This is a genomic window from Bacteroidota bacterium (assembly GCA_016183775.1).
Classification (GTDB): Bacteria; Bacteroidota; Bacteroidia; order JABDFU01; family JABDFU01; genus JABDFU01.
This window is the reverse complement of the sequence record JACPDY010000047.1, coordinates 1-57671: the sequence shown is the minus strand read 5'-3', so window position 1 is coordinate 57671 and position 57671 is coordinate 1. Positions and strand designations below refer to the sequence as shown.

The following is a 57671-nucleotide window of genomic DNA, read 5'->3' as shown; positions in this document are numbered from 1 at the left end:
TCGGCATGAGCAATATCCGGCATATACTGCGTCTGCACACGCAAAATCAAACCAAGTCTGAAATTGTTGTTCAAACGGGCATACCACGTAATGTATTAAAAAAATACATTACGGATTTTAAAAATAGCGGGTTAAGTTTTGCCGAGATAAATGAATTAAATGATATGGACTTAGAAGAACTTTTTGTAAAGCCGGAAGAAAATCCAGTCAACGAAAAATTGAAAACACTCTTTAGTCTGTTTCCTAAAATAGATAGAGAGCTAAAGCGCAGAGGCGTAACACGTCAGTTGCTATGGGAAGAATATAAAAGCAAATATCCTGATGGTGTTGGTAGTAGCCAATTCTTATGGCACTTTTCTCAATGGAAATCCCGGATAGCACCCTCCATGCGTGGATATAGAAAAAGGATTATGTGTTTGGTGTGCGGTAATTTTTGCTGTACATCCTTTAAACGTTCATGCTGTAACATGGATACCGGGCCGGAATGACTCCCTTCTTTGTCTGTTTTCATTAGTATCTATACTTTATTTAATAAGATATCTTAAAAAGAATGATCTCTTTTTGCTCCTTATACATTTTGCAGGATTCTGTTTTGCGCTATTAACAAAGGAGAATGCTATTGTTTTGCCTGCATTGTTTTGCCTGATTTTGTTGGTTATGAATAAGAAAAATGCAAATGGGCAAATGATTATGTTATTCACTTCATGGGTTTTGATTGCTATTGGTTGGTTCTTTTTAAGAAGGAGTATTATTGATTTTTTACCTTCATCGGGCGAAAATCATGTTGCTGAAGTTGCACTCAACTTTTTATTGGCTATTATTATATACATTGGAAAATGCGTAGTGCCCATTCAGCAGGCAATCATGCCTTTAGTTCAGAATACATCTATAATTCCAGGTGTTTCCGCCGTTTTATTGGTGATTTTCTTGGTAGTAAAATTTGGCTTAAAAAATAAGCGAATTGGTCTTTTGGGGCTGGGCTGGTTTTTTATATTTATTATTATACCTGTATGGATTGGCGCGACAAATAATATCGGCGAACATTATGAACACAGGGCATATACTCCGCTTATAGGGTTTATGCTTATGGCTTCTCAAATAAATATTCGAATAGATAAGAAAATACTATCTGTCTTAATGGTTGTTTTAGTATGCGCATTTTCGATCAAAACCATTTATAGATATCAGGTGTATAGAAATGAATTTTCTTTTGCAAATGCAGCAACTACGGAATCTCCAAACATTCCCTTGTTACAAAATGTTGAAGGATTGTTATATGTGGAGGCTAAAGATTTTAAAAGGGCCATACCATATTTCACAAAAGCCATTGAATTGAAACCCGACAAAGGGGAATATTACAATAATCGCGCAGGATGTTATTCAAATCTCAAAGACTTTGGAAATGCCCTGAAAGATTATAATAAAACTGTTGAATTGATGCCCAATAATGGTAAAGCCTATCTCAACCGCAGTATGACACATTTTTCACTTGGACATATTACACAGGCAGTTGATGATCTGAAACAAGCCTACAAGCTTAAAACAGGTGATATACCGAAGGAATATTATGATCAACTGAACCTTGCTTTCCAGAACGACATAATCTCCTCCTATACAATTAAAATAGATCAAAATCCTGCTGAGGCTGTTAATTATAATATCCGGGGCGTAGCCTACTTCAACTTAAAAAATTTGCCCAAAGCACTGAATGATTATAATAAGGCAATTGAGTTGGATCCAAAGAATGTTGAATTCTTATACAACCGTTTTGTTTTATTTTCTCATGTAAACGATAGAGCCAATGCGATGCTCGACCAACAACAATTAATCAAATTGGGATTCAAGGGGAAAATTAATTAACCGAACACCTGAAAAAATACAGGATTAAAAATCGCGATAAGTGTTATAAAGGCTTGTTTTTATTCCGATATAAACCAGGGTTGTGTTCATTTTCTGCAAATTGTTTGTTTCCGAACGCATTATAAAACCGGTTTCAATACGGAGGTTATATGCTGGTTTAAGCAGATAAGAAACCGCAAGCTGCGTATAAAACAGGTTTGTTTTTATTCCCTGGGTAATAGTATTGCCATGTTCGGCCAATTTGTTTTTGTTGGAAATAAATATGTTTTTTCCATAATCGGATGACATTGTATCAAGTCCATACGCCGCTATAATGGTTTTGCTGTTAATACTCCATTTTTTGTAATGATAATTAATAATGCCGATCATTTCAATGAAATTGGCACCCAGGGGGTGGGCAAGTGCCTGGTTAAAATGTCCGTAATTTTGCTGCACACTGCTATGAGAGTATGTGTATGGACGGACATAATTAAATTCAGCCTGGAGGTAAAGGTTGCTGATGCGGAACAGGTCGAAAGATTTAAAACCTAACTGCAGACCTTGTTTGTTGGCCCACCAGCCATTGCGGGCCAGCACTTCTTTGAGTAAAAACTCATCCAGAACTACCTGTCCGTAAAGCTGCTGTTTATTAAATAATTTTATCTTAAAGCCTCCTCCGATCAAAGCATTATCCGATGAGCCGAGCGAATATTCCACAGGGCGGTAAAAAATAACAGGGTTCAGGTAATTCACATCAAAGCTCCGCACGCGGCCAGCATCCGAGCCTTGCCATACAATGGCTTCAAACAGGTTAACATTTATTCGTTTTGTAATATTCCAGCTCAGCAAATGAAATGTGCCGAATTTATTTTTTGCATCAGCCCGCAAACCGCTTGGGGCTGTTATATCCTGCTGCCAGGCAAAAAGGCATACATATTTTATTTTCCAAACGTTGGCTGTTAGTTTCGCAAAAGGATAGTTGTTGGATTGATCGGATAAAAACAAAGAACGATATCCCTCACCCCAAAAGTGTTTGTCTTTGCCAGCTTGCAGATTAAAAATTTTATTCGGTGAAAAAGATACATAGCCGGCAAGGCTTTGAAATGAATACGAGCCGTTGTTTTTATAAGCATACCCCAAGCCCGGAATAACATGTGTGTATTTTGCCGTTGAGTCCAGGTAATTTATAAGCTGCATGTTGCCCGCCGATCCTGTAACTGAAACAGTCCATTTTTTTCCCAGGCATCCTGTAAGTGTAAGTCCACCTGTGTATTCCGTGAGGGCGGATCTGCCTGTTCCGCTGCCGAATTGCACGTCTGTAATGGGCGAAATGAAAAACGAATTATTATTTGATACCGAAACCGGTTTATAAAGCGAATCGATCAGTTTGTTGTTTTTTATTTCAGCGTACAGGTATGGTTTAATGCAGGTATGCAGGCTGCTGTCTTTCGGAGATGTGTTTTTGTCGAAAGTGTAATTAAAAGGATTAAATAACGGAACTAAAGTGGATTGCGAAAAAACGGAAGCGGTGGCAATGCAAAGCGGGAATAAAAGATTTTTTTTAACGGATTGTATCATTAGAGGCCGTTGGAAATGCCATTGCTGCGGTTCTTTACCTTTTTTATCATAAATGGAACCTGCGCTATTCCTATTGCAACACCACCCACGATAAAGAATGCATAGGAGGGATCCATATTACGCGTTAAAATAGCTGTGGTAATAACAGTGATATTGCTTGCATACAGCGCAATAGCGGTTCCGCGGTGACTGAGGCCTATATCGATCAGGCGGTGATGGATGTGATTGCGATCGGCTGAAAAGGGAGAAATGCCGCGAATGGTGCGATATATAAAAATGCGCAGCGTGTCGAGCAAAGGATAGGATAATACCGCCATTACAAAAAGCGGTTTCGAAATATTGGTTACCACATCCGAAAGTCCGTTTACATTAAAATCAATCAGTGATTCCGACACATCGTCGGACGTTGAGGGTACCTGGTATTCGATGAGGCGGACCGCCAATACGCAAACAATAAGTCCGATGGACAATGAACCGGAATCCCCCATAAAGATCTTGGCCGGGGAAAAATTAAAAAAGAGAAACCCCAACAATGAACCTGCCATTGAAAACGCGAGCGCGGCCATAACCGGTTCTCCGGCCATGTAAAACCATGTGCCAAAAGCGAGACCGCAAATTAACCCGATACCTGCCGCAAGTCCGTCGACACCATCTATAAGGTTGAAGGCGTTAACTACAACAATGTAAGTTGACAATGAAAGAAAAACCTGTCCCCAATACGGTATTTCCCGCAGCCCGAAAAGTCCGTGAAAGCCGGTGATCTTGATATCGGCCATGAGCACGAGTATAAGTCCCACGAGAATATGAGCCACCAATTTTTTCATTGGAGCGGTGCCGATAATGTCATCTTTTACACCTACAAAAAAGAGAATAAGTATGGTAGCTACAATAAACTGGAAATCGTTTACCGAGCGTTTGAGCTGCTTGAATACATGCAGCTCATCGAAGGGGAACCACAACGCGAACGCGAACAGGGTAGCGGCAAAGATGATAATACCGCCAATAGTCGGGATGAGTCGTTTATGGATCTTACGATCTTCCTTAGGCTCGTCGAACAAACGTTTTAAAATAGCAACGCGTATCAGTGCCGGAGTTGAAAGCAGCACCACAAAAAAAGCGGTACCAAATATGAGCAGGTAAGTCCACATGGGGTTAAGGGACGGCTAAGTTAATAAAAATCATCTACTTAAGTTTGGAAAGGGCTTAGGGTGAGGCTAAAAATCGTAGTAAAGGTTTGATAATGAGGTTTTGAAGCTGATGTAGGGCATGGTAAATGGGCCATTGACCGGATCGCCATCCCTGTAGATGAATCCGGCAGTCAATTGCATATTTGTAACCGGATTGACAATATAGCTTATCGAAAAATCAATATTTACAATAGTTAGCTGTTCTCCCTGGTTTTGAAAATTGTTTGTAGAGTTTATTCCATTAACTGCAGAGATATCTGAAACGAAAATATTGTTTCCCATTGTTGATCCAAGCGGTTGCGGAAAAAAAGGTAAGATTTGAAACCTATTGTTTGTTCCAATTGAAGCATAAGTTAGTTTAGCCCGGGAAATAAAATCTTTATACCTGTAACTTAAAATCCCTGTAAATTCCCTGAAGTTAGCGCCAAGCGGATGTGCTAATGGTTGGTTGTAGTGCGAATAACTCTGCTCAGGATCTATACTTGCATATGTATATGGACGAACCTGGTTATACTCCATCAAAATACTCAGATTTTTTGCAGTAAATAAGTTGTGTCCTTTAAATCCAACCTGGAAACCTTGCTTATTAAATACTGAACCTTTTACATCGTAACCATCCAAAACATATTGTCCGTATATAGACAGGTTTTTGAAAATTTTCAACTTCAGTGTCGAACCTAACAATACATTGTTTGTATTGTTGAGCGAATAAACAAGTGAGTTTGTAAAAATAACCGGGTTGAAATAATTGACGTCTAAATTTTGTCTGTTTTTACTATCGGCTGCTTCCCAGATTATCCCCTGGAACAATCCAAGCTGTATGCGTTTGTGGACGTTCCAGTTGAGGAACTGAAAGCTTGCAGCTTTTTTCTGAAATAAAGGTTCAGAACCTAAAGATGTTATAGAATGGCCATTACTAAGATTTATGAAAACAGCATACAAATTAGTGTACTGGATTTTTCCAAAAGTTGTGGTGACCCGTAGGTGTGGATAGTTAAACGCATTATCCGATAATAAAAGTGAACGATAACCATCGCCGACAAAATGTTTACCGTGTCCCAATTGTACATTAATGTGTTTGTTGGGAGTGTAAGACAAATACCCGGCAGCCATTGCATAATCATATCCATTGGTTTTAAATTTTTTCCAACGACCCTGTCCCGGAATTACTTTGTACAAATCAGCATAAGTGGAAATGTAATCAGGGAATGTAGACTGGTTCTCATAAAATGAACTTTCAAATGACAAATTTTTGCCAATATCCCCCCGAACCATGAAGCCGCGTGTATTTGTATAAAGATTTTCTGAGTTGATCCCATCATTACCTCTGCCCAATTGAAAATTAAATAACGGATCAATGGTGAAATGAAATTTGTCGTTAGTATCATTTATAATTATTAAACTCTCTTGTTTTAATTTGCGTTTGATGAATTTACTACGAGCAGGCATTAAATAGGTTGAATCTAATTGCGTGGCAAGATCGATGAGATTCCGGAAGCTGTATTCACTTAAAAAGTGTTTCTCCTGATTTTCAATAGCTGGTCGAAACCCGCTATGGATAGGTTGTTGGCCGGGATTTTTATTGTCGGTAAAATTATATAGCCAGTCACTGTCATAGCTAAGCGGAATGTTTTTCTGCTGGGCACAAAGTGCTCCGGCTAAAATTGATAGAAAAAAAGCGAAGCGTAAAGACATTTATGCCGCTTTTTTGAAAAGGTTATTTACAACAGACAACAGAATATACAGGACAATTATGAACGGAACAGCAATGAACTTAAGTGCAGCAAACATTATAAGGGTCAATCCTAAAAAAATGAATCTTATTTTATTATCGGCCCAGCTGAAGTTTTTGAATTTAAGGGCAAAGAGCGGCAGTTCCGATACCATTAATAGCGACATAAGAATTGTAATGATAACAAGTGAATACGTGTGGAATAGCAGTAAAGACACCTTAATAATAAAAGAGTGTGTGCCTGGCTGCTGGGGATGCAGCTTGTCAAGAAGTAAATTGAGGTTATATATGACGTGTATAACGGGTAAAGATGCTACCAATATCGCGGTAGCCGGAGTGGGAACACCAATAAAAGAATCGGATTGCCGCGTATCAATATTAAATTTGGCTAACCGTATGGCCGAAAAAATAGGGATCAATAAAGCAATAAATGCAATCGGGCTTGCTTTGCCTTCCAGTTTACAGATCAGTTGAAAAATTATGATGCCCGGCAAAACCCCGAAGGTGACCATGTCGGCCAGTGAATCAAGTTGTTTGCCTATTTCGGAATGAACTTTCAATAGCCTTGCAACAAATCCGTCCAGGAAATCAAACACGGCCGCCAGTCCGATAAAATAAGAAGCATAAAGTAAATTAGTGTTTCCTTTCAGCGCGAAAATGATTCCCATGCACCCGCAAAGTAAATTCATGCAGGTTATGGCGTTGGGTATGTTTTTTTTAATATCCAAGTATAAAATTTTAACAAACTTAGTGATTTTTTGGGAGGGAAATTTGTCGTACACCCGGCAGGTGAGAAAATTATTTAATAGCAATTGTCTCCGATCTAAAATCTTTTTCCCGTCCTCCTCGCCCTCGCCCCTCGCCCCTCGTCCCTCGCCTCGTCCCACGTCCCTCGCCCCACGTCCCACATCCCTCGCCCCACGTCCCACATCCCTCGCCCCACGCCCCACGTCCCTCGCCCCTCGTCCCACGCCCCTCGCCCCACGTCCCATGTCCCATGTCCCTCGCCCCAATCCCCTTTTTATTATTAGTTTTGCCTAACCTCAAATGCATAAGCCTTGGAGATTCTGCTGACTTTAGCGTACTCGTTTTTATTTATCTGGCTTATTACCCGTTTACATTTTTTTCAAATTGATGGTATTCCGCGCCTTTGGCTAATTGCGGTTTTTCTATTGAAAGTTCTTTCCGGCGTGTTTTTCTGGTACATCTATACGTACTATTACCCGGTGCGTAATCAAGCGGATATATATAAGTATTTTGATGACAGCAAGATCATGTTCGATGCCCTGCATCAGCATCCGTCTGATTTCTTTAAAATGTTATTTGGTTTTGATAGCGCACCTTATTTATACGACGAGTATTATTCCAAAATGCAATTGTGGTCGCCGCGGTTTAAGCACGCGGTAAATCTCGAAAATCACACCATGATAAGGTTAAGCGTTTTGTTTCGTTTGTTTTCAATGGGGTTTTACCAGGTGCACAATGTATTTATCAACGCGCTCTCATTTGCCGGACTTGTTGCTTTGTATAAAGCATTCGTTGGTTATGCAACGGGAAAAAACAAACTCTTGTTCATAGCGATTTTTCTTGTTCCTACAGTTCTTTTCTGGGGCTCAGGTGTGATACGCGAAAGTTTTATTTTATTCGCCATGGGCTTTACCATATATTATTGGAATAGGTTAACGGCTGAACAGGGGAATGCAAAGAATATAATTGCTTTCATTGTATTTATCCTGTTATTATTTGTCATAAAAATAACGCTGTGCGTATTAATAATATCGGGATGTGCGGCCTGGTATTTAAGCATACATATCAGGCGCTGGCCTGTAGCAGTAAATTTTGTGCTGCTTACATTTCTTGGATTTTCCGCAGTGGCCGCTCTTGCCAAATTTACGTCCCATAATTATTTCAATACTTATGTAACAAAGCAAATTGATTTTATAAATATTTCCAATGGAGGATTATATTTGCTTAACAGCAATAAAATGATCTACATCCCTTATGTCAAACGGGAGAAATTGCTTGAGCAGGTTGGCGATTCAATATATAAGGTGCGTCCGGGTTCGGATTATTATTACTATAATATGCCTAATTCGGCGGATACGAATTATGTATACAATTCAACCGACACACTTACCTATAAATTATTTTCAGCTACAGTGCCGGCGAAAAGTATGATCAGGATACCTTTATTATCAGCAACTCCCTGGAGTTTTATCAAAAATTCGCCAACAGCTTTTGTGAATGTTTTCGCCCGGCCTTCTGTTTTTGAAAGTTTCGACCCTTTCACACTCATTGCTGCTCTTGAGAATGAGGCGGTGCTGCTGCTGCTTATAATTACATTGATGTTGATAAACCGTTCCGCTTTTAATGAACCCGCTTTGTGGTTTTGTTTGTTTTTGGTGACAGGCTTTTATGTGATGATCGGGTGGGTAACGCCAATACTTGGGGCAATTGTAAGGTACAAGGCAGTTGTGTTTCCCTTTTTAATGATCGCTCTTGTTTTGTTATTCGATCACACAAAGAAATTTAAACTACGCTAAGGTGCTGTTCAACTCCGTTCACTTTATGATCTTTTTGCCGGTAGTGTTTACACTCTTCCGGCTGCTTGAAAACAAATACAGATGGATGCTGCTGCTGGCCGCCAGCTACTATTTTTACCTGAGCTGGAGTATTGGAGTCGGAGCAGTACTTTTGTCACTCACCTCGATCAGTTTTTATACAGCTTTACAGATATCAAAGTCAGGTGAACTAAACATCCGAAAACGATGGCTCTGGCTGGGAATAGTATTTAACCTGCTTTGTCTGGTCGCATTTAAATATTCCGGATTTTTTTATTCAACTGTATCGGTTACATTAACCGGGCATGATAGCAGCATCTCCGCATTGTTCCGGAATTTAATTGTCCCGGTTGGTTTGTCGTTTTATACGTTCAGACTTATGTCCTATTTGATAGATGTATACAGAGAGAAAATACAACCCGAACACCATTTCGGAAAGTTCGCTCTGTTCGCTTCTTTCTTTCCGGTCATATTATCAGGCCCCATAGAAAGATTTTCTGCTCTGAATGCTCAATTATTTTCGCCAAAGAAATTAAATTATAATTCACTTGCATCGGCTGTACGTATTGCTACCTGGGGGTATTTTAAAAAGATTGTAATTGCCGACAGGCTGGCGGAGTTTGTAGATCCTGTTTTTTTCGCTCCACAAAATTATTCGGGCGGAACGTTATTAGTTACAGCCTTCTTTTTCGTGGTCCAATTATATGCCGATTTTTCGGGCTATACTGATATTGTTACCGGTATTGCCCGCTTATTTGGCATTGAACTTTCGATCAACTGGCGAAGGCCCTTACTGGCGCGTTCGTTGGTTGTTTTCTGGAAACGTTATCATATAACGCTTACTTCCTGGTTCCATGATTATGTATACATGCCGTTGGTGAGTAACAGCCGCTCATACGCGTTTTGGGTGCTGAATATTTTTGTTGTGTTTTTGATCAGCGGTTTGTGGCACGGAGGCAGCCTCACGTTTGTGGCCTGGGGTGCCATGCATGGGTTTGTTTACGTTATCGAAGTTTTGCTGAATAAAAAGATCAGGTTTTCAAAACCATTTTTTATTATCGGTTGGCTATATGTGATTGCGTTTCACACCCTTTCGTTGATCGCCTTTCGTGCCAACAATATGGTTGACCTGGGTGTCATTTACAAAAAAATATTCGCGTTCAATTATAGTTTCAGTCAGGCTATTCATGAACTCGCAGGCATAAATTCTTTTTTTCCGTTAGTGCTGAGTGCGATGCTCATAGTGCTTTTATTTATGAAGGAATTAAATGAAGAGTTCATGTTTTCTGCCGGCTATAAACGGGTGGGATCATTCGCCAGGGCCGTATTTTATGTGACTATTTTCGTGCTCATTTTTGTCTTGGGAAAATTTAATGCTAATGAGTTTATTTACTCACATTTTTAATTTGAAGAAAGTATTTATATACCTGTTACTTGCTATCTGCCTTTCCTACGTGGCGCGCGAACTTATTTATGTGGGTTTGCGCAAAAGCAGCTCGGGCGAATTCGGAAAACTCAATACTATATTCATAAAACAAAATTTTTACGACGCGTTGATAATCGGTTCATCCCGGGCTGAGTCACATTTTTTGCCAGCTGTTATAAATTCAGTTAGCGGTCTGGATTGCTTTAATGCAGGGCAAAGCGGTGCCATGCAGGAACTTAACTTAACTATACTGCGTTCGTACCTTGTTCATAGTGCAGCACCAAAAATACTTGTGCTTAATATAGATATTCATTTACCCAACGAGGGCTCGGATACCATTCATCACTTTCCGAAGTATTTTCCTTATCTCGGCAATAATGTATTGTACGAACATTTGAAAAAGCAGGATCCCCGTTTCTGTTGGTTTAAATGGATATCTTTTTACAGTTTACCTTATATAAATGATTATTACCTGGCTGCTTCGCTTCGCGGCTGGATGGATGAAAAGACTGACGATGACAAAAAGTACGCAAAAGGATTTATCCCCGAGCAAAAACGCGTGGAAGACCCGGATAGAGATACATATCCGCTAATTGATTACACCATTGACGCCGAGGTATGCAAAAACATAAACGATATCATTGCAGTTTGCAAGCAAAATAATATATGGCCGGTACTGGTCGTTTCTCCGCTTTATTACAAGGTTTCCGAATCCATTACAGATAGGGCGGCATCCATAAGCCTGCTTAAAAAACTGGCGAACGAACACGATATTCCGTTTTTAGATTATACCACCGATGAAATGTGTTTCAAAAAGGAATATTTTGTTAATCCCCGTCACCTCAACAATACAGGAGCTCATATTTTCTCACAAAAGTTTGCGGAGCATTTGCTGCAATATTTGCGGTAAAGAGCCGTTTACTGAATTTTAGCAGGTTGGGTGAAGGATGTGTGAAATAACCTGATTAGATTCAGCTATGCTGATTCCATGCATTTTAAACCAAACAGCATCAGTAGACTCTTGAAAATCAAACTTTATTTTTAACTTTATACGGTATGCGAAATTGTAAGCAAATTCTGCAGGCTATTGCTTTTGTTGCGTTAAGTAACACCTTGTATGCACAGGTGAAGTACAGCAACGAGTTTTTAAGGATTGGGGTGGGTGCCCGCGCGCTTGGCATGGGGAATGCCTCTATCGCCACTGTAAGTGATGCGAGTTCAGGGTATTGGAACCCGGCTGGCTTGCTTCATTTAAAAAGTAACCTCGAGGTATCTTTAATGCACAATGAGTATTTCGCCGGCATAGCCAAGTACGATTATGGCGCTATTGCAGCACGCATTGACAGTTCCAGCGTAGCTTCTTTAAACATTATCCGCGTTGCGGTGGATGATATCCCCAATACCACCCAGCTTATTGATGCCAACGGGTATCTTGATTACGACAGGATATCCACCTTTTCCGCAGCCGATTACGCCTTTATATTCTCGTATGCCAAACAGCTTAAAATACCGGGGCTTCGCCTGGGTGGAAGCGCGAAAATCATTCGCCGCACTGTGGGTGATTTTGGGGGTGCCTGGGGCTTTGGGCTTGATGCCGGGGCACAGTACGATTATAAAAAATGGCACCTGGCCGCTATGATCCGTGACGTTACGTCCACCTTCAACGCCTGGAGCTATAGCCTTGACCCGCAAACAATAGCTGTTTTTCAGCAAACAGGTAACAAAATACCCGAAAATTCCGTAGAAGTTACAAAGCCGGGACTCCACTTAGGCGGCGCGCGGAAATTCACATTTAAAGAAAAGTTTTCACTGATGGCGGAACTTGATCTGATAACGACTTTTGACAGAAAACGAAATACATTGATTAAAAGCAATTTTGCAAGTATAGATCCCTGCATAGGAATTGAGGCCGGGTTTAAAGATTTTATTTTTCTAAGAACGGGTATTGGTAATTTTCAAACCATTACTGATATAACAGGAAGCACTGTTCATACGCTTCAGCCCAATATTGGTGTTGGGGTGAAAATAAAAGCGCTTACCCTTGATTACGCGCTTACAAATATTGGTGAAGCGGTTGGTTTATATTCAAATGTTTTTTCGCTTAAGCTCGGTATAAATAAACACGCGCATAAGTGATTTAGGATTAAGAATTTATTAGAGATTATTTTGGTTGAATGTTTTATTATCCCCAGTCCGCAATTAGGGTCTACCGAAAGGGTGACCTCAACAAAATTGGATTACAAATGATTACGAAATTATATTGTTTACCTGCGCGCCGGCCACGACAAAACGCGATGCCGTGTAGCCTGTGTGTAAGCAATCGTTTTGTCTTGATTTCTTTTGTTACTTTTCTTCATCAAGGAAGAAAAGTAAGTGTATAATTTTTAGCTGAGAAAGATTAAAATTCGTGAATTTATGTTGAAGTGGCGAGTACATTAAGAAACTAATTTCATTGCACACGAATATTTTGAGTAGGCTCAAATTAATTTGGGATGTTAAAGGTTACTAAATATTTATTATTCCTATTGCTTTTTACATCATCCACGGTGATCCTGGCACAGCCATACGGAAATGAGTGGATCAATTACAATCAGAAATATTTTAAAGTAAAAGTAGCCAGCGATGGCGTTTATCGCATTAACGCTGCAACATTCGCTTCAGCCTGTGCGGCTGCGGGAGTTCCTGTCGGTTCTGTCAATCCTCAAAATTTGCAGGTATTCAACAAAGGTGTCGAACAATTTATTTATGTGGAGGGAGAAGCTAACGGTTCGTTTGACAGCGGCGACTACATAGAATTTTACGCGCAGCACAACGATGCCAAATTCGACTCTTCACTTTACTTCGGGATATCATACCTGCCAAATCCGTATTACAGCCTGTTTAATGATACTGCCGCATATTTTCTTACCTGGAATAATTCAACGGCCAATAAGCGATTTGTGTCGGAGACGGATACTACATTCAGCGCATATACGCCGGCCGATTATTTTATAAATGATGTGGCTGTTGTGCCGTTAGGCAATTATTATGATGGTGAAACGGCCCAATCGGGCTTGGGCATTACCGATCCACAATACACTAAAGCCGAAGGCTATTTCAGCGGATTCGGGATAAACAAAAGCAGTAATACGCCGGGTGTATTAACGGTACCGGTCCCCACTAAAAATGTTTATTTGGCCGGGCCTTCTGCGCAAAGCAGGCTCGTGCTTTCTGGCGAATCGCAGGATGGCAGTATGGGGAACGACCATCACCTTACAATTGAATATGTCGGCTCAGGCAGTTTGACGCTCTTAACCGACCAGAAATTTTACGGGTATAAATCATTTCCGTTCAACTATACATTTACACCTGCACAATTGGGATCGTCAACCACCAATTTTGTGTTGTCTACACTAACGGATGTCTCCGCTCAATCGCCGGGCACCATTGCGCTTTCATACATTAAATTGAGTTACCCGCATACGTATGACCTTGAAGGTGCCGCGAATTTTACTATGTATGTTCCGGATCATACAGTCCTGTCGAAATCATTTTTGAATATCAGCAATTTCACAACCGCCGGAGCCAATGATACGGTACGTTTGTTTGACCTCACTAATGGCAGGCGGATAAAGGTTGTTAAGAATGGCTCTGTTGCAAATGCTTTCAAGGCGTTGGTGCCGAATGGGGGACAAAAAAAATGTTTCATCACTTCCGATGCGCAGGTTAAAACTGTCGCTTCATTAAACCCTGTGAATGTATCGGGCACATTTACCAACTACAAAGCGCAGGCAGCCGATTCGGCTTACCTGATCGTAACACACCGTAGCTTAATGACCGAAGTAAGCAATTACAAAAATTATCGTTCTTCAATTGCCGGAGGCAGCCATAATGTTATCGTAACTGATATTGATGAGCTGTATGACCAGTTCGCGTATGGAATTAATAAACACCCATTGGCGGTAAGGGGTTTTGCCGATTATACATTGGACAGCTTTCCGACAAAGCCGCAGTTTTTGTTTCTTATTGGTAAATCAATAAATGCGAAGGATTGCAGGAAGGGCGGTACGAATTATTCTGCCTGCCTTGTCCCAACCTTTGGTAATCCAAGTGTTGACATAATGTTCACATCCGGTTTAAACGGAACTTATCTTGAACCCGCTATTGCCACAGGTCGCCTTGCTGCAAGAACACCGGCTGATGTAAAAATATACCTGGATAAAGTAAGAGACTATGAAAGTAATGCCCCGGCTGATTGGATGAAAGAGGTGCTTCATTTTGCAGGCGGTGACGATGTATATCAGAATCAAACGTTCAGGTATTTTCTTGATAGTTATAAGAAAATTATTGAGGATACACTTTTCGGTGGGCATGTAAAAACGTATTCAAAAGTGTCATCCGACCCCATCTCCATCAATACATCGGCTGAGTTGAAAGACCGCATCAACAAAGGCGTTTCGTTAATGACATTTTTCGGACATTCTTCAGGTCAGAGCTGGGATATCGGTATTGATAAACCTTCGAGTTATGATAATAAACCCCGTTATCCGTTTTTATTATCGAACGGTTGTTATGCGGGTGATATTCATAAGGATTATGCGACACTTGAAAACAGTACGAACAGCGAACAATTTATTTTAACCCAGGATAAAGGCGCAATCGGATTTTTAGCAGCAGGCTCGCTGGGGCTCTCAAATGTATTGCAGGAATACTCCACGGCAATAAATAAAAAAATAGGTATGGATGAGTATGGCAGCCCCATTGGAAAATGCATCAAGGCGGCTATAAAATCGATCGAAGGTGGCGCGGTAAGTGATATAACCCGTAAAGCAGGTTACCTCGAAATGACCCTGCATGGTGACCCTGCTGTGATCATCAATTCTCCCAGGCTGCCTGATTATAATATCACTACAAGCGATGTTTCATTTAATACAACATACAAGACCGATACGTTTATTGTAAGTGTAGCGCACAGCAATTTAGGGCGTGCGATAAACAGGAATTATGTGATTGAAATTGTCAGGACTTTCCCGAATGGAAAAATGCAAACATACCTCATTGATACACTCGCGCCTAAATTCAGGGATACTTTAAGTATTAAAATGCCTGTTGATTTTGTGAATGGGGTGGGCCTTAACAAATTTAAAGTGACACTCGATTTCATGGGCTCAATAACCGAAATGTCGGAACTCAATAATGTGACCTTGCCGGATGCTGAATTGTTGATACGTGGAAATGTGATCATCCCGGTTTACCCTTACAACTATGCCATCATCCCGAACAATACGGTTCGATTAAAGGCATCAACCGCCAATGTATTTGCCGGCGCGATCAGCTACAAATTTCAGATCGATACTACAGATGCATTCAATAGCCCGGTTATGAGTACAAGTACTATTACAAGTGCAGGTGGTGTTGTGGAATGGACACCCCCTGTAACATTAACTGACAGCACTGTGTATTACTGGCGTGTAAGTGCCGACAGCACTTCCCCTTTGAATCCTTTCAACTGGCGCGAAAGTTCGTTCCAATATATTAACGGTAAGCGCGGTTGGGGACAGGCTCATTTTTTTCAGTTCAAGAACGATGGTTATCAGTATGTGCAATACAATAAGCCCCAGCGCAGGTTCGATTTTGTGAACGATATAAAAAGTATACATGTACAAACTATGAATTACTGGAATTATAGTCAGACCGATCGTTCAAGTTATGATTATCCTCAATTCTGGATCAATACGGATGTATTGATGAAAGCCGGCTGCGGAGGTTCAAATTATAGTTTTGCCAGGATCAGTCCTGTGACCGGTATTCCTGAGCAGAGCCAATACGACGCTGCGAAAACCCTCACGGACGGAAACGGTGAGAACCTGGGGCAATATTATAATTACCACTGTTTAATGCCAACCACACGGCCCATGAATGTTTTTGTGTATCATAATTACGATGCAACATGGCTGCAGCGTATAAAAAATTTCGTTGATTCTGTACCAACAGGTCATTACGTGATGTGTTATACCCAGGACGCGCGTTTATTTAAGAGTGGAAGAGACTCCGCGCTTTATACTACTTTTGAAAAGATCGGCAGCTCGAAGATCAGGACCATTAACGACTCCATGCCCTATATTATTTTTGGAGTTAAAGGAGGCGCTATAGGTACTGCAAAGGAAAGCATTGGTACTTATTTCAAGCAACAGGTACAACTCGATACTTCTTTTACAACCAACTGGGACGAAGGGTATGTTGCTTCGGAGATCATTGGTCCTGCTCTAAGCTGGGATTCTTTGTTCTGGCGCCAACAAAAGCTGGAAACATCCGCCAGTGCGGATAGTATACGATTACGTGTTATAGGCATTAAAAGCGATGGCACGGAAACTGTCATCGTGAACGGGTTTGTAACCGACTCGGCGGAAGTGAATCTTAAACCTTATTTAAACGCGTCAACGTATCCGTATATAAAACTGGTGGCATACATGAAAGACGATTCACTTCATGATCCGCCTCAGTTGGTGCGTTGGCAGGTGATATATACTCCTGTACCCGAAGCGGCTATTAATCCATTAGCGGCAGGCGGCCTCACTTTTTATAATGACACAGTGCAGGAAGGTGATAATGTTAAACTCACATATCCGGTTCAGAATATAAGCGAATATGATTTTGTTGACAGTATACTCATCACATCCTGGGTGGAGGATAATAAGGGGGTGATGCATACCAATCCCGACAGAATGAAGAAAAAACCATTTGTTGCCGGTGAAATTATGTATGATACAATAACGGTGAATACAGAAGGGTTTGCCGGTTATAATAATTTATGGGTAGAGGTGAACCCGGTTGGGAAACCAAAGTCGCAGTTGGAGCAATATCATTTTAATAATATTATGAGTTTGGGTTTTACGGTCAGTTCGGATCATATCAACCCCTTACTGGATGTAACATTTGATGGTATTCATATTCTTGACAGGGATATTGTTTCGGCCAAGCCGTCCATTTTAGTGAAACTGAAAGATGAGAATAAATTCCTCGCGCTCAACAGTCCGGATGATTTTGCGGTATTTATTAAAAAGCCTTCTTCTTCTGCGACAGAGCCTGTAGCTTTTGGGTCGCAACTCACTTTTACACCGGCAGTATTACCAAATAACAGTTGCAAAATTAATTATACGCCATCATTTGCCGAAGATGGCATTTATGAGTTGACGGTGCAGGCCAAAGATCGTTCCGGTAATCTTTCAGGCAGCCTTGATTATAAAACCCGTTTCGAGGTTATAACAAAATCAACCATTACAGAGTTGATGAATTACCCCAATCCTTTTTCTACTGCAACCCGTTTTGTATTCACATTAACAGGTACTGAGATCCCTGATAATCTTAAAGTTCAGATAATGACTGTTACGGGTAAAGTGGTCCGTGAAATTACAAGGGATCAATTGGGCCCTATTCATATTGGCCGTAATATCACAGAGTACGCCTGGGACGGGAAAGATGAGTTTGGCGACCAGTTGGGAAATGGTATTTACCTGTACCATGTGCAAACCCGCCTCAACGGCGCTTCAATCGAAAAGCGCGCCAGCGGAGCTGATGCGTTTTTTACGAGGGGATTCGGTAAAATGTATCTCATGCGATAAGGGTATCTTAATGTACGTTGAGCTTCTCGAAACAAACATTAAATACAGGTGCGAATTTGTTAAACACCCTGCGATAATTACTTTGGGTCTTTGTTTTTCATTTTGTACATTTGAATTCAATATGACAATTTTCAGAAAACATATATTTTCCAGATTTTTATGTGTTGTAATGGCTTTGCATATTTTCAATTTAAGCATTGATGCGCCGGATGCAGCACCTGACAGTATACCGGAAGATCTTAGCGTTAATGATATCGAAAGCATTACAGAACTTATTTTAGAGGATGTTTTGCTGATTGTTAACGCCATACCTGAATCAGATGATCAGGATAATGACAACGGTTGCGAGTTTGAAAAAAAAGTAGATTTTTTCTCGCATAAAATTGAAATTATTCCGCAGGATCAGGCCTTAATAAAATTTCCTGTCCTGTTCCCTTTCTACTTCGACACTTTTCTGAATTCTCAACTCCCGGAGATCTCCACTCCGCCACCTCAAGCCTGACCTCATTGCCAACGTTTTGTTTGAGCAGCTGAGTTTTTTTCATAAGCCGGATTTCGAAATCACATATTTATTTTAGTGAAAGCCAGTTTTCATTACTCAGCCGGTTAAGTTTCACGTTTAATCATTGATTTATTATTCAATATTGATTTAGTGTATGAAAAAATTAATTATTAGTTCCGGTATTGCGCTGCAGGTATTTGTTACGGCTTGCTCTATATCAGGCAAGGAAGAAGCAAAGGGAAACGAAACCTTTCAGGTTATGTCCCCAATCATTATGGACACTGTTTATGTCCGTGAATATGTTGCAGACATCCACTCATTACAAAATGTGGAAATAAGAGCGAGAATCAGGGGCTACATAGAAGCAATCTATGTTGATGAAGGTAAACCTGTAAAAGCAGGACAATTTCTTTTCAGCATCAGTCCGAAAGAATATGAAAGCGATTTGCTGAAAGCCAAAGCCTTAAGAAAAGCGGCTGAGGTAGAAGTGCAAAGTGCAAAAACTTTGGTTGACAAAAATGTTATCTCTAAAACAGAATTGGAATTAGCGCAATCAAAATTGGAGGAAGCAAAAGCCAATGAAGCGCTGGCTGCTTTAAAGCTTTCATATGCCCAAATAAAAGCCCCCTTTGACGGGATCATTAATAGAATACCGAATAAAACAGGCAGTCTTATTGATGAAGGATCACTACTGACTTCTATCTCTGATAACAAACAGGTATTTGCATACTTCAATGTTTCAGAAAAAGAGTATTTGGATTTTACTACAATGAAAGATTCCGCCAACAAGAATGAAGTCACATTAGTATTAGCAAATAACCAGGTTCATAAATACAAAGGTACTATTGAAACTGTTGATGGAGAGTTTGACAAAGCAACCGGTAACATTGCATTCAGGGCGCGATTCCCTAATCCCAATCTTGTTTTGAAGCACGGATCAAGTGGGAAAATTCAGGTAAAGAACGAATTAAAAAATGCAATGCTGGTTCCCCAAAAATCAACTTTTGAAGTTCAGGAGAAAACATGTGTGTATATAGTAAACAGCAAGAATGAAATAGAGATAAAGACCTTTTTTCCAAAATTACGCTTACCGTATTTGTATGTTGTTGCATCGGGCTTATTGTCAACGGATAAAATTATTTATGAAGGTGTGCAGCGGGTAAAAGAAGGTGATAAAATAATTTCTTCACCTGTCTCTATTGAGCAAGCGCTTTCAGATCATTAAAATAATGAAATATGTTTTCAAGATTTATTCATAGGCCTGTTTTATCAATTGTAATATCATTACTCATTGCACTATTGGGACTATTAGCGTTAACACAATTACCAATGGCGCAATTTCCAGGCATTGCACCACCCGAAGTAAATGTTACTATCGAATATACAGGAGCCAACGCAGAAACCGTAACCAAAGCGGCAATTGTTCCTTTGGAACGGGCCATTAACGGTGTGCCGGGTATGAAATACATGTCGTCTGATGCAGGGAATGATGGAGTTGGGGTCGTTCAGGTAATTTTTGAAGTAGGTACAAATCCGGATGTAGCTGCGGTGAATGTGCAAAACAGAGTTGCAGCAGTGATGGGAGAATTACCTGCGGAGGTGATCCGAAATGGAGTAAAAATTGCCAAAGAAGAAAACGCAATGTTGATGTATCTCAACATCTATAGTTCCGATACAGCCTTACAGGAAAAATTTCTGTACAATTTTACGGACATAAATATTTTAGCGGAATTAAAGCGTATTGATGGCGTTGGTTATGCTGATATTTTGGGTGCAAAAGAATACGCTATGCGCGTTTGGCTAAAACCGGACAAAATGTTGGCGTATAATGTTTCTACAGGGGACGTTCTTGAAGCACTAAAAGAACAAAATATTGAAGCGGCTCCGGGAAAAGTAGGTGAAAGCACTGATAAAGAAGCACAATCTTTACAGTATGCAATTAAATACACCGGAAAATTTAACACAAAAGAACAATATGAAAATGTTCCCATTCGTGCTAATGATAGGGGTGAAATATTGCGGATTAGGGACATCGCAGACGTTGAATTTGGTACTATTTATTTTGATGTGGAAGCTAAATTAAATGGTAAACCTGCCGCATCTGTGATGCTGAAACAATTGCCGGGCTCTAATGCGAGCCAGGTGATCAGTAGGATCAAAAAACGTCTGGAGGAAATTAAAGAATCTACTTTCTTTAAAGGAATGGATTATGAGGTGAGTTATGACGTGTCTCGTTTCCTTGATGCATCTGTTCAGGAGGTTGTTAGAACGTTAGTTGAAGCATTCATATTGGTTTCATTAGTGGTGTTTGTTTTTCTGCAGGATCTTCGCTCAACAATAATCCCTGCCATTGCTGTTCCTGTTTCACTTATAGGAACTTTATTTTTCATGCAACTAATGGGGTTTTCTTTAAACCTGATTACACTCTTTGCGCTTGTGCTTGCAATTGGCATTGTGGTAGATAATGCCATTGTGGTGATAGAAGCTGTCCACGCTAAAATGGAAAAATCAAACATCGGGGCACGAAAAGCAACAGAACAGGCAATGAAAGAAATCAGCGGAGCGATCATTGCAATTACACTTGTAATGTCGGCAGTATTTGTTCCTGTAGCATTTATGTCAGGCCCATCAGGAATATTTTACCGTCAGTTTTCTTTAACAATGGCTGTTTCTATTGTGCTTTCAGGCCTTGTGGCGCTAACACTCACCCCTGCACTTTGCGCATTGCTGCTAAAAAATCCTCATGTTGAACATAAAAAAACAACATGGCTTACAGCGTTTTTTAATGGATTTAACAATTGGTATGGCAATCTTTCGGGTAAGTACCAAAAGATGCTTGCTGTAATTGCTAACCGCAGGCTAATTACATTCTCCATCCTGTTATTCTTTTGTGTTGGAACGAGATTTTTGGGCAGGTTTTTATCATCGGGGTTTATTCCGAACGAAGATCAGGGTACATTTTACGCAAGTATAACCACTCCATCGGGCGCTACTCTTGAACGAACAAAAGCAGTAGTAAACGAAGTACAAAAAATATGCGAATCAATAGATGTAATTGAATCGGCATCCTCGTTGGCCGGAACAAACATTTTATCAGATGGTACAGGAGCAACTTACGGCACTTGTTTAATTAACCTGAAAAGTTGGGATGACAGAAAAGAATCGGTAGATGATATTATCGCACTGTTAGGAGAAAAAACAAATCATATTAAAGATGCTAAAATTGAATTCTTTCCTCCTCCGGCCGTTCTCGGATATGGCAACGCAAGCGGTTTTGAGTTACGATTATTGGATAAAACAGGCAGTGGCGATTTTAAACAAATGGAAGCAGCCGTTAAGCAATTTATTGTCGACTTAAAATCCCGTCCTGAAATAGCGAGTGCCTTTACAATTTTTGATGCCAGTTACCCACAGTATATGCTGCATTTTGATAACGATATGGCCGCTAAAAAAGGCGTTACTGTTAATAATGCAATGGGTACTTTACAAACTATGTTAGGCAGTGAATATGCTACCAACTTTATCCGCTTCGGGCAAATGTATAAAGTGATGGTACAGGCTTTGCCGCAATACAGAGCAAAACCTGATGACATTTTAAAGCTAACAGTTAAGAACGACAAGGATGAACTGGTTCCTTTATCTGCATTCATTAGCATTGAACGTGTATATGGGGTGGATCAGATTACGCGTTATAATATGTACCCCTCTGCCGAATTGAACGGAGAAGCGAACGAAGGTTACAGCAGCGGAAGCACTATTAAAGCCATACAGGAAGTTGCAAAAACTAAATTGCCTAAAGGATATGACATTGATTGGGCGGGTATAACAAGAGATGAAGTTCAAGCGGGGAATGAGGCAGTATATATCTTTTTGATTTGTTTATTATTTGTGTATTTATTATTATCTGCGCAATACGAAAGTTTTCTTTTACCGCTCCCTGTTATCTTATCCCTGCCAACAGGGGTGTTCGGTGCATTTCTGTTTCTTTTAATGATGGGATTGGAAAATAACATTTACGCGCAAGTAGCAATGATCATGCTCATTGGTCTATTGGGCAAGAATGCTATCCTTATAGTTGAGTTCGCTTCCATGAGACACAGGGAAGGATCAACGCCATTACAAGCAGCCATTGAAGGTGCAACAGTGAGGTTACGACCTATTCTTATGACGTCATTCGCATTCATTTCAGGGTTAATCCCGTTGATGTTTGCAAGCGGTGCAGGCGCGGTGGGGAATAAAACTATTGGTTCGGCAGCAGCAGGCGGTATGCTATTCGGAACTGTTTTCGGTGTAATTATAATTCCCGGACTCTATGTTGTATTTGCAACACTTGCCGAAAAATTATCAATGAGAAGAACAAAAGAAGAAAAACCATTTACTGAGGATATCTGAATATGAAGGAAATAAGAACAATATTCTTTGGTTTTGTGGCAGTTTGTTTTCTGTTAATAAGTTGTAAAACCGCAAAAATAACAGAGACCAATAATATAAAAGCTGTCCCAACATCCTTTATGGGAGTAATGGATTCTTCCAATTCTGCCGGCATTAATTGGAAGGAATACTTTTCGGATGGTAATTTGATCGCGCTTATTGACACGGCTCTTGTCAATAATTTGGATGTATTAATGAGCCTTCAGAAAATTGAGGTAGCCGGGGGCAATGCGCGATTGAGCCGTGGAGCCTTATGGCCTGTTTTATCTGGTAATATTTCAACAGCTCAGAGAAAGTATGGATTATATACAATGGATGGTGCCGGAAATATCACAACCGAAATAACACCCGGTAAAATTGTTCCTACACATCTTCCCGATCATTATTTGGGATTGCAAACCTCATGGGAGATAGATGTTTGGGGTAAACTACGCAATAAAAGGAAAGCAGCTTTGGCACGCTATTTAGAAAGTATAGAAGGAAAAAATTGGCTAATTACAAATTTAATAACCGGGATCAGTACCGCTTATTATGAATTGCTCGAATTAGATAACCAATTAGAGATTATCAGAGAAACAATCAAACTGCAACAAACCGCCATTGATATTGTTAATGCACAGCGAGAAGCGGGAACAGCAAATGAGTTAGCCGTAAAGCAATTTAAAGCAGAACTGTTAAACACAAAAGCATTAGAGTTTGAAACACTACAACAGATTACTGAGTTCGAAAACAAAATTAATTTTCTGTTAGGCAGATACCCGCAAACAGTAAACAGAGACGGAACAGAATTAAACAAAGCCCTCTCACAAAATATTAAAATCGGCATCCCTTCAGACCTCTTAAAAAACAGACCCGATATTCGTGAAGCTGAATACGAATTATTAGCTTCAAAAGCAGATGTAAAATCAGCAAAGCTGGCTTTTTATCCATCCTTAAACATAGCTGGATCAATGGGATTTCAGGCATTTAATAGCACGTTTTTATTTACTTCTCCGCAATCAATAGCATACACATTATTAGGTAATTTAACCGCACCACTGATTAACAGAAGTGCAATACAGGCAGAATTCAAAACAGCCAAAGCCAATCAACTCAATGCACTGTATAATTACCAGAAAACCATTATCAATGGCTATGTTGAAGTGTATAATGAATTAGCCAACATTAAAAGCCTCGAACAGATAAATGAAATCAAAACAGAACAAGCAGAAATTTTGATCCAATCAATAGAAACATCTACCGACCTGTTTAAAACCGGACGTGCAAATTATCTCGAAGTTTTAAACGCACAACAAAAAGCCCTTCAAACTAAACTCGAGCTTGTAAATACAAAAAAACGACAATACAACGCCACAGTAAATATTTACAAAGCACTAGGTGGCGGCTGGAGATGATAATATACCCTGGCTCAACGGTTTACTGGCCTACTTACCCATGCACAAGCTCTCTCAATGGCATGGAGGCTTGCCGCAAGCTCTTGTAGCCGGGGTATAATAGCAGAATAACGTAGATTTGTACCGTGGAAATACTTGTAGTAATTATTCTGACCTTAATAAATGGCTTTTTTGCTTTGGCTGAAATAGCATTAGTCTCGGTAAAAAAAAGCCGTATCGAACATCTTGCTTCGCAAGGAAGTGCCAGGGCAAAGGACATTTTACGGCTGATGGAAAACCCGGAAAATTTCTTATCATCTGTTCAGGTTGGAATAACCTTGATCGGCATTATTGCGGGTGCTTATGGAGGCGCCACACTTACGGTCGATTTGGAAAATGTTTTGGCATCCTTTACCCTCCTTCATCCATATACGTACAATATATCATTGGTAATTGTAATCGGCGGCATTACCTATTTTACCATTGTAATCGGCGAATTGGTTCCCAAATCCATCGCGATGAATAATGCCGAAAAAATAGCAATGATTTGTGTGCCTGTTATAAAATATTTTACCATGGCTGCTTATCCTTTTGTAAAACTACTGTCTGTCTCAACCCAGATCATTTTAAAAATAGTTGGTGTTAATGAAAACAAAAGCGAAAACACAAGTGAGGAAGAATTGCGTTACATATTAAAAGTGGCAGGAAAGCAAGGCGTATTGGAAACAGAAGAAAGTCAGGTTCACCAAAACCTGTTTTACTTCACTGATCAAACAGCAAAATCGCTCATGACGCGCAGTTCGGAAGTTGAATGGATTAATTATAACCACGACAAGCAAACCATTTTCAAACAATTGGAGGAAAGTGTACACTCTAAGTTTGTTGTGGGCGATGGCTCAATTGAAAAAGTAAAGGGAGTAATTACGATAAAGGATTTTTTCGAAAACTACAACGCTGAGAACTTTAAGTTGGACGATGTTATAAGTATCCCTGTTTATATTGCCGAAAGCACTCCTGCCTTTAAAATTTTAAACATTTTCAAGCGTGAAAAGCAGTATATAGGTGTTGTCATTGATGAGTTTCAATTCATTAAGGGTATAGTAACCTTACATGATCTGTTTGAAGCGATAGTTGGAAATTTGCCTGATGAAGATGAAACAGATGAACTTAACATATTTAAAAGAGCGGACGGCTCATTTTTGATAAAGGGGAGCGCGCCGATATATGAGATCAATCAATATTTTCAGCAAGTGATCATTGAAGATAATACCCATCATTATACAACCATTTCCGGGTTTATTTTAAATCAGTTGCAAACCATTCCAAATGTAGGCGCTGTAGTTAATCACGGCAATTTTCAATTTGAAATTATGGATATGGATGGAGTGAGAATTGATAAGATTTTGATGGTTAGAATTAAGTAAGTAATAAAATTTTAGCATATGCGTTTTGTGGGCACCTTGTTCGTGCTGGTATCTGTCTTTTTAGTATCCGTGTTTGTGAGGATGGGCCTTATAAATAACGAGGTTAATAATTATGATCATTGCAATTTTTATCTGCTCACTACTTTTGAAAACTGGGATGAGAGAGGAATGGCAGCCTGCCATTTCAGTCCGATACTCACCTATAATAACCCGGGGGACAAGCACGTAGCTTTTTACAAACGACTTGAAAGTAAGGAAGGAGATAATTATTTTGTTTCATTTCCTCCTTTTTCATTTCTGTTTGCTTATGAAACATTTAAGTTATTTCATATTGTTCCGGGTAAGCTGGCAATACAATCACTCAATATCTTTTTACATTTTGTGAGCGCTTTTTTTGTTTACCTGCTTGTATTCAGGTATTCTAATAAAAACGATCCGCTTAAACTGCATTTGCCTTCCATTGTTGGGTTTACTGTCTACCTGTTTATTCCTATTGTGCTTTATATGCACACGGTTGTTTATTTTCCCGAAACACTTGGCATAGTGTTTTGGATCATTACTTTATACTTAACTCTCAGATGGGTGGATGCCAGTGTTGTGAACAAATCAAGGGCAGCATGTCTGGTGGCTATAGCTGTCTTTTTTATGATATATACTGAATGGATCGGGATTTTCTATGTTATTACCTTACTGATCGTTGTTCAACGCAGCAATCAGTTTGAGCAGTGGGAAAAATTGTTTTTGTTTAAAGCGGTATTGATTTCCTCGGTGTTGGCAATTGCATTACTATTGGTACAGTACAGCTCAATAGATGGGGTCGCTTCTCTTGTCAAAGCATTTGTGGTCCGTTATGCTGAACGCAGTGGATTGATGGATGCAACACACAGCGATATGGGTTTTAATTTTTTTACTGCTGGGTCATACATGCGTCTGGCGGCTAATTTAAATGGAGTGTTATTTCCGTTTGGACACTTATTAATTCTATTGATAATTGGTATTATTTTTAAAAAGGGATATGCATATTTGTTGCAGGTTATCAGGCGGAATAGGTTGTTGATAAGCTTGGCCACTGTACCCGGGATCATACATCTTTTTGTTTTTTTTAATTCAACGGTGATCCATAGTCATTGTGTTGCCGTGCTTGGTGTAAGTATCGCTTTGTTTTTGGGGTTGATGTCGGGATGGTTTCATAACAGAATGAATGCCGGCAGGAAAAGCGTGATCATTCAGGTTGTAATAATTATCGCGGCAGTTTTTTTTGTAAAGATAAATTTCGATGGGTCTCATCCTTCACATCCCGATCATTCGGCTTTAACAAAAGCTGCTATGTTCATCAGGAATGATGCGAAAAATGATGAGATGGTATTTTTAAATATCAGGACTGAATTGGCTAATCCTTTGCAATACGTTTCTTTTATTTCTAAACGAAACATGCTGTATGCAAATGACACACTCGATGCCAGGAAGAAATTGGAGGCCTTGCATAAATCTAAGGCGGTATTATACAGATTTAATGGAATAAATGAGGAACCGGTTGTATATCGGCTTTCAATTTATTAATATTGGCATGAAGATTGTTTTCTTTACTAAAAACTTAAAACATATGAGCACATTAAAACTTGGTTTATTGATTTTGTTTGCCGCTTTTTTTACTGTCAGCGATGCTGAAGTTTACGCGCAGCCCGCTTTGAGGATGAAAGCGCGCAGGGTCATTAAGCGTACCACGATAGTTGTCATGGCCGCGCATCGCAATGTAAAAGAGGGCAAAGTATATACGGGGGATCTGGCCCGTTCGATTGCCCACCAGAAATTCGCCCGGAGTTTATTCAGGCGTGGCATGTATGTAAGGGCGATACACCATTCGCGACGGGCAAGATTACTTGCAGTGATGGCAATTAAAGCGAACAAGGGAACCGATGTCGCTGAAGCCAAAGTTGATGCAGAGGAGGAACAATTGATGAAAAACCCTCCAAGCGACGATGAATTAGAGAAGGAATTGTTGAAAGAAATGCCCAATGAAAAAATGAAGGACGAGGATGTTGTTGGCACGTCTCCGGATATTGATATAAAAGACAAAGAATAACTGAAAGTCAACCGGTTCTTTTAAAGCCCTCTTTTTTAGAGGGCTTTTTTGTGTGAGTTACGAATGTATCTTTGTGTCGGATGAATAGAAGGAGAATAGTTTTATATCTGTTGCTAAGTGTGTTGTTATTAAGCATCGCCTGGCCCACATACGGCTTTGCGCCGTTTCTGTTTGTAGGTTTTGTTCCTCTGTTGCTTATTGAGAATGAGTTTTTTAAAAATCAGGTAAAACATAAAGTCTCACAGCTGTTTTTATACAGTTTCCTTTGCTTTGTTTTGTGGAATCTCTCTGTGAGCTGGTGGGTGTATTTTGCTTCCGGCGGCGGAGCCGCTATGGCGATATTGGCCAATGCCCTGCTTATGACAATGGTTTTTACAATAGCACATGTTGTAAAGAAAAAATTAAGCCATTTATTTAAATCCCGATTTGTCCTTTGGATAATAGATTATAACCTGATTTTTTTATTCTGTTGGATAGCTTTTGAATACCTGCACCACGATTGGGATCTTACTTACCCCTGGCTTACCCTTGGAAATGGCCTGGCAGCAAATTATAAACTTATTCAGTGGTATGAATACACAGGTATATTTGGCGGATCTCTTTGGGTATTACTTATAAATGTTTTTGTTGCAAATATTGTCATCCGGGTATCACATCAAAAAAAGTACACAATAGGCAAAATAAGCGGACTGGTGGCATTGGTTGTTTTCCCTATTGTATTGTCTGTCTTTCTTTATAATGACCGTTCTGTCGGCAATGGCCCCCAAATAAAGGTAGTGGCAGTACAGCCCAATATTGATCCCTACAATGAAAAATTCAGCGGAAACCATTCGGAACAGTTGAGCAAAATGCTGGCCTTGGGTCGTTCACAATTGGACAGCGCAACGGATTATTTAGTGTTCCCCGAAACAGCCCTGACCGAAAATATATGGGAAAACAACCTGGAGTATGTGAACAGTATAAAAGAGCTTCAGAAATTCTTAAAGGAGTACCCGAAATTGACGATAATCATTGGTGCAAGTACTGCCAGGTCATATAAAGCAGGAGAAACCTTTTCAGTAACAGCACAGAAATTCAAGGATAGCGATGAGTATTATGATAATTATAATACCGCATTTCAACTGGATAATACCGGACTGGTGCAGGTTTATCATAAATCGAAATTGGTACCCGGAGTTGAACGCATGCCGTTCCCGGGCTTAATGAAGCCGTTTGAAAAGCTCGCGATAGAACTAGGCGGAACTACAGGTAGTCTTGGTACGCAAAACGAACGGACGGTTTTTGTTTCAGGTAAGTCTGTTAAAATTGCTCCAATTATTTGTTATGAATCCATTTACGGCGAATTTGTAAGTGGTTATGTGAAAAACGGGGCGCAGGCTCTTTTCATCATTACAAACGACGGTTGGTGGGACGACACTCCTGGTTACAGGCAGCATTTAGTTTATGGGAGGCAGCGGGCAATAGAAACGAGGCGATGTATTGCGCGTTCGGCTAACACAGGAATATCGTGCTTTATTAATGAGCGGGGCGATATTGCAGAAGCAACGCCCTGGTGGCAGCCTGCTGTAATAAAAAGCACTGTCACATTAAATGATGAGTTTACCTTTTATACAAAATATGGCGATTATATTGGCCGTCTCGCATTATATATTTCAGCGGCTTTCATATTATTGGCCTTCCTTGGCCGATTTGTCATCTCCAAAAAGTCGTAACTTCGGGATCAGACTTTTCTTAAAATTAAGTTTATGGACAAATTTGATGTAACCGTTATTGGTTCCGGTCCCGGAGGCTATATTGCCGCGATTCGCTGCGCTCAAGTGGGAATGAAAGTGGCCATCGTTGAACGGTATGCCACACTTGGCGGTACCTGCTTAAATGTAGGCTGTATCCCTTCAAAAGCCCTTCTTGATTCCTCTGAACATTACCACAATGCAACACATAACTTTACTGCACATGGTATTGATATGAAGGATATTAAGGTTAACCTGGCACAGATGATCAAGCGTAAAGGTGAAGTTGTAAAGGCCACTACTGATGGTATCAATTACCTGATGAAAAAAAATAAGATCACAGTATATAACGGACATGGTTCATTTGTAAATAAAAGCATCATTGAGATAATTAAGGCAAACGGAACAAAAGAACAGATAGAAACAACTAAAGTCATTATTGCAACCGGCTCCAAGCCGGCTTCTTTGCCGGGAATTACTATTGATAAAAAAAGAGTGATCACTTCAACAGAAGTACTCAATTTGACCGAAGTTCCTAAACACATGGTAATTATTGGCGGCGGTGTTATTGGCCTGGAGTTGGGTTCTGTTTATGCACGTCTGGGTGCAAAGATCTCTGTCGTTGAATTTACGGATTCATTGATAGGTACCATGGATAAGGCACTGGGTAAGGAATTACAGAAGGTATTGAAAAAGGAAGGCTTTGAATTTTACTTCAGGCACAAAGTAACCGGAGCAGCTAATAACGGGAAAGAGGTTGTTGTTTCCGCTGATAATGAAAAGGGAGAGAAGGTCGGATTGAAAGGGGACTACTGTCTTGTTTCTGTCGGGCGTAAACCTTATACCGAAAATCTTGGTTTGGATAAGGCGGGAGTAAAGGTAGATAACAAGGGTAGGGTGGAAGTGGACGATCATTTGCAAACCAATGTGCCGGGCATCTTTGCAATAGGCGATGTAGTAAAAGGTGCCATGCTTGCTCATAAGGCTGAAGAAGAAGGTGTATTTGTTGCCGAAATAATGGCCGGACAGAAGCCGCACATTAACTATAATTTAATTCCCGGCGTGGTTTACACCTGGCCTGAAGTAGCAGCTGTTGGTTTTACAGAAGAGCAATTAAAAGAGCAGGGAAAAAAATACAAACAAGGTTCATACCCTTTCAAGGCCAGCGGCCGTGCGCGTGCGAGTATGGATACAGACGGATTTATTAAAGTACTTGCCGATTCTGAAACGGACGAAATTCTTGGCGTACACATGATCGGTCCCCGCGCTGCTGATATGATCGCCGAAGCTGTTGTTGCAATGGAGTACCGTGCTTCTGCCGAAGATATTTCACGTATAAGCCACGCGCATCCCACTTATACGGAAGCATTTAAAGAAGCCTGTTTGGATGCAACGGATAAAAGGGCATTGAATATGTAGAAGGGGAGTTATTAGGTTATTAAGTTATTCAGGCTTAATTTAAAAAATAGATTTAAGTGATGAGTTTTAATAGTTTCGAAGAATTAGCCGCTTGGCAGGAAGCAAGGAAAATCAGAGTTAAAATTTCTAAACTGACAAAAGCATTTCCGCCTGAAGAAAAATACAAACTTACTGATCAGATTTTGCGTTCTTCCCGTTCGCCGACAGCTAATATTGCTGAAGGTTACGGAAGGTTTCATCACCAGGAAAATATTCAATTTTGCCGAATTGCCCGTGCTTCTTTAAATGAAACGATCGATCACCTGATTTGTGCTTTTGATGAAGAATATATTTCCATTGAACTTTTGAATGAGTTTCGTAAAGAAATAGCTAATTGTATTAAAATTCTTAACGGATATATAGCGTACCTTAAAAAAACAAAAGATGGCAACTAATTTTTTAAATTAAGCCTGAATAACTCAATAACTTAATAACCCAATAACTTTTCCTTTTGAAAACCGGAATCCTGCTAATTAACCTCGGCACCCCCGACAGCCCTTCAACAGCTGATGTGCGGAAATACCTCACAGAATTTTTGAATGATCCGAGAGTAATTGATATAAATCCCATTGCGCGCTTTTTTTTGGTGAATGCGATCATTGTTCCTTTTCGTGCTTCAAAATCGGCGAAGTTGTACCAGCAAATATGGACTGAAAAAGGGTCTCCGCTTTTAATTCATGGACAAAGTGTGAAAGAAAAATTGCAGGATGCGTTAGGAGATAATTATATTGTTGAATTGGGTATGCGTTATCAGAGCCCATCCATTGATTCTGCTTTGGCTGACTTACGTGAACAAAAGGTTTCAAAGATCATCGTTCTTCCTTTATATCCCCAGTATGCCTCATCCAGTACAGAGTCATCCATTGATAAGACGAAGGATGTGTTACGCAAATGGGATGGCGCGCCCCCCGTTAAGATCATCAGTAAATTTTATGATGTTCCGGGTTATATCGATTCAATGGTGGTCATTGCTGGACAGTACAATTTAAATGAGTACGATCATTTTTTATTCAGCTACCATGGTTTGCCGGAAAGACATATTATAAAGGATTCTGCATATTTTGGTACAAATACCTGTGCATTTGGAAGTTGTTGCGATAGTGTCAATGCAAATAATCAGTATTGTTACAGGGCGGCATGTTTCGAAACAACACGTCAATTGGTAAAGCGGTTGAATATTCCTCAGGACAAGTACACAACTGCATTTCAATCGCGGCTTAATGATAAGTGGCTGAAGCCCTATTCGGATAAAGTGGTTGAGGAAAAGGCAAAACAGGGAATTAAACGAATGCTCGTGTTCTCTCCCGCTTTTGTGGCGGATTGCCTGGAAACGATTTATGAGATAGGAGTTGAGTACAACGAAATATTCCGTGAGCATGGCGGTGAAAAGCTGCAGCTGGTTGAAAGCCTGAACAGCCACCCTAAATGGATTGAGGCCCTGAAACAACTGGTGTTGAAAAACTGATCCTCAATATTAGTACCGGAAATTATTTTATTATAATTTTTTGCTTATAAATTTCATTTCGAACGTAGCCAATGGCCATGTATACGCCCGGGCTAAGCATTTGTTTCTCGTCGATAGCTTCAAGTGCGGAGCCATTTATATCGGTAAAAGTAACCTTCGAAAAAACTGTTTGCCCCAAAACATTAATTAACACAACCAATACTTTTTCTTCACCAGTCAGGCCCTTAAGTTTTAAATAGATGGTTTTCCCATCAGAAGGATTGGGAAAAACAATGATTTCGCCTTTATCATTGCCCGAACCTTCACTTTGTGTGCAGGTAAAAATATTCGAATAAGTATATTTTCCGTCAAAATCGACCTGCTTTAAGCGGTAGTAATAGTCGGCCCCCGTATTGTTAACTGTCGCAGTATAACTTTTTAATTCTCCATTGGTGCCGCTTCCTTTTATTTGTTTCACCATTTCAAAATTATTTCCATCAACTGATCGCTCAAGTATAAAGTAGTCATTATTTGTTTCCGAGGCTGTTCTCCATTCTATAATACTATAGTTGTTTTGAGTGAAACACTCAAGAGATACTAATTCTATAGGTAACAAAGCGCCGCATGTTCCTTGCGGTTTAAATCTCCATAAATCATTCAGTCGGCTTGCTCCACCAGCTGAAGCAACGGACCTTCCTTCACCTCCGAAAAGATAAAAGTTGCCATCGTTATCTTTCCATTGATAGTTTGAAAGGTGATTCCTTCCCCCGGGATTATTTGTTGCCGCTGAAACACCTTTTGTACCATATACTCCAAAGTTGTTGGTTGTTGAATTTCCCTTTAACCAAACCCATTGATTACCTGTGATTGTGTATACCCATAAATTATCAAAATAATTCGTAGAAGGTTGTCCATCTCCTCCAAAAATCCAGGCATGTTGGTAAAGGTTATCGATCCAGGATGCTCCATATCTGCGCCCGCCTGGATTGTTACTGGCGGCGGAAACACATTGTGTGCCGTAACTATTTGTAGACACTACCAGACTATCTCCGGATACCCATGTCCATTCGTTTGTGGATGTATTATATGACCACAGATCACCTAAACGGCCGGTTGTTGCCCCACCGGATATTGAGCCCCGGCCTATGCCACCCATAAGCCAAAAAGTACCCGTGTTATCTTTCCAGCAAAGAGCTGCATATCTTCCTCCCGGATTGTTTGTTGAGGCAGGTACTCCCTTAGTTCCATAAACCCCATTTTTATCCTGTGTACTGTCACCTTTTATCCATGTCCAGTTCCCTGAAGAAATATCATACTTCCATAAATCATTTAAGTTCTTATTTGAAGTGGAGGATGCCGCATACCCATTTCCTCCCAAAGCCCATAAATTGCCCGATGCATCAATCCAATGAGCTGGTGCATGGCGGGCACCCGGATTATTGGCGGCGGCGGCCGTTCCTAAAGTTCCATAAACACCTTTTTTATTGGATACAGTATCACCTTTTATCCAGGTCCATTGATCGGTAGAAGGATTATATTTCCAAATATCATTAGTCCTGTCTGTTGAAACATATGGTGTGGTAGTAAGACCGATTCCGGCAAAGCACATGAAATTACCAGAGGCGTCTACCCAACAAGCTGAATGCCATCGGTAGCCCAATTTATTTGTTGCTGCAGCAACTCCTTTCGTGCCATATGTACAATATTTTGTCCCTACCCTGGTGCTATCTCCTTTGATCCATGTCCAATTATTAGTTGCTGCATTATATTTCCACAGATCATTTAATGAAGTCCATGTGCCTGAATTGGCATATCCGTCACCTCCAAACATCCATAAATTACCTGAATTATCAGTCCATACAAGGTGTCCATCGCGTGATCCTGGTTTATTTCCAACTGCTTCAGTCCCCATCGTTCCATAAACGCCATTTTTATTAATGGCACTGTCACCGGTCATCCATGTCCATTCACCACCCTGTGCCCAGGCATAATTGCAGGAAATAGCAGAAAAAATCACGAGAGAAAAAAAGCGTAATTCAACATGAACATGTCTCTCCTTTTTCATTTTTCTATTTTCTGATAAATTTTCAGGCTGTAGTATGTTAAAACACCTTTGCGGATACTGGCTAATTCTGTCGCATATATCTATATGCAGTTATTTAATACGAAAAAATACTCCTAAAAGTTACGATTTTTTACGATAAATTAGTTTCCTGAAAATAATGATATTTTTCGTGATTTCCTGAAGGATCAAAATAAAGGAGTTTGATATTTATAACCAAGGTTGTATGTAATTAAATTCCTTATATCTTGTTGAACTATGCGCAGTTTTATTAAAACAGAATTACAAGACATAAAGGATTTTGCAAATAAATTATTGCATTGGTGTAGTACATTTGAGAATGTAAGTTTTTTAAATAGTAATGGTAATGTCTCTGCTTCATATGAGCATATTGACGTTGAACATTCCTACGATCTGATGTTGGGTGTCGACTCTGTTAGTTCCTGTAAGTTCAATGGTAATAATGCTTTCGGAGAGTTAAAACAATATTATACGCAAACCAACGACTGGCTATTTGGTCATTTTTCGTACGACCTGAAAAATCAAATTGAAAAACTTACTTCAAACAATTTTGACGGAATTCAGTTTCCCGAAATGTATTTTTTTCAACCCAGGTATTTGTTTTTGCTGAAAGGGAACCATCTTCAGGTCGGCTATCTGAAACAATATTCCACCGAAGTTCAAATGAGAGAGCTGATTAAAACCATTTCAAGCCAGCCAGCAACCGCTAACCATCAGCCGGTAACATGTTCTGTTAATTCCCGTATCACAAAAGAAAAATATATTTCCGGTGTAAATTCAATCAAAAAACATATCCGTCGCGGTGATATCTATGAAATGAATTTTTGTATGGAGTTTTTTGCCGAGCAGGCAATCCTTGATCCTGTACAAACATATTTATCCCTTAACGAAGTTTCGCAAACCCCTTTTTCGGCCTTTTATAAAATAAAAGATAGCTATTTACTTTCATCAAGTCCGGAACGGTTCCTGAAGAAATCCGGGAACAGGCTTTTGTCGCAGCCGATAAAAGGTACTGCAAGACGCGGAGAGAATTTATTTGAAGACGAACAATTAAAGAGCAGGCTTCACTTTGATGAAAAGGAACGGAATGAAAATGTAATGATAGTTGACCTGGTTCGGAATGACTTGTCCCGGTCAGCTATACAGGGAAGCGTTAAAGTGGAGGAATTATACGGCGTGTATACCTTCAGGCAGGTTCACCAGATGATATCGAGTGTAAGTGCTGAATTGAAAGAGGGATTTCATTTTATTGATGCCATTAAAAATGCTTTTCCCATGGGTTCCATGACAGGGGCGCCAAAAGTAAAAGCAATGGAGTTGATCGAACAATATGAATCTACGAAACGCGGGTTGTATTCGGGAGCGGTTGGTTATATAACACCTTCAGGAGATTTTGATTTTAATGTGGTGATCAGGAGCATTTTGTACAACGCTTCGGATAAGTATTTGTCATTCATGGTAGGAAGTGCTATAACAAGCCGGGCCAATGCTGAGCAGGAATATGATGAATGTCTTTTGAAAGCAAATGCTATGCTTGAAGTGCTGGGAGCGCATCATTTGGAGCCTGGAAATAAATATTCAAAAGGAGATGCTCAACCGGTTTAAAAAATTTATTTCCGATAAGGATCTGTTCACTCCTGAACATAAGCTGTTATTGGCTGTAAGTGGAGGGATCGATTCGGTCGTGCTTGCGTATTTATGTCACGAAGCCGGATATAAATTCGGTATTGCACATTGCAATTTTGGTTTGCGTGGAAAAGAGAGCGAAGGGGATGAGAAATTTGTAAAACAGTTGGCGAAAAAGTTTAAAGTCCAATTTCATACCAAGCGCTTTGATACGCAAGCTTTTGCAGGGAAGCATAATGTTTCTGTTCAAATGGCAGCGCGGCAATTGAGGTACGAATGGTTTGAAGAGATTCGAAAGGCAAATAAGTATGATTACGTTGCAATTGCCCACCATAAGGACGATGAAATAGAAACTTTATTCATCAATTTAATCCGTGGTACGGGTATTGGAGGCCTGCATGGAATTCCTTTACAAAGGGGTAAGATCGTTCGCCCTTTATTGTTTGCGACAAGGTTCGATATTGAAGACTATGTTAAGAAGAATGAAATATCGTTTCGCGAGGACAGCAGTAACAGTTCTGATAAATATATCCGGAATAAGCTCCGGCATAAAGTCATCCCTGTTTTAAAGGAAATCAATCCTAATCTGGGGGCCGCCATCAGCAGGGATATTGAATACTTTCAGCAGGTAGAAAAAGTTTACAGGGAAGCGATTGGCGAAAAACTTCCGAGACTGATCGTAAAGAAGAAAAATGGGGTTGAAGTGGATGTGAGAAAGCTGTTAAAGCTTGATCCGGCTCCCGTTTATTTATATGAGTTATTGAGCCCCTATGGATTTAACGAGACTGTTTGCAATGATGTATTGAAAGCAATGATTGATGATCGCACAGGCAGACAATTTTTTTCGGCTACACATCGCCTGGTAAAAGACAGATTTAGGCTCATCATTACTTCAAACACGGTTTCAGGTGATGGCGAATATGTTATTCGGCCAGGGATGAAAAAAGTAACTGAGCCACTTTCGCTAACATTTTCAAAAATTAAGGCCGGTTCGTATACTATTTCCCGGTCAACACAGGTGGCGAGTGTCGACTTTAATAAATTAAAATTTCCTTTGATCATCCGTAAATGGCGAAAAGGGGATGCTTTCAGACCATTGGGTATGAAGCATAAAAAGAAACTGAGCGATTTTTTTATTGATAATAAATTCTCCTTAATTGATAAGGAGAACACGTGGTTGCTTACATCCGGCACCCATATTGTTTGGGTTATAGGGCATAGGATCAATGATCGTTTTAAGGTGGCCGATAAAACAGAGATTGTTTATGTTATGTCCATTTTAATTTAGAATTTAAGAATTGGGATTAAGAATTTTGAAAAAGAAAACATAGTACTATTGAACTGATTTTAGCATGATTTTGCAGAGCTTTGATCCCGAATATGATTCCTGAAAAATATATCTATTTGCTATTTTTATGACTATATTTAAATGATGGACAAACCAATCCTTTTTGAAGAGAAACAATACCTGGGTTCGAATAACCAATCCATACTTCGTAGAACTGTATTGGCGTTGTTTTGTTTTTTAGCTTATTATTGGTCCGAAAATCCCAAGCCCGTTGATGTATCAGGTATTCACATTGGTTCGTATCCGGTTCAGAGCATTGAAAATTCAGGTCAGCTTTTTTTTATCATGGGTATTATCATCCTGTTGTTTTCAATTGGTCTTGTATTTATTGTCCATATGCATACCATTGTACAGAATGACGGCATCATCTTAACCGGTTTGTGGACATCCAGGAAGGTGAAGATAAAATTTACCGATATAGCTTCAGTCCGGAAAGTAAGGTACCGTAAACATTCTGTTGGACGCTCTGTGTATAATCTGCATAGTAAGGGGAAGATTCGTTTTTACACGCGTGGAAATGAGCTTGTTGAGTTGACTGATAGGACAGGGCTTAAATACCGCATCGGGAGCCAGAGAGCGGGTGAACTACTGGAAATAATTAAGGATAGGCTGACCGGAAAAAGCGGCGTGTAAATTTTTTTAGTTTTTTTGTAACGTTTTTCAAACAAATGCGTTTAACATCATTAAGAACCTATTATTTATGGAAGCAAACATTAAACGACCCGAAGTTATTGAGAAGGAGGAAGTGGTCAATCTCCGGTTCCCTGCGGCAGAAGTGTTAATTTCAGCCGATGATATTAAGGCACGTAAAACGGAGCTCGACAAGGCCTTAAAGTTGGGTAACGTTGAACACGGAAAAATTAAAATAATATTTGAGGATGCAAATGGCATCAAGCAGATAGAAACAACAATATGGGGTGTAACCGATAAACGGATCATTTTAAAGCAGGGAATTGTACTCCCCATCCATCGTATCCATGAAATAAAAATTTAGTCAAAACTTTTTTTCTTGTTTGGTTTAATTGTTTTTGATTAAATTTTCCACAGCCGGTATCACTCGTTGGTATCGGCTTTGGTTTGTTTAGCCTCTCCCATAAAAATTCCGTATTTTTACCATTCATTTCAGGGTATTATAAATATTATGATCAGTTTGTTTAAAAAATCATTCGCAGCGCTGTTCATTATTTTATGGGCTGGCAATTATAGTGGGGCGCAGGTAAACCTCGCTGCACAAATAAAACATCCGGCTAAATGGAGTTATTCAATCCTTAAGATCAGTGATACCGAAAGTGAACTGGTCATGAAAGCCAGTATAGAGCCTGACTGGCATTTATACTCTCCTTTTCAAACCTATAAAGATGAGCCCGGTCCTCAAGCCGCTATTTTTACATTTAAGCCTGATAAAAAAAATTATAACCTTGTAGGTAAATTAAATGAAAGTAAAGTCATTAAAGAGAGGGACGAAATCTTTGAAGTGGATGTGCGTTACTTTACAGACGAAGCAATATTCAGGCAAAAAATAAAGCGATTGTCCGGTGATCCGTTTAAGATAACCGGTACAATATCCTACCAGGTTTGTAAGGAAGTTTGTATCCCAGAAGAAGAATATTTTACGTTTAAATTTGACAGAGCGGAACTGCCGTCTGGTATAGACACGTCTAAAACAAATCCTATCGCTGTCGATTCTGCTGTGGCCGATACAGTCAGGAAAACTTCGGTTGAAGCGGGTATAACAACTGTCCCGGCTCCCCCTGTTAATGATTGCAGTCCTTTCGCATCTTTTTGGTACGGCATATTGGCCGGTTTAGGTGCGTTGTTGGCTCCATGTATCTTTTCAATGCTTCCTTTAACAACCGCATTTTTTGTAAAGCAAAGTAAAAAGCGTTCACATGGCATTCAAAAAGCAATGCTATACGGTTTCTTTATCATTCTGATCTTCGATGTACTCGGAATTGTATTCGGTAATTTTGTTTATGGTATATCCTCTCACGAGTATTTTAACCTATTTCTCTTTGTTTTATTTATGATATTTGCATTCTCCTTTTTCGGAGCATTTGAGATTACGTTGCCTAATGCTTTGGTGAATAAGGCCGATCAGGCATCTGACCGTGGCGGTGTTGTCGGGATATTTTTTATGGCCTTAACACTGGCACTTGTTTCTTTTTCGTGTACTGTTCCGTATGTAGCAGGTTTGATCACACTTGTTAATTCTGGAAGTGTTATTTGTCCCTTGATGGGATTCACCGGTTTTGGTTTAAGCCTGGCCTTGCCCTTTGTAATTTTCGCCATGTTCCCCGGCTGGCTGCATTCCCTGCCTAAATCAGGTGGCTGGATGAACACGGTAAAGGTTTCATTGGGTTTTTTGGAAGTGGCGCTGGCCATGAAGTTTTTTTCCAATGCCGACCTGGTTGCCGGCTGGCACCTCATATCAAGAGAAATGTTCATCGCCATTTGGGTTGTATGTTTTGGTCTGATGGGTATTTATTTGTTAGGACTCATAAAGTTTCAGCACGATGATGTCGGCAGGGTTATTTCTGTACCAAGAGCAGTTATTGCGATCGTTGTCTTATCATTTACACTTTACCTGTTTCCCGGATTATTCGGAGCGCCGGTTAATTTGATCGCGGGTTTTCCACCGCCTCAAACGGCCGAATGGAGTGAGAACCTTGATATATATAACGGCGCATCTTCATCTTCCGATATTAAAAAGGTGAATGATATACACAGTGCACGTTGTCCGAAAGGATTGGTTAATTGCTTCCATGATTATGATAAAGCAATATCTTATGCTAAAGAAGCTGGCAAGCCTGTTATGATCGATTTTACAGGTTGGACCTGTGTGAACTGTCGTAAAATGGAACAGAATGTATGGTCTGATCCCCAGGTATTAAAGCGTATTCGCGATGAATATGTGCTGGTGTCACTTTATGTGGATGATCGGGAAAAACTGGCTCCTGATGCGATCTACACAAATAAAGAGGGAAGAGAAATAAATACAGTTGGAAAAAAATGGCTGGATTTCCAATTGTCGCATTATAAAGTAAATGCTCAACCTTATTATGTATTGGTGGACCATAGCGGAAAAGAACTGGTACCTCCAGTGGGTTATACGCCGAATGTTGACGAATATATAAAGTACCTCGATGCAGGGAAAGCAGCTTTTCTAAGCAGGAAATAGGTTATCTGTCCGATCAATACGCTCTATTGGAAATCCCGTTTTTTCTTCCTATTTTAGAAATAAGCAAATTTTCAGTTTAATTCTAAAGTCTCTCCCATGAATAAACTAAAGGCTATATGCTTTCTGCTCGTTTCTATTGTTTCAGTTTCAAGGGGACAAAAAGTTTTTGATCTTATCCAGAGTGATGATCCGGTTAAAGTTTCGGAAGTGGTGAAGGAGGCTGAAAATTATTTTTCAAAAGCAGGGCAGGAAAATAATTCAGGGTATAAATTGTATGAGCGATGGTTAGATTGGGCTACCCGCAGCATGGATGCTAATGGCTATACCATTACTTCAAAGCAGGCGTATGAAGAACGGCAAAAATTTGACAATACATTTAAGAATAATAAAATGGCCTTTAATGGTGATTGGAAAGAGCTTGGTCCAAAAGAATGGACTTTGGCTTCAAGTTGGTCTGCCGGACTCGGACGTATTGTAAGTATGGCCGTTGAGCCGAACAATCAACAGTTGATGTATGTTGGTTCACCTGGTGGCGGGTTATGGAAATCTGTTAATGCAGGTTTGTCCTGGGTTCCGCTTACAGATCAGGCGAACATGTCTATTTGGTCGATCGCCATCGATCCCATAGATAACAATAAAGTATATGTAGGTAACACAAGCGGCCTGATAAAAAGCAGTGATGGGGGAATAACGTGGGTGTCGGCAACCGGAAGTCAGGGCACGCCCAGAAGAATTCTCATTCACCCAACCAATACCAACCAAATATGGGCGGCCAGTACTTCCGGTATCTTTTATTCTTCCAATTCCGGACTCACTTTTTCAAAAGTATCAGCGCTCTCTACCGAGGATATAGATTTTAAACCTGGAGATCCCTCCACCATGTATGCCTGTGGCAACGACTTTCAGTTGTCAACCGATGGGGGTTTGACCTGGACAAAAATTACAAGTGGTATAATAGCTGCCGAAAGGATGAGGATGGATGTTACTCCTGCTGCGCCACAAAATATTTATCTTCTTCAGAAAAAGGGAAGCGGATTCGGCAGGATTTACCGGTCGGTTGACAGCGGAAATAGTTTCAGCATTATGTGTGACATAGCCAATTCCGGAACTCCGAATTACCTTGGATCGCAGGCAAGCAGAAATATGGGTATAGCGGTTTCCAATACCAATGCAAACGAGGTTCATATAGGTGGGTTGGATTATTACAGATCAATGGATGGAGGCGCCACCTTTACAAAACTTTGCGCCTGGAATTCTCCCGGGAGTTCCTCTTATGTACATGCAGATATTGAGTTTATGAATTATGTAAATGGGAAAATATATGTCGGTTCGGACGGAGGGATTTTCCGGAGTTCAAACCAGGGAAATACAATGACCGATCTTACTCAAAATGGAGTTGGAGTAAGACAATATTACCGCATCGGTGGTTATCCGGCGGATGCAAATCTGGTGGGAGGAGGATCCCAGGATAATGGAACAAGTATAATGAAAGGTTCAAGTCATGAATTTGTTGAGTGGCTGGGAGCCGATGGCATGGAAACATTTATTGATTATACAAACCCTAATATTCTTTATGGCACTTCGCAATATGGGACCTTATATAAAAGCACTAATGGAGGATCTTCGCGTAATACATTATCAGGCCCGGGCGATGGAAAAGGGGAGTGGGAAACACCATTTGAAATGGATCCAATAGATCACAATACCATTTATGTAGGATATGAAGAGTTGTTCCGGAGTCGTACCGCTGCTGCGAGTGGTTCATGGGTTAGTCTGACCGACAGTGTTCCCCTGGTTGATGATCTTGATGAAGTGAAAATAGCTCCTTCAAACAATGATTATATTTATATTGCCGAAAATGCCAGTATGTGGCGAACAAAAAACGGTCAGGAGGATCCGCCTTTGTGGACATCTATAACCGGCTTCACGGGAACTGTAAATTATATTGCAATTGATCCGGATGATCCCGAGCATGTAGCGATAGCAACAAGTGGTTCACGGATCTATGTAACATCGAATGCCGGGGATACATGGACTGAAATTTCAGGAAATGTGCCAAATGTTTCACATTTCTGTGTAGCATATGATGACCTTCCCGAAAACGGATTGTATGTCGGAACTTCTTCAGGTGTTTATTATACGACTAATGATCAAATAACATGGACTCCGTTTTCAACTAATCTGCCCAAAGTTGAAGTGAGAGAACTCGACATTCACTTTGGTTCACGGAAGATACGTGCAGGTACATATGGAAGAGGCATCTGGGAATCTACAATTGTTGACCCCAATGTTCCTTTGAATACGTATGCTGTAAATAAAGAGGACAATTCAAAAGTGACATTATATCCGAATCCGGTAACTGATGTATTGAATTTTAAAATTGACAGAGACCTTAATTTAGAATCTGTAACTGTAATAAATGCGATCGGAAAAGAGGTAATGCAGATCGATAAACCTGTTGGAAGTATAGATCTGTCACAACTTTCAAAAGGAATCTATTTAATGCAATTAAACTCCGGCGGGCAGCGAATCACAAAAAGGATCATCATTAAGTAAAAACCTGATGGCCCTTTCTTAAACAAAAAGGAAAGGATACTGATTAATTGAAGTCGTTGGGGTCCGGGGCTTTTTCATAGCCTTTCTTCTTTGGCTTTATTTTCTTCACAAACATTACGTTTATCAGTTCATCATCGATCGTGATCAGGGTCTTTGATATACCATTTTGTATAGTAACATCCTTGATCTCGTATTTCCATTTGCGTTTTACCAGTTCAAAAGTTCCATCCTCCAGCTTCAGGTACATGGCAGTTACCATATTGTTTTTCACCTCGGCCTTGCCATTAAAACAATTGGCATTGCTACCGTTACGAAATGTCAGGATAACATCTGTATAGGAGCCATCTTCAACATCAAAAGCGGTTCGGTCTTCAAATTTCTGAGCCCATTTTAAATAGCAGTTTGTTTCAACGGCTTCTTTAACTTCCTTTTCAGATGTACTCTGAGCTTTTCCAACTGTTAATACCAACAGAACGAGTGCAATGGCAGGGAGGAATGGTTTCTTCATAATTAATAGTTTAATGAAATATAAAAATAGAAATACTTTGGATCATTTCAAATTATGGCTGCTATTGAAGGGTTTGGACTTTGGGTTAATAATATTTATCTGTACAAATCTGTGTAATCAATAGCTACTATTGCGCCCGTTACCTGGACGACAGTCAAACCTTTGAAAGGATTTTTAAATATAGGTTTTGTTGAATAAATTGTCACATAAGCTTCGTAGTACTCAGTATATTCTTAATTTTGATCATAATCTATTCCAATGAAGAACGATTCCATCAGGCACAATTTCATCGAAGCGCAACATGTGCTGAATAAGTTTATCGGTGATGAGAAGAACTTTCAACTTATTGAGGGGGCCGGACAACTTATTGTTCAAGCCATTCAAAGCGGAAATAAAGTCATTTCATGTGGAAACGGGGGTTCTATGTGTGATGCGATGCATTTTTCGGAAGAGCTGAGCGGACGTTTTCGTAATGATCGGAAAGCTCTCCCTGCTATTTCCATATCAGATCCATCGCATATTACATGTGTCGGAAATGATTATGGATATGATAAGATTTTTTCCCGTTTTATTGAGGCATTGGGGAACAAAGGGGATGTTTTGTTGGCGATCAGCTCAAGCGGAAATTCGCTTAATGTAGTTAACGCAATTGCCGTTGCGAAAGCTAAAGGAATGAAGGTGATTGGTCTTACAGGTAAAGATGGTGGTAAAATGGCATCAGCATGTGATGTTGAAATACGTGCCCCGCATTCTGATTATGCTGACCGCGCACAGGAGATCCATATTAAGATTATCCATTCATTGATCCATTACATTGAATTAAATCTGAAATCGTAAAGATTAATCAAAAAAACAGCGATCCGTATTTTGAAAAGATTACTGCTTAACAGGTAAATTCTATCTGCGGTGTTTAGGCTTGGCAGCTCCTGCACCATGCCAACCCTGCTGTTGAACACGCCTCCAGCATGAAGTAGTAGAAATCACTATCAGGGCAAGAAGTGCTAAGATTGTAATTTTTCTCATGGTTTTCATAGGGGAAAAAGTTATAATATTCAATTGTAACAAATATAATAAAAAGACGAAGAAAATTGAAATCTGAAACAATTTTTAGGATGTTTACAGAACATAAAAATTTATAGTTTTAGAGGAAATTATATAGGTTAATTTCATATTTATTATTCTTATTTCATGTTAGTTAAAACATTCGGAAGCGCGGTGCATGGCATAAGCGCGACAACAGTAACTGTTGAAGTTAATATTTCCCAGGGTGTTAATTTTCACATTGTCGGGTTGCCCGACAGTGCCGTTAAAGAGAGCCAGCAGCGTATTGATGCAGCGCTTAAGAATCTTAATATCAAAATTCCCGGCAAAAAGATCACAGTGAATATGGCCCCGGCCGATATTCGTAAAGAAGGCTCCGCTTACGATCTTACCATTGCTACCGGCATACTTGCCGCTACTGAAAATATAAAAGCAAACAAACTTGGAGAATACATAATAATGGGCGAGCTGTCGCTTGATGGAGGCTTGCAGCCAATTAAGGGGGTATTGCCTATTGCTATAAAGGCTAAGGTTGAAGGGTTTAAAGGAATAATATTGCCTAAGCAAAATGCACGTGAGGCAGCTATTGTGAATGGTTTGGAAGTATACGGTATCGAAAATATTAAACAACTGATCGGGTTTTTTAATGAAGAACAAAAGTTAGAGCGTACAATAGTAAATATAGAAGAAGAGTTTTATATGCGGTTGGCCGGGAGCGAGGCTGATTTTGCGGATGTGAAAGGGCAGGAAAATATTAAGCGTTCATTGGAAATTGCAGCTGCAGGCGGACACAATGTAATATTAATCGGTCCGCCGGGTGCAGGGAAGACCATGCTGGCTAAACGTTTGCCAACCATATTGCCGCCCCTGACAATTGATGAAGCTTTAGAAACGACCAAGATACATTCGGTGGCAGGCAAAATAAATAAACATTCAGGTTTGGTCACTGCAAGACCCTTCAGGTCGCCGCACCATACAATTTCGGATGTGGCCCTTGTTGGCGGCGGGGGTACACCACAGCCCGGTGAAATTTCTTTGGCACATAATGGTGTGTTGTTCCTGGACGAACTGCCGGAATTTAAGCGTACAGTGCTGGAAGTTATGCGCCAACCGCTGGAGGATCGTATAATAAATGTATCCCGTGCTAAATTTTCAGTCGAATATCCTGCAAGTTTTATGTTGGTTGCATCTATGAACCCTTGTCCATGCGGATACTACAACCATCCCGAAAAGGAATGCGTATGTGGTCCGGGTATAGTGCAAAAATACTTGACTAAAATTTCAGGACCGCTGCTGGATCGGATCGACCTGCATGTGGAAGTTACACCTGTTTCATTCAAGGAACTTTCTGCCGAGCGTGTTTCTGAAAAAAGTGAAGCAGTTAGGGAGCGTGTGATGAGGGCCCGTGAGATTCAGCAGAAACGATTTAGTGATGTTGAAGAGGTTCACTGCAACGCGCAGATGAGTTCGAAGATGCTGCGTACTTATTGCGGGATTGGTGAAGCAGGAAAGCAATTGTTGGAAACTGCGATGGAAAAACTTGGCTTATCTGCCCGGGCATACGACCGTATTTTAAAAGTTGCCCGCACGATAGCTGATTTAGATAGTTCGGAAAATATTGAAACAAGTCATCTGGCTGAGGCAATTCAGTACAGGAGTCTGGATAGAGAAGGTTGGGCGGGATGATATTTACAATTCATTATCTATATGATAATTAACCAGATCATCAATGGGTGAAGCTATCAACCTGCCTATTTTCATGTTATGGGATCGGCCCACTTCGCTTAAAATCTCTTTAAAAATAAATCCTACAGAACCAACACAGTTAAAACTCAGTTTTTCATATCCTGAATATCTGCTTACCAGATTTTCAAAAAAATCAGTAAAAGATTCCTTAACTATTTTTTGAATGTGCGCATGTTGTTTGTTTTCATCAGCGAACTTGCAAAAGCCTGCCAGGAATCGGTTAGGAAGCGGTTTATTATAAAGGGAATCTAAAATTTCAGCATAAGTGAGATGGTATTTTTGATCAAACTTTTGTTGTAATTCCGGAGGAAGGTGTCCTCGTAGAAAATCACGCACTATCTTTTTCCCGATATAACAGCCGCTGCCTTCGTCGCCCAGCAAATAGCCAAGTGAGTCGATGTTTTTTTCCACTTCCTTCCCGTCGTAAATACAGGTATTGGATCCTGTGCCAATGATGGCGGCAAATCCACGGGTGTTTCCAAGCAGGGCACGGGCAGCAGCCAACATATCATGGTTGACATAAATTTCTGCACTTGCAAAACATTTCGATAATGCTTTAAATACAACAGCCGCTTTTTCAGGAGTTGAACAGCCGGCGCCATAAAAAAAGATTTTTTTCACCTTTGAGCTGTCAAGTTGCGAAATTAAGGTGCTGGTCAGTGATTGAGCTATTTTTTCAGTGTCAATAAAATAGGGGTTATAGCCAATGGTATTGTATCGCGATTGATTTTTCCCTTCATCGATCAGGATCCAATCTGTTTTGGTTGAACCACTATCAGCAATTAATAGCATATTTCCCAGGTATTACGTTAATAAAACATGTTCTTAATAATTATAAATATAACTTTTTATTAGGAGTTGGTTTTAGCAATTGATTCTTTTTTACATTTACTACTACGCTTATGAGCTTCGTAGTACTCAGTAACGACTAATCCATCATTTATGGACAACTCTTCTTCAAGGAGATCTCTTTATACTCTTATATCTGTTTTCTTTTTCTGGGGCTTTGTGGCCGCATCGAATACCGTGTTGATCGGGATATTCAAAAAGAATTTTGACCTGTCGCAGTTCCAGGCCCAGCTGGTGGATTGGGCTTTTTATACTGCATATTTTGTCGGTTCGATCATTTATTTTATCATTTCGTTCAGCAGTGGCGATCCCCTGAACAGGATCGGGTACAAGAAAGGATTGATCTTCGGATTAATACTTTCAGCTGTCGGAGCCTTATTGTTTATTCCTGCAGCCTCCGTGCAGTCATTTCCACTCATGCTTACCGCTTTGTTTGTAGTGGGCCTGGGTTTTACACTCCAGCAGATCGTTGCGAATCCTTATGTAATAGCTTTGGGATATCCGGCAACAGGAGCTCACAGGGTAAACCTGGCAGGAGGTATTAACTCTTTCGGAACAATGATAGGTCCTCTATTGATCAGTTATTTGATCTTCGGATCAATAAGCGGCAATGCAGTTGTCGATTTAGGAATAGATGCCGTAAAATTACCTTACACTATTCTTGCCGGTGCGTTTTTAGTGTTTGCTGCTATTCTGTTTTTTTCTAAACTGCCGCCTGTAACTAATGCTGAACCCGTAGAAAAAGATCTGGGAGCATTCAGATACCCGCAGTTAGCGCTGGGTATGATCGCTATTTTTACCTATGTGGGAGTGGAAGTTGCTATCCAAAGTAATATTGTTGCCCTTATAAAACTTCCGGAGATTAAAGGGTTGGATAATACCCAATCGGTTCATTTTATTTCATTGTACTGGGGAAGCCTGATGATAGGCAGGTGGGCGGGAGCGGTTTCTGTTTTCAATTTTTCAAAAGCGGCTAAGAATATCATGACCATTGTTGTGCCGTTAGCGGCATATGCCACAATTCTTTTGGTGAATTACATCAAAGGAAGTCCGATGAATGACCTGTTGTACTACTTTCCTTTTGTGCTGATGTTTATCGGTGTGTTTTTCCTGACAAAAGGAAAGCCCACATGGATGATGCTGCTATTCGGTTCAATGGGTGCAGTAATGATGATTGTCGGATTGTTGACAACAGGAAGTACGGCCCTCTATTCTTTTTTAAGCGGAGGATTATTTTGTTCGGTTATGTGGCCATGCATTTTTTCCTTATCAATTGCGGGACTTGGTAAGTACACAAACCAGGGCTCCTCATTGCTTATTATGATGATACTTGGAGGAGGACTTATTCCTCCCCTGCAAGGCTTGCTTGCTGATAATATCGGAATTCACCTGTCATATATTGTACCTGTTTTCTGTTTTGCCTACCTCGCGTTTTATGGATGGAAGGTTAAGAATGTTTTAAAATCACAGGGGATAGATTATGATTCATCCGTAAGTTTCGGGCATTGAGGGAAAGGTAGTTAGTTGCTGGTTGTCAGTTGTTGGTTATTGCCCGACAACCAACAACTGACAACCAACAACCAACCCCCACTAACACCTTCCTGTTTATAAGTTCAACCTTTCACACAATATTTCCACTTTAGTTCAAGTTAATTTAGCAGGGTTATAAATCTACGAACTATGCTAAGCTCTGTTTTATTGCAAATAACGGGCACTATGGGTGCCACGGTGGCCGATACGATCAATAAAACCGCAACCCCGATCCAGGATACTGCACAAATGGTTCCGGCTGCGAATGTGGAAGATTCGCTTTCCCTGTTCGAACTGGTGGTGAAGGGCGGTTATATTATGATACCTATTGGTGTTTTATTGTTCCTTGCTATTTATGTGATGTTCGACCGCATCATTGCTTTAAGAAAGGCTTCGCGACATGATAAAAATTTCATGTTGACGATTAAAGATTTTATAGTATCAGGCAATCTTGAAGCCGCGCGTACACTTTGCAGGAGCAATACTTCGCCTGTGGCTGCTGTTGTAGGAAAAGGCCTGGGCCGTTTAGGAAGACCTGTTGCTGAGATCAAAGAAGCGATGGACGGAGCGGGCAGGGCTGAGTTATACAAAATAGAAAAGAACATGATCGTACTCAATATCATTGGTCGCATAGCGCCTATGTTCGGTTTTGTGGGAACAATCATCGGTGTGGTGAAAATATTTTATGATATCTCTTTGGCCGGTGGTGATATTAAAATTGATACCATCTCTGCTGGTTTGTACCAGAAGATGATTACAAGTGCCGGGGGATTGATTGTGGGAATCCTTGCCTTTACAACGTATCACATCCTGAATATTGTGATCGAGAAGATCATCAACCGGATAGAAAACAGCTCCACAGAGTTTTTAGATATTTTAAATGAGCCTTCTAAATAATGAACTTGCGCCGCCGACATAAAGAAGGAGCTGAGGTAAGTACCGATTCGTTGAACGATATCATGTTCTTCCTGCTTTTGTTCTTTCTAATTGTATCCACACTTGTAAATCCGAATATTATTAAGCTAACTCTGCCGAGCACAAAACATGGTACTTCCATTCAGAACAAGCCGAAGGTTGTGATTGAAGCGGGGAAAGATGCTGTATTCGCGGTGAATGGTTTGTTGGTCCCTTTTACAGCGCTGGAACAGGCCGTAGCATTGGAGGTTAATAAAACGGGGGAGAAAACGGTAGTATTGAAAATAGATAATTCGTTATCAGTACAGGATCTCGTTGATGTTTTACAGATCGGTGATAAGTTGGGAGTGAAAATGGTGTTGAAGACCAAGTCGCCAACGGTGAAGTAGTTAAATGTTGTCAGCCCTCAGTTCTTCGTTTATTTATGGTAATTTTTTTACCAGCAACCGACAACTAACAACCAGCAACAAAATGCAATGCAAGCAATAGCTGACAATAGGAAAGATCATTTTTTATCATTCATATCATCCGTCCTGGTGTTTGGGCTGATCATTCTTTTTTTGTTACTGTTTCTTATTAAAACACCTATTCCTCCGTATCCTCCAAGTATTATACAGGAAGTTGAAATAACTTTTGAAGGTGGTGGCGGGGAAGATGGTGCTGAAGGAATGGGAAACCCAGGAATGACCAGCTCTGTTAAAGCGAATACCAATACGACATCGGCTACAGAGGATATTTTTTCAAGCAGCACAGAAGATCCGGTATTGACCGTGAAAGAGGAAAGAAAAAAAGAGAAGAAGAAAGAGAAAAAGATCGAAGAGAAAATTAGGGCGCAGGAAGATCCACAGCCCAGTCAGGAGTTAATGAACCTGATTGCTAACGTAAAAGACAAACTAAAAAATTCAAGCGGCAACTCAACTAATACTGATGGAAATGGGAAAGCCGGTGATGGTGACGGGCAGGGGAAAGGAAATGGTGATGGTCCGGGAGAGGGAAATAATGTTGGCCCGGGTAAAGGGCCTGGTTATTCATTACGGGGAAGAAAATTGTTACAACGCCCTCAGCTGCTTGATGAATCACAGGAAGAAGGAATTGTTGTTGTGGAAATAGTGGTAGACGAAACAGGAAAGGTGATTGAAGCCACTCCCGGACAAAGGGGTTCAACCACAACCAGCTCTTATTTATATACATTAGCCAGGCAGGCCGCGAAGACGGCTAAGTTCAATGTCAGTCCCGATGGTGCTAAGGAGCAGAAGGGAACTTATACTTTTGTGTTCAGGTTGGATTGATTGTTATTATTTCTCCAGTCGTTTCGCTTTCTCCTGTACTATCTCTGTAAGCGAACGGTTTTGAATCTTACTTTCAATCCAGTCAAGGATGTTCAACTCTTCAATAGCTGATTTTTCTTTCGGATATTTCTTGAGGTATTCAAATTGCTTTTTAACAAGTGAGCATCTTTCTTTAAGTTGTTTTTGTGAAGTTAATGCATGAATGTCGTTTAATATGAAATCAAAAGCCAGCTTCTCCGCTTTGGAAACATATGCTTTGTTTTTATGAAGTCTTGTGATCATAGAGGCTTCATGTTCAATAAGATCGGTTTTTCCCATTTCAAAGTACAGCTGGAGTTGCAGGAATTTTGTTCTGCGGTAAAATTTGTCTTGTTCTTTTAATGTTGAAGAGTTTAATAAAATATTTATGCTCGACAATGAATTTGTATATTGTTTAAGGGCAAAGTGAGTATATGCTTTTGTGAAATAAAAATCGTGAATATTATTTATGGTATTATCGAACGGGAGTAATTCTTCTTCGAGATTCAACTCATACAAACCGTCCTTAAAATTTCCCATTGAAATGAAAAGAGTTGCTCTTATTTTGTGTAGTGTAAATGTTATTCTTAAATATATATGAGATGGTAATTTTTTTTCCCATTTTTCTAATTCATGCTCAAGGTTACGCATCATCTCAAATGCCTTCCTGATGTTGTTTAATGTATAATAAGAGATGGATAAATTTATAAGTGTGTTAGCCCTTGAAATTATTAATTCATGATCCTTTTCAGGCAATAGCTGTAATAATTCATATTTTGATTCAAGAGCTGCGATGCTTTTTAACGGATCGGTTTTGCCAAAGGTGTAATAAGCTGCTTTGATGTCATAATAGCTGAGCTTTGATTCGGGAGAAAGTGGTTGGGTTTTATTTTCCATCAATGAATTTTTCATTAGATGTCCATATTCATATTCTGTTTGTTTATTTTTTGACACTCCTGCTTTTCTTAATAGTAAATACATGTTGTTTTTCAGACTATAATATTGATTTCTGTTATTTATCTTATTTATGATCTCAGCAGATTCTCTCTGAAGTGTTCCATATTTATCCTCCATAGCTGATAAGTCTTCCCTAAAATGGATCAGCTTCAATTCGCGGTTATATATTTCCAATAATATTTCGGGTTTGCTATACCGGGTCGCAATAGCTTTAATCTTCTTTAATTTTTTTTCATAATGGTTGTAAAGGCCTTTTTGAAATAATACGAATGCTTCATTGAGTTGATCGTGCAATTGAATTTCGATGTGCGATGAAGCATTATAACTGCACAGTTTTTTTAAGATCAGATTATATAAGTAATTTTTCATCACCGGCAGGTCTTTTTGAGCCCGGGTATCAAAGCCGCTTTTGATTTTATATTCATTGTATTTTTTCTGTGCGGCAATCAGGTTGAATAATTTGAGATAAGTGCTGTCTTGCCCACCTGCGTTTCCCGCTGTATTAATTTTGAAATATCGTTTTTCATTCATCGACATACTGTGAATTAATTCATGAAGTTTATTAGATGCTCCCATTTTATTTACCTTTTTTGAAATTAAATAAAATAATATATAATATATTGATATACATATAGTTATGTAAATATTAGCTATATCTTAAATTATATTAAAGATAAATAATTATTTGACTTGCTCTTAAACTAAAGCTACTTTTAAAGAAGTCGTTTAGCGTATAGTCTTAGTTCGGATTTAATCCTAATTGTGAAGCATGAGACTTCTTTCGAATAGAAAAAATTTCCTGACGAAGAATTATAGTTTTCTTCTCATTACAGCAATTCTTTTTGCGAGTAATTTTTTTGCCAGAGGCTATACAAAACCTAACGATCCGGAAATGGCAGCGAATGCTAAAACATGGATGTCGTTAAACAAGCAACTGGGTTTTCATGAAAACAAGGGGCAAATGACAGGCTCTGATGACAAGCCGGCTTCCTATGTATTATTTAAAGCTGAAGTGCCCGGCCTGAATATTTGGGTTACTACATCCGGACTAACTTACCAGTTTTTCGAAAAGGAAGAGGATAATAACGTTGAAGATGATGAAATGGGGCAGGCTAATATTCTCCAAGGCGACAAATTAAAAGTTAAATGGAAATGGAGTCGGGTAGATATGGTCCTGAAAAATGCGGGTATCAAAAAAGAGAACGTTGTTGCTGAAGGCGATGTTACTCTGGGCAATGTAAGTTATTTTTTTGGCCACTGTCCAAATGGAGTTAGTAATGTAAAAACCTATACCAGGATAACTATCAGGGAGGTTTATAAGGGAATTGACTGGGTAATTTACACTTCCGGGAACGGAGGCATAAAGCACGATTTTATCGTTCATCCAAAGGCTGATCCCAACCAGATAAAACTCATTTATGAAGGAAATGGGAAATTTGAAGTGAAAAGCAATCAAATTCATTTTGAAAGCGAATTGGGAGGAGTCACCGAAGGCCGTTTATTTTGTTATCAGGGGGAGCAATCAAATAGTATAAGTTCTGACTATACAATTAAAAGCAATATTCATCCTTTGTATTTGGGAGTAGGCACGTTGCCTTTGAATCAGGATATTCGACTGCTGAATGAAATGAAAGCTGTGAAGAGTGAAATTTTCTCATATGAGATAGGCATTAAATTAAATGATTACAATAACGCGCAAACAATCACGATCGACCCGCAATTAACCTGGGCTACTTTTTACGGAGGGAATGGTGCTGATGGCCCAATGAGCGTAGATTGTGATGCTAATAACAATGTGTATGTGACCGGTTATACAGATAATGTTGCCGGTACTACTTTCCCATTGCAGGCTTGGGGTGGAGCCTATTTTTATACAGCCGCAGGTTATTATGGTATTTTCATTATGCGCTTTGATCCGAATGGAGTATTGGTTTGGTCAACCTTTTATGGATCAGGCCGGGGCCATTCAATAACCTGCGATGGTGCCGGTGGAATATATATCACCGGGTATACCAGAGGTCTACCAACTTATGACCCGGGAGGAGGGGCCTATTACCAAAGTGTTTTTGGAGGGTTTAATTATGATGCTTTTGTTTTGAAGTTTGACAATGCAGGTAACCGTTTATGGGCGACATATTACGGAGGGGCGTCCGACGAAGAGGCATATTCCATTGCATTAGATGGTGCCAACAATATTTATATTGTCGGATATACCTCTTCAAATGCGGTGACGTTTCCTCTTCAGACAAGAGCGGGTGCTTATAACCAGGGGACAGCAGGTGGATCACGAGATGCTTTTATTTTGAGGTTCACAAATTCAGGCGTATTAACGTGGGCAACTTATTACGGCGGCTCCGGAGTTGACGAAGCGTATGCTATCGCTTTCGATGCAGCTGACAATGTTTATGTGACAGGTTATACGCGGTCATCTGAATTAACATTTCCACTTCAATCCTGGGGTGGAGCCTACTTTGATAATATTTACGGAGGAGGAGGGAATGGAGATGTTTTTATTTTGAGATTCACAAATTCCGGAGTATGTACATGGGCTACATATTATGGTGGCACGGGTAATGACGTAGGAACTTCCGTTGCTTGCGATGCATCGGATAATTTGTATGTGGTCGGCTATGCAACATCAACTGCCGCTACATTTTCATTACAGGCATGGGCAGGAGCATATAATCAAGCCGCGTTGGGAGGAGGGGTTGATGCTTTTATATTGCGATTTACAAACATTGGCACACGAACCTGGGCCACTTACTATGGAGGCAGCGGCACGGACATTCCTTTCCATTCGTACCATCACATTGAGATAGATGATTGCGGCAATTTGTATGTGAGTTTAAATACGACATCTTCCAACATATATAAATCCGGAAATACAACCTGTGGCAATTTTTATGATTCAAGTTTTGGCGGCACCGGCGGTAGCGGTTATGGCGATGCGTTTATTATAAAATTCAACAATAATGGTGCAGTTTTGTGGGCTACGTATCTGGGTGGTAACGGAGCAGATTTTCGGGAAGCAATAGCCCTCGACAATAATGGCAATTTATATGTGGTGGGGGAGTGGTGTGCAGGCAGTGGTTCTATCGTTACAAGTACTTATCCGTTTACAAATCCCGGTGGAGGAGCTTATTATGATAATGCTTTCGGAGGGCTGGACGATGGCTACATTGTAAAATTCAGTCCTGTTGTTCCAACCTTAAGTCAGTCACAGGTTAACAATACGGTCTGCAGTCCTTGTTCCGGAAGTGCAACTGTTAATATTGCCTGTGCCGATCCCAATTTTAATTACACATGGAGCAATGGAAGTCAGACATTAAATAGTATTAGTTCCACCAATACTATTTCGGGTCTTTGTCCGGGTACTTATACAGTTACAGTAACAGACGGAGCTTGTGTTAAGGTTCCGTATACAGCAACATTTTCTATAACCGGAACTGCCTGCGGAAGCATAACTGCAAATGTAAATTCAGCGGAAGTATGCGAAGGTGCTTCATCTTGTCCTGTATTAATTGCAACAGCCACTAGTGGTACAAGTCCATATACCTATTCATGGAACACTGGAGGAACAACACAAAGTATAAATCCATGTCCTGCAACAACTACCACATATACTGTGCAAATAACGGATTCGGGAGGGGCAACAGCTGCTTCAACAGCTATTGTAATAGTTAACAAGGGAGTTGATGTGCAGACTACCCTAACTAACATTACCTGTAATGGAGATGCCAACGGAAGTGCCATTGCAGTAACCGGCAGCGGAACCTCTCCTTATACTTATAGCTGGAGTAATGGTCAAACGACCCAATCAGTAACGGGATTGATACAAGGGACTTATACAGTTAAAGTGACTGATAATAAAGGCTGCACTTCAACAACTACAACCTCAATAATTTCACCACCTGCTTTGACAGGCTTATTTACTAAGGGCACGGCTGCTTGTAATGGTTGCGGTTGTAAGGAATGGTTAATGGTGACAGGAAGCGGTGGTACCGGTCCTTACTATTATAATTGGCAGGATGGATATATGAACAGGTATAAAAATCAACTTTGTCCGGGAGCACATACCATTAATATTAGAGACAAGAACGGGTGTTCAATAAATCTAAACCTCAGTACACCCTGAACCTTTTAATATGGCATGAAATAACTATTTTTGATTATAATATCACAAGCATAGACTTATGTTGCATAAGACAAATTTAAAAGCATCATTCCTTGTATTTTTTTTGTTTGGTTTTATTTTGACCGGTTTGAAGGGGCAAAATAACTTTCCTAAAGGATTGTCTAAATCCAACTTGTCAGAATCAAAGAAAAAGGAGATCGAACTGAACTTTCAGAATTTACAAGTCAGCTTTCGCAAAAACATGGGACAATGGAATGATGACATATTATTTGAATCAGCTTCATCAGGTGTGCATATGTATTTTATGAAGGATGGTATAAGTTATGCCAGTGTCAGGGAAGTGGAGAGTGAAATGAAGATCAATTCAGATAATGAATTCGCTCGTTCGGGTAACGACCATGAATATTTAGTTTGGAACATGAGATTTCTTGGTTGTAATAAAGAGGTACAATGTTTATCGGAAGGCGAGCGGAAAAGTAAGATCAATTACCTGATCGGAAATGATCCATCCCGTTTTGTGACAAATGCTCCCGATTACAATCTGATCCGATACCACGAATTGTATGACAAGATAGATGCCCGTTATTATTCATCCGGCAACAAGATCAAGTATGATTATGTTGTTAAGCCGGGAGGGAAGATCAATGACATTAAAATGAATTTCGAAGGAGTAAAAAAGATAACCATTAAAAGAGACGGAGCTCTTGAGATAAAAACCGATTGGGGTACTGCAACAGATCTCGCCCCATATTCGTACCAGTTTATTAATGGTGTAAAGAAAGAAGTAGATGTATGTTATAATTTGTCAGATAAAAATACAGTGAGTTTTTATTGCAAGGGATCTGTTGATCCTGCATACGACCTCATAATTGACCCCGTGATATTAGTTTATTCGACTTATGTCGGAGCTGCCGGTCCGCTTTCAGGGCCCTTAATTTGGGGTTATACGTATGATATTGCTTCCGATAATCTGGGCAACGCTTATGTAACAGGTTGGTATGATGGGGCCGGATTTCCGACTAAACCAGGCAACTATGATGCATCATACAACACAAATACGGATGTTGTTGTTTTTAAAATGAGGCCGGATGGTACTGATATCATTTACGGAACTTATATTGGTGGAAGCAGTGGTGAAAGGGGATATGGAATTACGATTGATAATACCGGGAATGCTTATGTCACAGGCAATACAGGATCTGCTAATTTTCCTGTCACGGCAGGAGCATTTGATGTTGCTTTTAACGCAGGACAATCACAGCCATTTTTATTGAAACTTAACGCTGCCGGATCAGCATTGGTCTATTCCACATTTCTCGGAGATCAGGGAGCCGGAGAAGGAGTTGTTGTAAATAATACGGGCGAAGCTTTTGTTACCGGAAGAATAAACAGTGCGGCTTTTCCAACTACAGTAGGGTGCTATGACAATACTTTTAATGGCGGCCTTGGCGATGTTTTTGTTACAAAATTTAATGCAGGAGGCAGCGCTGTTTTATATTCTACGTACGTTGGCGGCTCGAATG

At 40.0% G+C, this 57671-nt stretch carries 40 protein-coding genes; 32 read left to right on the top strand and 8 right to left on the bottom strand.

Going from position 1 to position 57671, the window contains the following annotated elements; genetic code table 11:
• Positions 1 to 5 precede the first annotated feature (5 nt).
• Positions 6 to 488: a hypothetical protein gene (locus tag HYU69_06210; GenBank protein ID MBI2269939.1), complete on the top strand. Its 483-nt coding sequence runs from the start codon at positions 6 to 8 to the stop codon at positions 486 to 488.
• 169 nt (positions 489 to 657) lie between these two features.
• Complete coding sequence (locus HYU69_06205; GenBank protein ID MBI2269938.1) at positions 658 to 1860, top strand: tetratricopeptide repeat protein; 1203 nt, start codon at positions 658 to 660, stop codon at positions 1858 to 1860.
• A gap of 24 nt (positions 1861 to 1884) precedes the next feature.
• Here HYU69_06205 and HYU69_06200 read toward each other — a convergent pair whose 3' ends face one another.
• The 4 genes from HYU69_06200 to pssA form a co-directional block, all read right to left on the bottom strand.
• Positions 1885 to 3417, bottom strand: a complete 1533-nt coding sequence (locus HYU69_06200; GenBank protein MBI2269937.1) for a hypothetical protein — start codon at positions 3415 to 3417, stop codon at positions 1885 to 1887.
• A complete protein-coding gene (locus HYU69_06195; protein ID MBI2269936.1) occupies positions 3417 to 4565 on the bottom strand; it encodes an undecaprenyl/decaprenyl-phosphate alpha-N-acetylglucosaminyl 1-phosphate transferase in 1149 nt (382 codons plus the stop codon). The genes HYU69_06200 and HYU69_06195 overlap by 1 nt, the downstream gene beginning before the upstream one ends.
• Positions 4566 to 4631: 66 nt before the next feature.
• On the bottom strand, positions 4632 to 6299 hold the full coding sequence (locus HYU69_06190) for a hypothetical protein (protein MBI2269935.1): 1668 nt from the start codon (positions 6297 to 6299) through the stop codon (positions 4632 to 4634).
• A complete protein-coding gene (pssA, locus tag HYU69_06185; GenBank protein ID MBI2269934.1) occupies positions 6300 to 7328 on the bottom strand; it encodes a CDP-diacylglycerol--serine O-phosphatidyltransferase in 1029 nt (342 codons plus the stop codon). It lies immediately after the preceding gene.
• A gap of 66 nt (positions 7329 to 7394) precedes the next feature.
• On the opposite strand from pssA, the gene HYU69_06180 reads away from it, so the two are divergent.
• The 16 genes from HYU69_06180 (at position 7395) to hemH (ending at position 32390) form a co-directional block, all read left to right on the top strand.
• Positions 7395 to 8879, top strand: a complete 1485-nt coding sequence (locus tag HYU69_06180) for a hypothetical protein (protein MBI2269933.1) — start codon at positions 7395 to 7397, stop codon at positions 8877 to 8879.
• A gap of 1 nt (position 8880) precedes the next feature.
• Positions 8881 to 10302, top strand: coding sequence for an MBOAT family protein (locus HYU69_06175; protein MBI2269932.1), 1422 nt, complete (start codon positions 8881 to 8883; stop codon positions 10300 to 10302).
• Between the two features lies 1 nt (position 10303).
• Positions 10304 to 11233 carry a hypothetical protein gene (locus HYU69_06170; protein MBI2269931.1) on the top strand — a complete coding sequence of 310 codons (930 nt, stop codon included), beginning with the start codon at positions 10304 to 10306 and terminating at the stop codon, positions 11231 to 11233.
• A 146-nt stretch (positions 11234 to 11379) separates the two neighbouring features.
• Positions 11380 to 12459 (top strand): PorV/PorQ family protein, encoded by a 1080-nt coding sequence (locus HYU69_06165; GenBank protein ID MBI2269930.1) that lies wholly within the window; start codon positions 11380 to 11382, stop codon positions 12457 to 12459.
• Between the two features lie 356 nt (positions 12460 to 12815).
• The gene (locus HYU69_06160) at positions 12816 to 17924 is read left to right on the top strand and encodes a hypothetical protein (GenBank protein ID MBI2269929.1); all 5109 of its coding nucleotides are present in this window, start codon (positions 12816 to 12818) and stop codon (positions 17922 to 17924) included.
• 169 nt (positions 17925 to 18093) lie between these two features.
• Positions 18094 to 18426 (top strand): hypothetical protein, encoded by a 333-nt coding sequence (locus HYU69_06155; protein MBI2269928.1) that lies wholly within the window; start codon positions 18094 to 18096, stop codon positions 18424 to 18426.
• A gap of 154 nt (positions 18427 to 18580) precedes the next feature.
• Positions 18581 to 19651, top strand: a complete 1071-nt coding sequence (locus HYU69_06150; GenBank protein ID MBI2269927.1) for an efflux RND transporter periplasmic adaptor subunit — start codon at positions 18581 to 18583, stop codon at positions 19649 to 19651.
• An 11-nt stretch (positions 19652 to 19662) separates the two neighbouring features.
• On the top strand, positions 19663 to 22818 hold the full coding sequence (locus HYU69_06145) for an efflux RND transporter permease subunit (protein ID MBI2269926.1): 3156 nt from the start codon (positions 19663 to 19665) through the stop codon (positions 22816 to 22818).
• A 2-nt stretch (positions 22819 to 22820) separates the two neighbouring features.
• On the top strand, positions 22821 to 24251 hold the full coding sequence (locus HYU69_06140) for an efflux transporter outer membrane subunit (GenBank protein MBI2269925.1): 1431 nt from the start codon (positions 22821 to 22823) through the stop codon (positions 24249 to 24251).
• A 125-nt stretch (positions 24252 to 24376) separates the two neighbouring features.
• Positions 24377 to 25654, top strand: coding sequence for an HlyC/CorC family transporter (locus HYU69_06135; GenBank protein ID MBI2269924.1), 1278 nt, complete (start codon positions 24377 to 24379; stop codon positions 25652 to 25654).
• An 18-nt stretch (positions 25655 to 25672) separates the two neighbouring features.
• Positions 25673 to 27214 carry a hypothetical protein gene (locus HYU69_06130; GenBank protein ID MBI2269923.1) on the top strand — a complete coding sequence of 514 codons (1542 nt, stop codon included), beginning with the start codon at positions 25673 to 25675 and terminating at the stop codon, positions 27212 to 27214.
• A gap of 43 nt (positions 27215 to 27257) precedes the next feature.
• Positions 27258 to 27737: a hypothetical protein gene (locus HYU69_06125; GenBank protein MBI2269922.1), complete on the top strand. Its 480-nt coding sequence runs from the start codon at positions 27258 to 27260 to the stop codon at positions 27735 to 27737.
• 80 nt (positions 27738 to 27817) lie between these two features.
• Positions 27818 to 29449 (top strand): apolipoprotein N-acyltransferase, encoded by a 1632-nt coding sequence (gene lnt / locus HYU69_06120; GenBank protein MBI2269921.1) that lies wholly within the window; start codon positions 27818 to 27820, stop codon positions 29447 to 29449.
• A gap of 33 nt (positions 29450 to 29482) precedes the next feature.
• Positions 29483 to 30886 carry a dihydrolipoyl dehydrogenase gene (gene lpdA / locus HYU69_06115; GenBank protein MBI2269920.1) on the top strand — a complete coding sequence of 468 codons (1404 nt, stop codon included), beginning with the start codon at positions 29483 to 29485 and terminating at the stop codon, positions 30884 to 30886.
• A 59-nt stretch (positions 30887 to 30945) separates the two neighbouring features.
• A complete protein-coding gene (locus HYU69_06110) occupies positions 30946 to 31320 on the top strand; it encodes a four helix bundle protein (protein ID MBI2269919.1) in 375 nt (124 codons plus the stop codon).
• 56 nt (positions 31321 to 31376) lie between these two features.
• Positions 31377 to 32390: a ferrochelatase gene (gene hemH, locus HYU69_06105; GenBank protein MBI2269918.1), complete on the top strand. Its 1014-nt coding sequence runs from the start codon at positions 31377 to 31379 to the stop codon at positions 32388 to 32390.
• 22 nt (positions 32391 to 32412) lie between these two features.
• Here hemH and HYU69_06100 read toward each other — a convergent pair whose 3' ends face one another.
• Entirely contained in the window at positions 32413 to 34434 is a 2022-nt protein-coding gene (locus tag HYU69_06100; GenBank protein MBI2269917.1) for a T9SS type A sorting domain-containing protein, read from the bottom strand.
• Positions 34435 to 34689: 255 nt separating this feature from the next.
• On the opposite strand from HYU69_06100, the gene HYU69_06095 reads away from it, so the two are divergent.
• From HYU69_06095 to HYU69_06070, 6 genes are all read left to right on the top strand, one after another.
• Complete coding sequence (locus tag HYU69_06095; protein ID MBI2269916.1) at positions 34690 to 36057, top strand: anthranilate synthase component I family protein; 1368 nt, start codon at positions 34690 to 34692, stop codon at positions 36055 to 36057.
• Positions 35987 to 37366, top strand: a complete 1380-nt coding sequence (tilS, locus tag HYU69_06090) for a tRNA lysidine(34) synthetase TilS (GenBank protein ID MBI2269915.1) — start codon at positions 35987 to 35989, stop codon at positions 37364 to 37366. Before HYU69_06095 ends, tilS begins: the two co-directional genes overlap by 71 nt.
• A 144-nt stretch (positions 37367 to 37510) precedes the next feature.
• Positions 37511 to 38059, top strand: a complete 549-nt coding sequence (locus HYU69_06085; protein MBI2269914.1) for a hypothetical protein — start codon at positions 37511 to 37513, stop codon at positions 38057 to 38059.
• A gap of 67 nt (positions 38060 to 38126) precedes the next feature.
• The gene (locus HYU69_06080; protein ID MBI2269913.1) at positions 38127 to 38420 is read left to right on the top strand and encodes a hypothetical protein; all 294 of its coding nucleotides are present in this window, start codon (positions 38127 to 38129) and stop codon (positions 38418 to 38420) included.
• A 147-nt stretch (positions 38421 to 38567) separates the two neighbouring features.
• A complete protein-coding gene (locus HYU69_06075) occupies positions 38568 to 40604 on the top strand; it encodes a thioredoxin family protein (GenBank protein ID MBI2269912.1) in 2037 nt (678 codons plus the stop codon).
• Between the two features lie 96 nt (positions 40605 to 40700).
• A complete protein-coding gene (locus HYU69_06070) occupies positions 40701 to 43160 on the top strand; it encodes a T9SS type A sorting domain-containing protein (GenBank protein ID MBI2269911.1) in 2460 nt (819 codons plus the stop codon).
• Between the two features lie 43 nt (positions 43161 to 43203).
• Here HYU69_06070 and HYU69_06065 read toward each other — a convergent pair whose 3' ends face one another.
• Positions 43204 to 43668, bottom strand: a complete 465-nt coding sequence (locus HYU69_06065; protein ID MBI2269910.1) for a hypothetical protein — start codon at positions 43666 to 43668, stop codon at positions 43204 to 43206.
• Positions 43669 to 43926: 258 nt separating this feature from the next.
• On the opposite strand from HYU69_06065, the gene lpcA reads away from it, so the two are divergent.
• Together lpcA and HYU69_06055 are read left to right on the top strand one after the other, a co-directional pair.
• The gene (lpcA, locus tag HYU69_06060; GenBank protein MBI2269909.1) at positions 43927 to 44505 is read left to right on the top strand and encodes a D-sedoheptulose 7-phosphate isomerase; all 579 of its coding nucleotides are present in this window, start codon (positions 43927 to 43929) and stop codon (positions 44503 to 44505) included.
• 351 nt (positions 44506 to 44856) lie between these two features.
• Entirely contained in the window at positions 44857 to 46395 is a 1539-nt protein-coding gene (locus HYU69_06055) for a YifB family Mg chelatase-like AAA ATPase (protein MBI2269908.1), read from the top strand.
• A 3-nt stretch (positions 46396 to 46398) separates the two neighbouring features.
• On the opposite strand, the gene HYU69_06050 is transcribed toward HYU69_06055, so the two are convergent.
• The gene (locus HYU69_06050; protein MBI2269907.1) at positions 46399 to 47247 is read right to left on the bottom strand and encodes an N-acetylglucosamine kinase; all 849 of its coding nucleotides are present in this window, start codon (positions 47245 to 47247) and stop codon (positions 46399 to 46401) included.
• Positions 47248 to 47397: 150 nt separating this feature from the next.
• Between HYU69_06050 and HYU69_06045 the strand changes: the two genes are divergently transcribed.
• From HYU69_06045 to HYU69_06030, 4 genes are all read left to right on the top strand, one after another.
• The gene (locus tag HYU69_06045; GenBank protein MBI2269906.1) at positions 47398 to 48813 is read left to right on the top strand and encodes an MFS transporter; all 1416 of its coding nucleotides are present in this window, start codon (positions 47398 to 47400) and stop codon (positions 48811 to 48813) included.
• A 171-nt stretch (positions 48814 to 48984) separates the two neighbouring features.
• Positions 48985 to 49731: a MotA/TolQ/ExbB proton channel family protein gene (locus tag HYU69_06040; GenBank protein ID MBI2269905.1), complete on the top strand. Its 747-nt coding sequence runs from the start codon at positions 48985 to 48987 to the stop codon at positions 49729 to 49731.
• Positions 49731 to 50138, top strand: a complete 408-nt coding sequence (locus HYU69_06035) for a biopolymer transporter ExbD (protein ID MBI2269904.1) — start codon at positions 49731 to 49733, stop codon at positions 50136 to 50138. The genes HYU69_06040 and HYU69_06035 overlap by 1 nt, the downstream gene beginning before the upstream one ends.
• Positions 50139 to 50225: 87 nt before the next feature.
• On the top strand, positions 50226 to 51038 hold the full coding sequence (locus tag HYU69_06030; GenBank protein MBI2269903.1) for a hypothetical protein: 813 nt from the start codon (positions 50226 to 50228) through the stop codon (positions 51036 to 51038).
• 6 nt (positions 51039 to 51044) lie between these two features.
• Here HYU69_06030 and HYU69_06025 read toward each other — a convergent pair whose 3' ends face one another.
• On the bottom strand, positions 51045 to 52589 hold the full coding sequence (locus tag HYU69_06025; protein MBI2269902.1) for a hypothetical protein: 1545 nt from the start codon (positions 52587 to 52589) through the stop codon (positions 51045 to 51047).
• A gap of 193 nt (positions 52590 to 52782) precedes the next feature.
• On the opposite strand from HYU69_06025, the gene HYU69_06020 reads away from it, so the two are divergent.
• Both HYU69_06020 and HYU69_06015 read left to right on the top strand, forming a co-directional pair.
• Positions 52783 to 56148 carry an SBBP repeat-containing protein gene (locus HYU69_06020; GenBank protein MBI2269901.1) on the top strand — a complete coding sequence of 1122 codons (3366 nt, stop codon included), beginning with the start codon at positions 52783 to 52785 and terminating at the stop codon, positions 56146 to 56148.
• A 172-nt stretch (positions 56149 to 56320) separates the two neighbouring features.
• A partial coding sequence (locus HYU69_06015; protein MBI2269900.1) for an SBBP repeat-containing protein occupies positions 56321 to 57671 on the top strand: 1351 nt, incomplete at its 3' end.

Coding starts and splice junctions, on each gene's coding strand:
- HYU69_06125 (MBI2269922.1), top strand. CDS start 27,258: ATGAGCACATTAAAACTTGGTTTATTGATTTTGTTTGCCGCTTTTTTT.
- HYU69_06065 (MBI2269910.1), bottom strand. CDS start 43,668: ATGAAGAAACCATTCCTCCCTGCCATTGCACTCGTTCTGTTGGTATTA.
- HYU69_06140 (MBI2269925.1), top strand. CDS start 22,821: ATGAAGGAAATAAGAACAATATTCTTTGGTTTTGTGGCAGTTTGTTTT.
- HYU69_06195 (MBI2269936.1), bottom strand. CDS start 4,565: ATGTGGACTTACCTGCTCATATTTGGTACCGCTTTTTTTGTGGTGCTG.
- HYU69_06050 (MBI2269907.1), bottom strand. CDS start 47,247: ATGCTATTAATTGCTGATAGTGGTTCAACCAAAACAGATTGGATCCTG.
- HYU69_06055 (MBI2269908.1), top strand. CDS start 44,857: ATGTTAGTTAAAACATTCGGAAGCGCGGTGCATGGCATAAGCGCGACA.
- HYU69_06200 (MBI2269937.1), bottom strand. CDS start 3,417: ATGATACAATCCGTTAAAAAAAATCTTTTATTCCCGCTTTGCATTGCC.
- HYU69_06130 (MBI2269923.1), top strand. CDS start 25,673: ATGCGTTTTGTGGGCACCTTGTTCGTGCTGGTATCTGTCTTTTTAGTA.
- HYU69_06165 (MBI2269930.1), top strand. CDS start 11,380: ATGCGAAATTGTAAGCAAATTCTGCAGGCTATTGCTTTTGTTGCGTTA.
- HYU69_06045 (MBI2269906.1), top strand. CDS start 47,398: ATGGACAACTCTTCTTCAAGGAGATCTCTTTATACTCTTATATCTGTT.
- HYU69_06150 (MBI2269927.1), top strand. CDS start 18,581: ATGAAAAAATTAATTATTAGTTCCGGTATTGCGCTGCAGGTATTTGTT.
- HYU69_06155 (MBI2269928.1), top strand. CDS start 18,094: ATGGCTTTGCATATTTTCAATTTAAGCATTGATGCGCCGGATGCAGCA.
- HYU69_06110 (MBI2269919.1), top strand. CDS start 30,946: ATGAGTTTTAATAGTTTCGAAGAATTAGCCGCTTGGCAGGAAGCAAGG.
- HYU69_06025 (MBI2269902.1), bottom strand. CDS start 52,589: ATGGGAGCATCTAATAAACTTCATGAATTAATTCACAGTATGTCGATG.
- HYU69_06190 (MBI2269935.1), bottom strand. CDS start 6,299: ATGTCTTTACGCTTCGCTTTTTTTCTATCAATTTTAGCCGGAGCACTT.
- lnt (MBI2269921.1), top strand. CDS start 27,818: ATGAATAGAAGGAGAATAGTTTTATATCTGTTGCTAAGTGTGTTGTTA.
- HYU69_06145 (MBI2269926.1), top strand. CDS start 19,663: ATGTTTTCAAGATTTATTCATAGGCCTGTTTTATCAATTGTAATATCA.
- HYU69_06020 (MBI2269901.1), top strand. CDS start 52,783: ATGAGACTTCTTTCGAATAGAAAAAATTTCCTGACGAAGAATTATAGT.
- HYU69_06070 (MBI2269911.1), top strand. CDS start 40,701: ATGAATAAACTAAAGGCTATATGCTTTCTGCTCGTTTCTATTGTTTCA.
- HYU69_06205 (MBI2269938.1), top strand. CDS start 658: ATGAATAAGAAAAATGCAAATGGGCAAATGATTATGTTATTCACTTCA.
- HYU69_06040 (MBI2269905.1), top strand. CDS start 48,985: ATGCTAAGCTCTGTTTTATTGCAAATAACGGGCACTATGGGTGCCACG.
- HYU69_06160 (MBI2269929.1), top strand. CDS start 12,816: ATGTTAAAGGTTACTAAATATTTATTATTCCTATTGCTTTTTACATCA.
- HYU69_06080 (MBI2269913.1), top strand. CDS start 38,127: ATGGAAGCAAACATTAAACGACCCGAAGTTATTGAGAAGGAGGAAGTG.
- lpdA (MBI2269920.1), top strand. CDS start 29,483: ATGGACAAATTTGATGTAACCGTTATTGGTTCCGGTCCCGGAGGCTAT.
- HYU69_06210 (MBI2269939.1), top strand. CDS start 6: ATGAGCAATATCCGGCATATACTGCGTCTGCACACGCAAAATCAAACC.
- pssA (MBI2269934.1), bottom strand. CDS start 7,328: ATGGGACGTGGGGCGAGGGGCGTGGGACGAGGGGCGAGGGACGTGGGG.
- HYU69_06030 (MBI2269903.1), top strand. CDS start 50,226: ATGCAAGCAATAGCTGACAATAGGAAAGATCATTTTTTATCATTCATA.
- HYU69_06100 (MBI2269917.1), bottom strand. CDS start 34,434: ATGAAAAAGGAGAGACATGTTCATGTTGAATTACGCTTTTTTTCTCTC.
- HYU69_06095 (MBI2269916.1), top strand. CDS start 34,690: ATGCGCAGTTTTATTAAAACAGAATTACAAGACATAAAGGATTTTGCA.
- HYU69_06075 (MBI2269912.1), top strand. CDS start 38,568: ATGATCAGTTTGTTTAAAAAATCATTCGCAGCGCTGTTCATTATTTTA.
- lpcA (MBI2269909.1), top strand. CDS start 43,927: ATGAAGAACGATTCCATCAGGCACAATTTCATCGAAGCGCAACATGTG.
- HYU69_06035 (MBI2269904.1), top strand. CDS start 49,731: ATGAACTTGCGCCGCCGACATAAAGAAGGAGCTGAGGTAAGTACCGAT.
- HYU69_06085 (MBI2269914.1), top strand. CDS start 37,511: ATGGACAAACCAATCCTTTTTGAAGAGAAACAATACCTGGGTTCGAAT.